We start from the raw sequence: 57,671 nt of genomic DNA, 5'->3' as shown, positions 1-57,671 counted from the left end.
GGGTCAGCGTGTTGCCGGCCGAGCCGAGGAGAACCAGATCGGAGCCCGCGCCGCCGGTCAGGGTCTCGAGGCCCGAGGCCAGGATGGTGTTGCCACCGGCGCCGAGGGTGACGACATCGGTGCCGACGTTGCCGGTCAGCGTCTCGACAGCGTTGACCAGCAGCGTGCTGCCGGTGGTGCCGAGCGTGATGACATCGGTGCCGGCGCCGGCGGTCAGCGTCTCGATCGCCTGGACGGTCACCGTGTTGGAGGTCGCGCCGAGAATGACGACGTCGGTGCCGACACCGCCGAGCAGCGTTTCGACAGCGTTGATCGTCAGGGTGCTGCCGGTGGTGCCGAGCGTGATGACGTCGGTACCGGCACCGGCGGTCAGCGTCTCGATCGCGCCGACGGTCAGCGTGTTGGAAGCGGAACCCAGGATGATGACGTCGGTGCCGGCCGCACCCGTCAGGGTCTCGAGGCCGGAGACGGTCAGCGTGCTGCCCGAGGTGCCCAGCGTGACGACGTCGGTGCCCGCGGCACCCGTCAGCGTCTCAACGCCGGAAACCAGCAGGGTATTGCCCGAGGTGCCCAGCGTGACGACGTCGGTGCCGACGGCACCCGTCAGCGTCTCGACGCCGGAAACCAGGATGGTGTTGCCCGAGGTGCCCAGCGTGACGACGTCGGTGCCGGCCGCACCCGTCAGCGTCTCGACGGCGTTGATCGTCAGGGTGCTGCCGGTGGTGCCGAGCGTGATGACATCGGTGCCGGCGCCAGCGGTCAGCGTCTCGATCACGCCGACGGTCAGCGTGTTGCCCGAGGTGCCCAGCGTGATGACATCGGTGCCGGCCGCACCCGTCAGCGTCTCGACGCCGGTGACGGTCAGCGTGTTGCCCGAGGTGCCCAGCGTGACGACATCGGTGCCCGCGGCACCCGTCAGCGTCTCCAGGCCGGAGACGGTCAGCGTGTTGCCCGAGGTGCCCAGCGTGACGACGTCGGTGCCGACGTTGCCGGTCAGCGTCTCCAGGCCGGAAACCAGGATGGTGTTGCCCGAGGTGCCCAGCGTGACGACGTCGGTGCCCGCGGCACCCGTCAGCGTCTCGACAGCGTTGACCAGCAGCGTGCTGCCGGTGGTGCCGAGCATGATGACGTCGGTGCCGGCGCCGGCGGTCAGCGTCTCGATCACGCCGACGGTCAGCGTGTTGCCCGAGGTGCCCAGCGTGATGACATCGGTGCCGGCCGCACCCGTCAGCGTCTCGACGCCGGTGACGGTCAGCGTGTTGCCCGAGGTGCCCAGCGTGACGACATCGGTGCCCGCGGCACCCGTCAGCGTCTCCAGACCGGAGACGGTCAGCGTGTTGCCCGAGGTGCCCAGCGTGACGACATCGGTGCCCGCGGCACCCGTCAGCGTCTCCAGGCCGGAGACGGTCAGCGTGTTGCCCGAGGTGCCCAGCGTGACGACATCGGTGCCCGCGGCACCCGTCAGCGTCTCCAGGCCGGAGACGGTCAGCGTGTTGCCCGAGGTGCCCAGCGTGATGACATCGGTACCGACGCCGCCGGCGATCGTCTCAAGCAGGCTCACCAGCATCGTGGCGCCGGCCGTGCCGACCGTGATGACGTCGGTGCCGACACCGCCGGTGATCGTCTCAAGCAGGCTCACCAGCATCGTGGAACCCGACGTGCCCACGGACACGACATCGGACGTCGAGCTGCCCACCAGGGTTTCCAGCAACGAAACCTGAAGGGTGGAACCGGCAGTCAAAGTGACAAAATCGCTATCGGTCGAGCCGATCAGGGTCTCCAGCAACGAAATCGCGATCGTCTGACCGCCCGTTGCGAGAGAGACGAATTCAGTGCCATTGCTGCCGATGATTGTGTCGAATGTTGATAGGGTTAGAGTTTCACCCGTTGTTAGGGTCGTGCTTCCAGCCATACTGATCCCCTTCAGGTTTGGTTCGCCGGCGGATGAACCATTCTTTTGATGGCTAGCTCGTGCCTGGCTGAGGGCAGGCAGACTCAGCCCTCGCACGAGCTAGCACACCGTGACCTTGTTATCCGAAGGAACCGACCTAAAGCAACGCGTTTCTGCCAAAGTGGGTAGGACGAAGTGCCCCCTCTCATCAGTGGTCACAAGAACGGGTGATCGAACTTGGTGACTACCCCCAACAAACCTTTGGGATAGCTTGCAAAATGGCCGGTATGGCCGATCCGCAACAGGCGGATTGGAAGTTGGCCCCCTCACCATTCGGCCGAGCGTCTGTACCCTCTTCCGGGAAGGGAAGAGCACCCGTCCTCGAATCGACTGTACAGTGGCGAACATCCGGATGACTTGGCCTCAAGCTCCGGCTTGGCCATTTCGGGGCGCTTTTGCTACAGACTTATAATGCCGACTGTCTTTCGTTCATCACTGCGACGAGGATGGGCTTGGAGAATTCGCCAACACCCGCTATTCCGTTGCGGCGGCTGCACGCCCAGGGGGCGGGAACGAGGGCAGGGACGATCGATCCAGCATGGTAACCATTCAGGAAGCGCTCACAGCCGCCGTGCAGCATCACCAGAGCGGCCGGCTTGCCGTTGCCGCGAGGGTGTACCGCCGCATTCTCGAGATCACGCCCGACCAGACGGACGCCCTGCATCTGCTGGGGCTCGTCGCCCGGCGCACCGGGCAGTTGCATGCCGCGCTGCGCCTGCTGGCCCGTTCGCTGCGCATTTCCCCCGACATGGCCGAGCCGCGCCTCAACCTCGGCAACATCCTGCGCGACCACGGACATGGGGCAGCCTCCGCGGCTTACCGCAGCGCCATCGCCCTGCGGCCGGATCTGACCGCCGCCTATGAGAACCTGGGCGGGCTGTACCGCGCGCAGGGCCGCTCCGCCGAGGCCGAACACGCCTACCGCCTTGCGGTCCGCACCGACCCGATGGCGGCGGAAGGCCACAATGGGCTGGCCAACGTCCTTCAGGAACGCGAAGATCTGAACGGCGCCGTCGCCGCCTACCGCCGCGGGCTTGCCGTCGACCCCACCCACATCGCCGCCTGCAACAATATGGGCATCGCGCTGCGCGGACTGGACCGGCAGGGCGAGGCGATGGCCTGTCACCGCCACGCCGTGACGCTGGACCCGTATTTCGCCGCCGGCCACACCAGCCTCGGCCTCGCCCTGCAGGAGCAAGGACATCTGGAGGAGGCGGCGCGCGCCCATGCCCGTGCCGTCGCCGTCGATCCCGGCTTCGCCGGCGGCCATGCCAATCATGGCAATGCCCGGCTGAACCAGAACCGGGTGGACGAGGCGATCGCCGGCTTCCGCCGCGCCATCGCCATCGACCCGGCCGGCCCGGACGCCCGCCGCAACCTGGGCATGGCCCTGCTGGTCGCCGGCCGCTTCGAGGAGGGGTGGCGCGAGTATGAGTGGCGGCTGCGCTGCAAGGACGCCCCCACCCATGCCGCCATGCCCAAGCCGCGCTGGACCGGCGAGCCGCTGGACGGCCGCCGCATCCTGCTGCATGGCGAGCAGGGGCTGGGCGACGCCCTGCAGTTCTGCCGCTATGTCCCGCTGGTGGCGGCACGCGGCGGCCGGGTGATCCTGGGTCTGCCGGCACCGCTGGAGCGGGTGATGGCCCGGCTGCCCGGCGTGGAGCGCTTCGTCAGCGGCCAGCTCCCCACCGACGCCTTCGACCTGCATCTGCCGATGCTGAGCCTGGGCGAGGTGTTCGGGACACAGATGGACACCATCCCGCATCGGGTGCCCTACCTGACGGCGGAACCCGATCTGGCGGCGCGCTGGGGCGAGCGGCTGAAGGGACTGGCGGGACTCAAGGTCGGCATCGTCTGGGCGGGATCGCCGACCCACGGCAACGACAAGAACCGCTCCATCGGGCTGGCTCCCTTCGCCCGGCTGGCCGCCATCCCCGGCGTCAGCCTGGTCTCCATCCAGAAGGGGCCGACAGAGGGACAGGCGGCCAACCCGCCCGGCGGCTTCCCGCTGCTGAATCTGTCGCCCGGCATCGCGAACTTCGCCGACACCGCCGCCATCATGGCCGGGCTGGACCTCGTCGTCTGCGTCGACACCTCCGTCGCCCATCTCGCCGGCGCGCTCGGCGTCCCGGTCTGGGTGCTGGTGCCCTTCGCCCCCGACTGGCGCTGGATGCTCGACCGCGACGACAGCCCCTGGTACCCGACCATGCGCCTGTTCCGGCAGATCCGGCCCGCTTCCTGGGCCGAGACCCTCGACCGGATGGAGCATGCCTTGCGCGAACGCGCCGCTTCTTTCCCCCACCCCCGAACCGGACCTTCCGACATGCCGATCCTGGCGCCCGTCTCCTGGGGCGAACTGCTCGACAAGATCACCATCCTCGACATCAAGAGCGAGCGCATCGCCGACGCCGACAAGCTGGCCAATATCCGGCGCGAGCGCGAGGCCCTGGTCGCCGTGGCGGCGCAGGCCGACACCGCGCGTCCGGAGGTCGCGGCGCTGATCGACGAACTGCGCGCCGTCAACACCACCCTATGGGAGGTCGAGGACGAGATCCGCGATTGCGAGCGCGCCAAGGATTTCGGCCCGCGCTTCGTCGAACTGGCCCGGCAGGTCTACCACACCAACGACCGCCGCGCGGCGCTGAAGCGCGACCTGAACCGGCTGCTCGGTTCCGAGCTGGTCGAGGAAAAATCCTACCAGGCCTATTGAGGCCCGACAGCCCTCATCCCCTCCAACCGAAGGGTTCCGCTCCATGACCGCCGCCGACACCGCAACCGGGACCACCAGCCTTCCGCCCGGACAGAGCACCCCGGAGCAGCAGGCCCTGGCACGTCAGGTCCTGGAGCTGTGCCGGGCCGGCCGGCTGGAGGAGGCGGAGGGCCCCTACCGCGACCTGTGCGGTAACCCGCCGCGGGATGGTGCCGGACTGCTGTCGCTGGCCGATGCCGCCCGCATCCTGGCCCGTCCGGCCGACAGCGTGGCCTGGGCGGAAGCGGCGGTTCGGTCCCAGCCGGACCGGGCCGACGGTTGGAGCGTGCTGGCCCTGGCATTCATCGCCGCCGGCCGTCCCGACGACGGCTATGCCGCGGCTGCGGAAGCGCTGCGACGGGCTGGAAACGATACGGCGGGCGATGCGGCCGCGATCCAGGCTGCGGTTCAGGCCCACCGCGCCCAGGCGCTCGCCCGCCTGCGGCGCGGCCAGCTGGCCGAAGCGGCGGCAGCCTGCGACACGGCGTTGCGCCTCGCCGACGCCGTCGCGCAGCCGGCGCAATCGCTGCGTCAGGCACAGGCCGAGACGCTGGGCACCCTGGCGCTGGTCCGCATGCTGGAGGGACGGGCCGAGGAGGCCGAGGCGCTGTTCCGCCGGGCATTGTCCCACCGGCCGGTCCTGCCGGAGATCCTGGGCAACCATGCCTCGCTGCTGGCCCGGCTGGGCCGCGACGAGGAGGCGCTGGAGCAGGCCGAACAGGCGGTGGCGCTGCGTCCGCGGCTGGCGGGAACCCTGCACCTGATCGGCACCCTGCACCACCGCGCCGGCCAGCCGGAATCGGCGATCGCCGCCTTCCACCGGGTGCTGGCGGTCGATCCCGGCCATTCCGACGCCCGGCTGCGGCTGGCCGACAGCCTGCGCATTGCCGGCCATTGGCAGGAGGCGGCAACCGTCTGCCGCGACGGGCTGGCCCGCATCGCCAACCCGGACGACCCCGGCCGCACGCCGCTGCTGGCCAATCTGGGCGCCGCCCTGCAGAGCAGCGGCGACGCCGCCGGCGCGCTGGAGGCCTACCGCGAGGCGCTGCGCCTCTCTCCCGACCTGCCGGAGGTCCACAACAACCTCGCCCGCCTGCATCAGGAAACCGGCAACCCGGACGCCGCCATCGAGGAGTTGCGCCGCGCCACGGCCGGACGGCCGGCCAACCAGCCGCTTCCCCTGCCGCTGCGCCGCGCCCTGCTGTCGCTGCTGGTCGCCGCCGGCCGCACCGCCGAGGCCGAGGCGGAAGCCTTCGGCATCGCCCGCACCGCGCCGGAGGATGCGGAGCTGTGCTTCGGCATCGCAGCCTTGTTCCTGCAAGGCGGCTGGCGCGACCAGGCGCTGCCCTATGTGCGCAAGGCGATCCGCCTCGCCCCCGACATGCCGCGCAATTGGATCGCCTTCGCCGAGGCGCTGCGCGACGCCACCCTGCCGGGACCGGCCGGGGGATCGGATGGGGGCCTGCGCGCCGACCTGCTGGCGGCACTCGGCCGGCCGGAGGTGGAGGCGAGCGGACTGGCGCGCGCCATCGCCGGCGTGCTGATGGGCTCGTCCATCCTCGCCCGTCTCGCCGCCCTGCCGGAGGACGCCAGCCCTGCCCTGGACGACGCCAGCCGCACCCTGCTGGCCGACGGCTCGCTCGCCGGGCTGGCGGAGGATGCGCTGCTGCTGGCCCATCTGCGCGCCGCGCCGGTCTGCGATCCTGCCCTGGAGCGGGCGTTGACCCGGTTGCGCCGGGTTCTGCTGCTGGCGCTGACCGGCCCCGGCCTGCCCGACCGGCCGGCCTGGCGCGCCCTGTGCGCGGCCATCGCCGAGCAGTGCTTCCTCAACGAATATGTCTTCGCCGAGACCGACGGCGAGTTCCAGGTTCTGGCAGTGCTGATCCGCGCGGCCGAGTCGGCGCTGACGAGCGGCGAGCAGCCGCCGGCGGTGCTGGTCGCCCTGCTCGGCGCCTACCGTCCGCTCTACCGCTGGGAACGGGCGGGCGCCCTGCAGGCCCTGTCCTGGCCCGAGGAAATCGCCCGGCTGCTGAACCGGCAGGTCGCTGAACCGCTGGCCGAAGCGGCGATCCAGGCGGAGCTGCCGGTGCTGACCCAGATCAGCCACCCGGTGTCGGTCGGCGTGCGCGCCCAGTACGAGGAGAACCCCTATCCGCGCTGGATGAGCACCGGCCTGCTGCCGGAGCCGGTGACGCTGCCCCGTTTCCTGCACGCCCTGTTCCCCCATGCCGCCCTGCCCGCCTCCCCCGCCTGGGACGCGCCGGGCTGGGAGGCGCCGGAGGTTCTGGTCGCCGGCTGCGGCACCGGGCGCGAGGCGGTGTGGGCGGCCTCCACCCTGAAGAACGCCAAGGTTCTGGCGATCGACCTCAGCCGCCGCAGCCTCGCCTACGCCACGCGGCAGAGCAGGCGGCTGGGGCTGAGCGGCATCGAGTTCGCCCAGGCCGACCTCTTGGAGCTGGGAACGCTGGGCCGCCGCTTCGATGTGGTCCACAGCGTCGGCGTGCTGCACCACATGGAGGATCCGATGGCGGGTCTGCGCGTTCTGCGCGGGCTGCTGCGTCCGCATGGCGTGATGGAGGTAGGGTTCTACAGCGCCGCCGCCCGCCGGCCGATCCTGGCCGCCCGCCAGTTCATCGCCGAACGCGGCCACCCGCCGACCCTGGACGGCATCCGCCGTGTCCGCCACGATATCCTGGGGCTGCCGGCCGACCATCCGGCACGCGCCGTCGTCCGGTCCCCGGACTTCTACGGCACCAGCGCCTGCCGCGACCTGCTGATGCATGTCCACGAACTGCACGTCACCCTGCCCTGGCTGGCCGGCGCGCTGGAAACGCTGGGGCTGGAGTTCCTGGGCTTCCGGCTGGCCGATCCGGCGGTGGCGGCGCTCTACCGCAAGCGCTTCCCCGAAGACCCGGCGATGACCTCGCTCGCCCGCTGGGACCGGCTGGAGGCGGAGCATCCGATGATCTTCGGCGGGCTCTACCAGGCTTGGGTGCGGGCGCGGGGATGAGGAGGAGCCGGCTTTTCCTCAAGCACTTGCCAGGCCAAGCTCAGCAGGGAACATTCCGTTTACGCCGGAATACATCCCGAACGAGGGTGAATTCCGATGAACGCTCCAGGCTGATGAGAAAAGCAGAATCGCTTTCCCTTGGAATAACAGGAGGTTGCCCGTATTTGAGCTTGTAATGGTGTTCCATCAGCATGTTCACATGCCACCATAGAATCTGTTCGACCAGACGTTCTGCATCGGCAGGAACAATGCGGTCGATCCTGGTGAGCAGTTCAGCCTGCTTTGCCTGGAATAGCCGTGACAGGACCGGCCATTCTGGCGCACGGATCAGGTCGAAGATGGTCCGGTGCTTCCATACCCCTCCTGCTCCATCACTTTGCTGAACGGCGCCGAGTTGTGGCAGGGACTTTATCTTCCCCAAGACAACGCTGATCGAACAGGGAATGAATTCTTCTCCAAAATAGGGAAGATAAGGCTCTGGGACGATCCCATAGGAGATTCGCCATGCTTCCGTGCGATAGATACCATATTGAACACTGATTGCCATCTGTGCATACGTCGAGAATCTATGTACTGCGCCGTCGATGTCATAATCTGGTAAATACTTTTGAGATACTTCGATGATCTCGCCAAAAGGCGCTTCCTGTCCAATTGATACTTCCACCATCGCACATCTAGCGGCAACATAGGTGGGGTTTTCTTCAAGAAACGCGACAGCGGCATGCATGCCACTGGGAATTTGTAAATCGTCATCTCCGGCATAGGTGATGTATTTTGTGTCGACTGCAGCGATCAATGCTCGCCAGACTCCGGTCAAAGGAACAGTGTGAGAATAATGGAAAATCCGAAGGCGGAAATTCCCATTTTCAAAATATTTAACCAATCCGCGAATGCGTTCTGCAAACTCGTCTTTACTGGAATCACCAATAATTATACATCCGTCAAAACCGGAGTCTTTGTAATATGAAAGAGCCCTTTGTATATAATCAGGACGATTCATGGTAGGAATTATTATAGTGACTGGCGTCATTGCAAGCGTCCTAAATTATTCAAATAAGTTAATCGCAGAAATCATTAATTTCTCGATTTTCTCCAGATAATGCATTGGCTGATGGCTGAATCACAGGGGTTTTCACTTTTAATTATTCACCATCTTGCACGCCGATCACATCTTTATTTCTCCAATTTTTACAATATGTTTGATGAAATCATTGCTGCAATAAGAGGCTGGCTCGTTCAGAAATTTTCCATAGCTCTCTTTGGTCTGTTCGCAAGATTCTTCCATGATACCACGGACCCGCATGCCTCTACCATCCGCAGGCGCAGAGTGATATTGTCTCAGCCGTCGATCAAGCCTGGACGATCTTCCTGAGAAAAGGCAATCCCCCTACATGTCTGACATCAATGCATTCTATAAAGCCTTGCATCAGGTTGGTATCCTCAATTCTGGCAGCATGGAGCAGACCGGCGAGAAATATTTTCTTGAGCGGTATTTGCCAATTCGGAAAAGTCCCATAGTATTTGATGTGGGAGCCTGTACCGGCAGCTATTCATCCACCGTACGGGCCATCAGCCCTTCCGCCCGCCTGTTCGCCTTTGAACCTCACCCGGCTTCTTTCGAGCGCCTGAGAGCCAATCTGGCCGGAACCGGCGCCACACTGGTACGGACCGCTCTGGGCGATGAAAACGGGACGACACGTTTTTACGACTACGCCGATCAGGACGGCACCTCTCACGCCACCCTGTACAAAGACATCATCGACCAGATCCACAAGGGCACTTCGAAGGCAATCGATGTTCCCATTCGTCGACTGGACGATCTTCTGCCTGAATTGGGAGTGGAACATATCGATTTCCTGAAGATCGACACTGAAGGGCATGAATTGTCCGTTCTGCGTGGTGCAGCCAAAGCCATCGCAGACGGTCGCATCGACGCCATCCAGTTCGAATTCAACGAAACTCATGTCATCTCAAGAACCTTTTTCAAGGATTTCTGGGACTTTCTGCCCGATTATCGCTTCATGCGCCTGCTTCCCAACAATGTGATTGGTATTCTGAATTATGATCCGAATTTTTGCGAAATATTCGCATTCCAAAACATCGTTTGCGTCCGCAAAGACGTCTATGCCAGACATTTCCGTCAATAACGGCAGTGAACGGCATCAATATTCAAGAGGCCCTTTCAGCAAAGTCTGCCCGTCTCGATAAACAATTGCCTGATGGCACCCTCCGAGCATAGCGCTGAAGAATGAGAATGTGGACTCATTAAAACGAATTATCAAAGGCGCCTTCGACAGCGATATCATATCGACGACAGCATCCTGGATGCCCGCAACCGAATAGGACACATCGAGAGCACGCGCCTGATATGTCAGAACATTGGCCTCACCAAGTCTTGTAACCACTTCTGATTTTGTAACTTTGCAATTCGTGGACAAATAGATTTTACCGTCAAGTCCTGTGCGATCCCGAATCACCGGCAACAAATTCATGTAGTAATCCACCGAAGGAAAACTCCATTGAGTCAGCTCCCTTTCGAGACCTTCCTCGGTCAAGGCGTGCGGGTATGTGCGGCGAATATGCAACCCGATCCCACGCCTAAGAGGTTCACTATAGGCATCGGCAAGTTCCCGCAAAATTGGCAGCGGCCGGAAATTTGAGAATTCTCCCGACAGAAGGCCAGCCATTCGCTTGCGATCACTATTAAATGTATTGCTGTCATCTTCCGTGAAGAAGAAATGATGCGACACCAAGAGAATGCTTTCCCTGATGAATAAAGCATGGGGAAGTATCAACAGACCATCATATCGGAAAATTTCCAGATCATTCCGATCGATGAATTCAGGAATCTTCTCTCTTGCATCGTTTGCATCGACAATCGTCAGTTTCTTGGCTTGATTCTGTTTCCAGAACTCCTCCAAGCTGATGACATCGAAATCCGCCTCAAAGAGATCGGATAGCATGGCCCGGCAGCTCTGGTCTTTTTCCCAGATCACCTGCAGCCGATAGCCTGTCAATGTTGCGACACGGACAGCAGAAATCAGCGCCATCAGCCGATTTGCCAAGCCGTTAATTGGGTAGATCGTCAGCGTCTTCATGAATTCACAACCGGAAGGTGCCTCTTTTCACTCGCTTGAAAGCCGCCGCTTCGGCACCCTATGCCCATCTCCACGATCCGCACCCGTACAGTCACTACCCTGAGAAACACTTATCTTATAGAGTCGATTGCTCCAATCAAAGCACCTTGACCCTTCTCCAATGGAAGGTGCGAAGGGTAAGGACACCCATCGCCGGGACAGGCGGGAAGACGCCGTTACCGTTGCCGCCCTTTCTGGCAATCGCTATGGTCGGCGGCGAGCGGCCGAGGGGCCGAACATGGTTTCACCTGACGACCTCCGTCATGGCTCGAAAGATGGCATCTTCCATGAGCACACAGCGCAAGAATTTGCGGATCGTCCAGGTTGAAACCTTTTATGCTCCCTATCTGGAGAGCTTTTATACCGAACACCCCGAGTTGAAGGCCGCCGGTTTCCGTGAACAGACCGACGCATTGCTTCGGGACGGCTTCAGTGCTCTTCACAACATCGCCCCGTACTTGGAGGGGATCGGCTACGATTCCCATTTTATCGTCGCCAATAACGGCTCAACGCAAGGAGCGTGGCTGCGCGAGCATGGGATGACCATCCCAGGTCATGGGAATGTCATTCAGGATATTCTGCGTCGGCAGATCGATCTTCTCGCGCCCGATATCCTGTATTTCAGCGACTGCACCAGCTTCGATTCCCGTTTCGTCCGCAGCTTGACCCGGCGCCCGCCCCTGGTGGTCGGCTGGCAGGCCGCTCCGGTGCCGACGGGAACCGATTGGTCCGAATTCGATGTGCTGCTGTCCGGATTGTCGGCGATGCGGGACATGGCATTGCGGCTTGGCGCCAAGGCCGCGGAACATTTCATGCCGGGCTTCCCGGCCTGGATCGGCGATGCAATCGGGCCATCGGAAGAGCGGCACGATCTGCTGTTCGCCGGCTCCTATACCCCGCATCAGCATGCTCGCCGCAACAGGCTGCTGACCCTGCTGGGGGAAAAGGCGCTGTCCGGCGCGTTCGACTGTGCCTTCCACCTCACCACGCCACCGGAAGCCTTGCCGCCGGCTCTTGCACGCTGGGCACGGCCTCCGGTTTTCGGACTGCCCATGCACCGGGTGCTGCGCAGCGGCCGCATCGTCTTCGACAGCCGCAGCGACATGAACGCCGTGGCACCCGACGGCACCGTCTTCGATGTTGCCGGCAATGAGACGGCCAACATGCGGCTGTTCGAGACGACGGGCAGCGGCGCCTTCCTTCTGACCGAACATCACGACAATCTTTCCCGGTATTTCGAGATCGGCCGGGAAATCGAGACGTTCAGAAGCGAAGGGGAGCTTCTGGAAAAAATACATCATTACCTGGCAAATCCCGAAGAGCGGCGCGCCATCGCCCGCCGAGGCCGGGAACGTTGCCTGCGCGACCATTCCATGGCCCGGCGCATTCATGATTTCGACACCATCGTCCGGCGTCATCTGGCTGCCGCGGCAGGAAACGCAGACAGGGGAAAGAGGATGCCGGAACGGGTTTCCGCAACCGTTGAAGAGACGCCGGCCGGGGCAGGCCGACCGATCCGCCATTTCTGCACCTATTTCGACGGGAATTATGCGGCCCGCGGGCTGGTCATGATGGAGTCGATCCGGCGCTTCCTGCCGGACGCCCGTTTCCATGTCCTTTGCCTGGACGACACCGCCCATCGGATCGTGACGGAACAGCAACCGGCGGCAACCGCGATCCGTTTGAGCGAGTTGGAGGATTTCGATCCCGATCTGGCCGCCTGCCGCGCCGACCGGACCAAGGTCGAATATTATTTCACCTGCACCCCGTGCCTGCCCCGCATGATCCTGGCCCTGAATCCGGACATCGGTCATATCACCTACCTGGATTCCGACCTGTATTTCTACCGCTCGCCGGAAGAGGTGTTCACGGCGATCGGCGACGGATCGGTGGCCATCACCCCGCATCGTTTTTCGCCGGCCTGCGCCGACCGCCTGGTTTACGGTCGCTTCAACGTCGCCTGGGTTTCCTGGCGCAACGACCGGGAAGGCCGCCGCTGCCTGGAGGATTACCGGAGCGACTGCCTTGCCTGGTGCCATGACAGGCTGGAGGACGACCGCTTCGCCGATCAGAAATATCTGGACCGCTGGCCGGATCGATATCCCAATCTGCGCATCCTGGACGGCAAGGGGATCAATCTTGCGCTGTGGAACGTCGACAACCACCGCCTTCACCGTCGGGACGACGGAACCGTCATGGTGGACGACGAGCCGCTGGTCTTCGTCCATTTCCACGGCATCAAGCATATAGGCGCCGGCACCTACGATCTGCGCCTGCGCGATTATCAGGTGCGCGCCAACATGCCGTTCCTGGTGGACGAGCTCTACAAGCCTTATCTGGCATCGATCGAGGCCGCCTTCGGCAAGCTGGCGCCGCTGTACCGGCTGGCCATTCCCGGCGATCCGCGTTTCGGCCAGACCCGCAACACAAAGATGGACGACGTGGCGGGTTCCGCCGGTGCCGCCGCTTCCGCGGCGGCGGCCGGCGCCTCGTCAGCCGGCTATGCGGTGATCGACCGGCAGACCGCGCTCCGGCTGAGCGGCAGCGACTGGTCCGGCAGCGCCTGGGAACAGGACGATGTCGCGGAGCGCCAGGAGGCTGCCTATCGCGACCTGCTGACCGGGATGCGGCAGGGGCAGGCGCGCATCGACCTGGCAGTCGCCGCGACGGCGGTGGCCGCCTGCGGCCTGGAGGCGCCGACGCTGCTGGAGGTCGGCTGCGCCAGCGGCTACTACAAGGAGGTGTTCGATCACCTGCTGGGCGGCCGCGTCCGCTATGCCGGCATCGACCGCTCCGCCACCCTCATCGGCCTGGCCCGGCGGCAGCGCCCCGGAACGCCTTTCGAAATCGCCGACGCCACCCGGCTGCCGGTGGCCGACGCCGGCGTCGACATCGTGTTCAACGGCGTCGCGCTGATGCACATCGTCGATTACGAGGCGGCCATTGCCGAAAGCCGGCGCGCGGCCAAGCGCTTCGTGATCTTCCACACGGTGCCGGTGCTGCACAACCGCCCGACCACCTACCTGACGAAGCTGGCCTATGGCCAGCCGACCGTCGAGGTCATCCTCAACGAGGGCGAACTGCGCGTCCTGTTCGCCCGCAACGGCTTGGCCGTGCGGCGCGTCTGGGGCAGCATCCCCTACGATCTGTCCGCCGTTCTGGGGGAAAGCACCCCGACCCGCAGCTTCCTGTGCGAAGTGGTGGAACCGGTCGTTCCCTTGCGCCCTGCCCTGCTCAACATCGGCTGCGGCAGCCACTTCCATGGCGACTGGGTCAATCTGGATGTCGCGCCGCGCGACAGCGCGGTGATGCCGCACGATGTGACACGCCACCCGTTGCCCTTCGCCGAAGGCACCTTCGACGCGGTCTACCATTCCCATGTGCTGGAACATCTGCCGAAATCCGCCGTGCCGGCCTTCCTCGCGGACTGCCTGCGGGTGCTGAAGCCCGGCGGGATCCTGCGCATCGCCATTCCCGATCTGGAACGGATCTGCCGCCTGTACCTGGAGTTCCTGAACCGGGCCGATTCCGGCGACAAGGAAGCCGCGGACCGTTACGACTGGATGATGCTGGAACTGCTAGACCAGATGGTCCGCAACGAGAGCGGCGGCGAGATGTTGCGTGCCTTGCGCCGCGTGCCCCTGCCCGCGGAAGACTTCATCGTCGAGAGGATCGGATGGGAGGCCAAGGGCATGATCGCCCAAATCCGGGCCGAAGCCGCCGCGGCACCGCAGGCCGCGAAGCCGTCGCATCCAACAACGCTCTCGGCCGAAGCGATCGGACGCTTCCGGCAATCCGGCGAGGTCCATCAATGGATGTACGACCGCTTCTCGCTGCGCCGGCTGCTGACGGAGACCGGCTTCATCGAAGCCGCCGTGACGGCCGCGTCGGACTCGCGCATCGCAGGCTTCGCCGCCTATGGTCTGGATGTCGAGGCGAACGGACGGGTGCGCAAGCCGGACAGCCTGTTCGTCGAAGCGCGCAAGCCGATCTGACGCAGGCTCCTTCCTAACTGGGAACTCCCCTGATGAACGACATTTCCCCGGCCTGCAGCCCGTCCGCCGCCTTCGACGATCCCGCCCGCTGGCGGGACCGCCGGGTCCTGATCACGGGCGGAATGGGCTTCATCGGCTCGACGCTCGCCAGAAGGCTGGCCGGGCTGGGGGCTGATGTCGTCGTCGTGGACAGCCTTGTGCCGGATTATGGCGGCAACCCGTTCAACATGGACGGATGCGGGGGCCCGGGCGGCAGGGTGCAGATCAACATCTCGGATATTCGCGACCCGCACAGCCTGCGATGGTTGGCCCGCGACCGGGAAATGATCTTCAATCTGGCCGGGCAGACCTCGCACATGGATTCGATGACCGATCCATTCACCGATCTGGCCATCAACGGCACTGCCCAGCTCAGCCTGCTGGAAATCTGCCGCCAGCACAATCAGGGCGCCCGCATCGTCTTCGCCAGCACGCGCCAGATCTACGGCCGCCCCCGCTATCTGCCGGTCGACGAGAAGCATCCGCTCGACCCGGTCGACGTCAACGGCATCAACAAGATCGCCGGAGAATCCTATCATCTCCTCTATTCCAAGGTATACGGGCTGCCGACCGCCGTGCTGCGCCTGACCAACACCTATGGACCGCGCATGCGGATCAAGGACGCCCGTCAGACCTTTCTCGGCGTCTGGGTACGCGCCGTCGTGGAAGGCCGTCCTTTCGAGGTCTGGGGAGGAGACCAGCTTCGCGACTACACCTATGTCGATGATGCGGTGGACGCCATGATGCTGGCGATGCTGACACCCGAACTGGAAGGAAAGGCCTTCAATCTCGGCGGCGACCGGGTCGTCAGCCTGCGGGAAACCGCCGAGATCCTGGCCCGCCATTCCGATGGAACGTTCAGCACCCGAGAGTTCCCATCGGACAGGAAGCGCATCGATATCGGCGACTATTACGCGGACGACACGGCGTTCCGCACGGCGACCGGCTGGTCGCCACGGGTCAGCCTGGAGGAAGGGTTGCGCCGGACCGTCGATTATTACCGCCAGCACCTCGCCCATTACCTCTGAGCCGGACAGGACCATGCACGCTCCCATCGCACAGACCAATCCCGGCGCCTGGTGCCAAGCCCACCGCGACGAGATCGAAGATGCCGTCCGCCGGGTGATCGACAGCGGCTGGTACATCCTTGGCCGCGAAGTCACGGCCTTCGAAGCGGAGTTCGCCGCTTTCGCCGGAGAAGCCGGAACCGGCGGCCTGCATGCGGTGGGCGTCGCCAACGGCACGGATGCCCTGGTCCTGGCCCTGGAAGCCGTGGGCATCGGTCCCGGAGCCGCGGTGGTGACCGTATCGCACACGGCGGTGGCCACCGTCGCCGCCATCGAGATGGCCGGCGCCACCCCCATCCTGGTCGATGTCGACGAGGCGCACGGGTTGGATCCTGCCGCATTGGAAGCCGCTCTGGCCGCTCCGCCGCCTGGAACGCCGCCAATCCGCGCCATCGTGCCGGTTCATCTTTACGGCCAGCCGGTCGACCTGGATGCGGTGATGGCGATTGCCGACAGACACGGCCTGACGGTCGTGGAGGATATGGCCCAGGCCCATGGCGCCCTGTGGCGGAGCCGCCCCGTCGGCAGCTTCGGCGCCGCCGCATCCTACAGCTTCTACCCGACCAAGAATTTGGGGGCGCTCGGAGACGGCGGCGCGCTGGTCGCCCGCGACGCCGCCATCGCCGAACGCGCCCGCAGCCTGCGCCAGTATGGCTGGCGGGAGCGCTACATCAGCGACATGGTGGGACGGAACAGCCGACTCGACGAATTGCAGGCGGCGATCCTGCGGGTCGGTCTTCGCCATCTGCCCGGTTGGAACGAGCGGCGCCGGGCCATTGCTGCCACCTATGATCGCGGGCTGGCCGGTCTCCCCGTCACCCTGCCCGTCCGCAGGCCGGGAGCGACCCATGTCTTCCACCAGTATGTCGTCGAACTGGATGACAGGGACGCCGTTGCGGACCGGCTGCGCGGGCACGGGATCGGAACCGGGGTCCATTACCCGGTTCCCGTCCACTTGCAGCCGGCCTATCGGAACCGCATCCCCCTGGGAGCGAGCGGCCTGGCGCGCACGGAGCGGTTGGCCGGGCGCGTGCTGAGCCTGCCGATGCACCCGTTCCTGAAGGACGACGAAGTCGAACGGGTAATCCAGGCAATGGTCACCGCGCTGAATTCATAGTGGGAAGCCAATGGATTGGCTTCCCACTATGACAGGGGCTTTCCTCTAGTTTTGCAACAATGGATTTATCATTTTTCATTTTATATACTTTGCACTCATTAATGATTATTAATATTGAAAATTGCGCTCTTTGGTCTTCACTTCAGCCTTCGCATGAGAGATTCCCAGAACAAAGGAGTTGCATAATGTTTATCCCAATAATCCTTCGCAGAATTTGCGATCATAGACCTCCAATCCTCGTTCTCCAGAAGGAACTGACTAAAAGATATAGCCTGATCTATATTAGCTACGGGTATGTAATGGACATACTCAGAAAAATATTTGTATGCCGGAGATCCAACCTCTTCCAAAATAACTGCTTTAGACATAATTGCCTCATAAAATCTACCAGTTTGTATATGAACAAGAGGAGAAACAACACCATTATTAAATATAATTTTTGATCTCCCCATTATATCTCTATATTTCTCTGAATTTGGCGCATTTTCTTTGGTCCTGTCGTGCAAGGATGCAAATATTTTCAACCCCAGAGCCTGAAAGGGCCGAAGCCAAGCATCACGATTTCTGTTGGCAGAACCAATACAAGAAATCGGTATATCTTTACTATCTGATGCCTTCAGAAGACTCTCGCTTAATGGAATAGATGGTATAGTCATGACATTTATTTTACCATATGTTTGCAATGATGTTTCATTCATTGTAATGACGACATCAGAGCAATCCAGCCATTCCTGTATATTGCAGGAATCGTCGTAACTATCCCCAACACAAATTGCCAGCTTGAAGCCAAGCAATTCTTTCTTCTCTATCCAATATTTTGAATTTATCGTATCCTTAGATGGTGAAAAATTACCATCCGAAACCACAATGTCCGGCCTGACTTTATCAAGAAAATCACTCAATTCATCGAGATTTTTATTTATACATTTATTGTTTTTGCTTTCGTAGCTATATGTAATATCATCAGCATTATATGCATAAACGTCGCAACCGTAATCTTTACATGATTTATTAAAGTGTATATAGAAATCACTTTCTATGTACAAAGGATTGGAATGTATATGCCTTCCAAAAATAACAGCAACCTTGACTCCATCTCCTCTAAGTTCCTCCTCTCCTTCTGAGCGCTTGAACACATTGCGGCAGACTGGTTCTGGCGTGTTCCCCCGTTGCCAGGACATCCAATGGCTCGTCAGAATAGTTTCAATCATTGCACGTTGCCGTGGCCGCAAGGTCGGTCCTGCAGGCCCAAGAATCGGGCAAGGCCGATATATCTCAAGAGCACGAGATGTCGTGGCTTTCGCTCGAAGGTAGCAAAGCCTTGCGGCAGGATCGTCACTGTCTCGGAATAAGTAATCCAGATCAGGCGGCAAATGCCTCATCACCCACATCGCAAAGCGCAAGTCACCGCGATGAATCGCTTCGTATACTTCCCTAATTTCTATATTCATTACTTCCGCCAATGCTGACTTTTCAGAATGGCGTATCATATGCCACTCATTTCCTGATCTTTGCATCGCCCGTGCAAACAGTCAATTCCGTGAAATGGATGTCTCGCTGCGATACCCCGCCTCGAACCGGAACAAGCCGCCACTGGCCTCCAATCAGAGAAATGACCATGCCCGCTTCAACAGCCATTTCCCCATGGCACGGGGGCGGGCGAGACGCTACACCTAGGGCGTGTCGTCAGTTGAGCCAGATGACAGCCGACACGAGGTAAACAGCCGCCAAGAAAGTGCTGGCAAGCTTGTCGTATCGAGTTGCAATGGCTCGGAAGCCCTTCAGCTTGTTGAAGAATCGCTCGACGAGATTACGTTCGCGGTACAAGGCGAAATCGGTATCGCGGGCGATCAGCCGATTAGCCTTGGACGGGATGACGGGGACGATGTCGCGCTCCTTCAATGCGTCGATCAGGGCGTCGCCATCATAGGCCTTGTCGGCGATGAGGGCCTGCGGCTCGACCGCGTCGAGCAGAGGGGCGGCTTGGCTGAAGTCAGAGGCCTGACCGGGGGTCAGGGAGATCGCCACCGGGTTGCCCAAGGCGTCCACGATGGCATGGATCTTCGTCGTCAGCCCCCCTCGTGATCGGCCGATGGCTTGGCAGGCGCCCCCTTTTTTCGCGCCCCGGCGCTGTGCTGGTGGGCGCGGACGATGGTCGCGTCGAGCATCATGTACTCGTTGTCGCTGTCCTCGGCCAGGGCTTTGAAAAGGCGCTCGAACACCCCGCTCTCGCACCAGCGGCGGTAGCGGCGGTGGGTGTTCTTCCAATCCCCGAACCGGGTGGGCAGGTCGCGCCAGGGAATGCCAGCCCGGTAACGGTACAGCACCGCCTCGACGAACAGGCGGTTGTCCTTCGCCGTCCCCCCGACATGGCCTACCCGCCCCGGCAGAAAATCCTGGACCCGCTCCCACTGATCGTCGCGCAAAGCATAGCGTCGCATTCGTCGGCCCTCCCGTCAGCCGACCCTCTATGAATCACGCATTCCTACCGCTGGGAATCCCATAACTGACGACACGCCCTAGCCCCCGTCGCCACCTTCGGCAGTCCCCTCGGGAGAGCAGCCCCATGTGCGGTTTCGCCGGCTTCGCCGGACCCGGCGGCGAGCGCGACCTCGCCGTCATGACCAGCATCATCCGCCACCGCGGCCCCGACGACGACGGCGTCCATATCGACACCAGCGGCGCCTTGGCCGTCCATCTGGGCTTCCGCCGCCTCGCCATCATCGACATCGAGGGCGGCCACCAGCCGATGGCGACGGCCGACGGCGATCTGGTCATCGTCTACAACGGCGAGATCTACAACGCGCCGGAGCTGCGCCGCGCGCTGGAGCAGGCCGGCCACCGGTTCGTCACCGACCATTCCGACACCGAGGTGCTGCTGCACGGCTACCGGGAATGGGGCCTGGACATGCTGGAGCGGCTGAACGGCATGTTCGCCTTCTGCCTCTACGACCGCCGCGGCGGCCGGCTGGTGTTCGGGCGCGACCGCTTCGGCAAGAAGCCGCTGTTCTATGCCGAGACGCCGGACGGGCTGGTCTTCGCGTCGGAGGCCACCGCCGTCCTGTCCCACCCGTCGGTGCCGGACGGGCTGGACCGCACCGCGCTGGTCAAATACTTCGCCTACGGCTTCATCCCGGCGCCGCTGACCGCCCACGCCGCGCTGCGCAAGCTGCCGGGCGGCTGCAGCATGGTCTACGACCTGGCCAGCCGCCGGCTGTCGGTCAGCCGCTACTGGGAATACCGGATGGTGGTGGACGACCGGCCGCCGGGCGGTCCCGATGAGTGGGCGGAGGAGCTGCGCGAGCTGCTGGACCGCGCGGTGGAACGCCGGATGCTGAGCGACGTGCCGGTCGGCTTCTTCCTGTCCGGCGGCATCGACAGCGCCGCCATCGTGGCGCTCGCAGCCCGCCACCGCGACCCGGCGTCGATGAAGACCTTCACCATCGGCTTCGACGAGCCGAGCTTCGACGAGAGCGGTTATGCGGCCGACGCCGCGCGCCATTACGGCACCGACCATGCCTGCCGCACGCTGAACCTCGACACCGCGGCGGGGATGCTGCCGGAACTGCTGGGCCGGCTGGACGATCCGATCGCCGATCCGTCGATCCTGCCGACGCATCTGCTGTCGCGCTTCGCCCGCGAACGGGTGACGGTGGCGCTGACCGGCGATGGCGGCGACGAGCTGTTCGCGGGATACGATACCTTCGACGCGCTCAAGACCGCGCGGCTCTACCACCATGCCGTCCCCCGCCCGCTGCACCGGCTGGCGGAGGCGGTGGCCCACCGGCTGCCGCGCTCGGACCGCAACATGAGCTTCGACTTCAAGCTGCGCCGGGCGCTGCGCGGGCTGGGCCACCGGCCGGCGCACTGGATGCCGGCCTGGCTGGGTCCGGCCTCGGTGGAGGAGGTGTCGCGGCTGTTCGGCACCGACCTCTCCGCCGACGATCTCTATGACGAGGCCGACGCCCTGTGGCGCTCGGGCGCCAGCCGCCACGACGTCGACCGCTCCATCGAGTTCTACGGCCGCTTCTATCTGGGCGAGAACCTGCTGATCAAGGCCGACCGCGCCAGCATGTTCTGTTCGCTGGAGACGCGCTCGCCCTTCCTCGACCGCGATCTCGTCGCCTTCGTCAGCCGCCTGCCGGCCGGCGTGAAGCTGCAGCCGAACGGTCTGATGGGCGGCACCCGCAAATGGATCCTGAAGAAGGCGATGGCCCCGCTGCTGCCGCCGGCGATCCTGTCGCGGCCCAAGAAGGGCTTCGGCATCCCCTTGAGCCGCTGGCTGCGCCACCTGCCCCAGCCGCCGCTGGAGACCGCGGCGCGCATCGGGGTGGACGGCAAGTGGCTGGCGACCCGCTGGGACGAGCACCGCAGCGGACAGGCCGACCACCGCGGCCTGCTGTGGGCCTGGACCGCGCTCGCCACCGCACTGGACCGCCCGGCCAAGACCCCGGCACCGATGGAAAACGCCGCATGAGTTTCGACAGTCTGGATCGTCCGCTCCCCCAAGCGCATGAGAGTGGAACGCGTGGGGGAGCGGACAGGCCTGCCGCTGCCCGCACCGCCGGCCGCGCCTCGTCCTTCGCCCGCATCCTGGTCCGGCTTCTGCTGGCGCTGGGGGCGCTGGTCGTCGTCTATCAGTTCGGCCGGAACATGCAGGCGAGCAGCGGCCTGCCCTATTGGGACGACTGGGGCTATTTCTTCGGCACCGCCCAAGGCGTGCAACAGCCGCTGACCTTCCAGTCGATCTTCGCCAAGGACAGCGACCATGTCGCCCCCTTCTTCAAGCTGCTGACCCACGGTCTGTGGCATGCCATCGGCGTCGATTTCATCGCCTTCCGGCTGGTCGGCTGGCTGGCCTTCGCCGCCATGCTCGCCGCTTACGCGCAGGTTCTGCTGCGGGACTGCGTGCGGTCGGCCTGGGATGCGGTGCCGGTGGCGGCGACCGGGCTGTTCCTGACCGGCACGCTGAACAACGAGTATTTCTATTACCAGCATATGGGGCTGGCCCAGCCGATCTTCTTCACCTGCCTGTTCCTGTTCCTCCACACGCTGGCCCGCGGGCGGCTGGTTCCGGCGACGCTGTTCCTGCTGGCCTTCGGCTCCACCGGGGTGTTTGGCGCCAGCTATGCCCTGGGAGCGGCGGGGGTCGGAGCGGTGCTGGCCCTGCACCAGGGCGGAAGCTGGCGGACGAGGCTGGCGAAGGGGCGCACGCTGGTGGCGGTCGGCGGCGGGCTGCTGCTGACCATAGCGATGCTGTGGATGACCTTCCACGGCTCCTACGCCAACCACACCGGCCAGCCTCTGGTGCTGCCCTGGCATCGGGAGTTCTGGGCCTTCCTGTTCGGCGCCTTCGCCACCGCCGCCGGCCTGCCGGTGGAGACGGTGGGAGCGCCGCCGTCCTTGGCGGTGGGGGCCGTGGCGTTCATGCTCTGCTTGATCCCGGCGGTGCTGCTGCCCTTCAGCCGGGCGGGCGTCGAGCGGCGGCACGCCGTCTTCTGCATCGCCTCGCTGATCGCGGGAACGGTGATCGTCACCATGACCACCGCCCTGGGCCGGGCCGGGCTGTGCGGCGACGGCATCGCGGCCGCAATGCGTTGCGGCACCATCCCGCGTTATGCCTATCCGGTCCTGCTGACCTTCCCGGCGGCGGTCGCCGGCTGGGCGGTGCTGATGGCCGGCCGGGCGGGGGCCGGGATGGGGAACGGAACAGCGAGAATGGATCGGGGGTCTGCCACCGGGCTGATTCTGGCCGCCCTCCTCGTCCTCGGCCACAGCGTCGGCGGCTCCCTGCTGCGGCATTGGGAGGTCGCCGGCTTCAACCGGATGGTGGAGGAGCGCGACAGCGAGGCGCAGCGCTGCATCGCCAGCCATCTGCAGGCCATCGGGACGCCGGGCGGGCTGGACTGGCAGCAGCCGTTGGTCTGTCCGTCCAGTTCGCCGCGCAACATCGCCCCCTTCCTGCACGCGGCCTACGACCTGAAGGCCGACTTCCTGGCCCCGATCCTGAACGATGCGGCCAACCAGCCGGAACGCCCGATCCTGCAGAGCCTTCTGCGCAACGGGACGCTCGATGACGCGACAGGCGCCTTGCGGCTGGGCATGGCGGTGCGGCCGGCCGGGACGAATGACGGGGTGAACGGTTCCCTCGACCGGATCGAGCGGATTCCCAACGGTCCGCTCGCCCTGGCGGGATGGGCCGCCGACATGACCGTGCCGGCGCCGGCGGCTTTCGTCCTGGCTGCGGTCGGCGACCGCATCGTCGCCACCGGCTCCACCGGCAGTGCGCGGCCCGACGTCGTCAACGCCTTCCACGAGAAGCGGCTTCTCAACAGCGGCTTCATCCTGCCGCTGCCGGCCGAGGTCGCCGGCCAGCGGGTCCGGCTGTTCGTCATGGCCCATTCCGGCGCCCTGAAGGAACTGACGCCCCCCGGCGGGGTGGTGGTGCCCTGACGCAAAAAGGCCCCGAACCGGGAAGGTTGCGGGGCCTTTTCAGTATCGGAACCGTCAATCGCGGATGCTGCGGTCAGGCGGAGGCGGCTCGTCGAAGTTCAGCATGGTCTTGATGGAATAGTGGCTCTTGCCCTGGCTCTCGAAATAGATGCGGACCAGCAGTTCGGCCAGCAGCCCCATCAGGATGCACATCACGCCGGTGACCAGCCCCATCGTCACCAGCAGCGGCAGCGGCGTCATGATGAAGGAGATGCCGTCGACCAGCTTCAGGTAGATCGCATAGATGCCGGCCAGGAAGGACAGCCCCATGAACATCAGGCCGGCGAAGCCGAAGATGTAGATCGGCTTGGTCTCGTACTGGGTCAGGAACTTCACGACGACGAGGTCGAGAACGACCTTCAGCACCCGCTCCAGCCCGTATTTCGACTGGCCGTGGCGGCGCGGGTGGTGGCGCACCGGAATCTCGGTCAGCTTCGCCCCCTGCCAGCGGGCGTAGATCGGCACGAAGCGGTGCATCTCGCCATAGAGCCGGTAGCCCTGCAGCATCTGCCGCCGGTAGGCCTTCAGCGTGCAGCCATAGTCGTTCAGCTTCACGCCGGAGATGGTGGAGATCAGCTTGTTGGCCATCTTGCTGGGCAGCGTGCGCAACAGGAAGCCGTCCTGCCGGTCGGCGCGCCAGCCCGACACCACGTCATACCCCTCGTCCAGCTTGGCGAGCAGGCCGGCGATGTCCTGCGGGTCGTTCTGCAGGTCGCCGTCCATCGGCACGATGACGTCGCCGCGGGCATGGTCGATGCCGGCCATCATCGCCGCGGTCTGGCCGACGTTGCGGCGGAAATTGATGACGCGGATGCGGCGGTCGGACGCCACGCGCTGCAGCTCCGCCTCCGTCCCGTCGATGGAGCCGTCATTGACGAAGATGACCTCGAAGCTGCGCCCCAGCCCGTCGAGCGCCGGGATCAGCCGGCCGCACAGAGGGGCGATGTTGTCCTCCTCGTTGTAGACCGGGATCAGGACCGAGACGGAAACCGTGCCCATGTCCGTGGTGGCGGATCCGGGGGTAAGCAGGAGGGTCATCGAACGGGTCCGGAGGCTGCTGGTCATCTGTGGGGGCGATGCCGGGCCATGGTATGGCCGCTGGATCCGACGAGCGCAACGGCTAATTGGATTGCGAATTCAGGCGTTGAGGATTGGCGTTGAGGATTCAGGCGGGACGGCGTTCGCGCAGGACGGTCAGGTCGATGACGGCGCCCAGCAGGGCCACCATCACCTGGAAGGCGAGGATGCCGAAGCCCAGCGCCAGCGACTGGGCGTGCGGAACCCCGACCAGATCGAGCAGGCCGACCAGCGACGCCTCGCGCAAGCCGATGCCGGCGACGGTGACCGGCATCAGCACGATCACCGACATCAGCCCGATCACCGCGCACCAGACCGAAAAGGGCTGGTCGATGCCGACCGCCAGCCCCAGCGCCTGGCTGCCGGCCACCGCCGCCACCTGCACCGCGATCCCGCCGGCGACCGACAGCAAGGCCCGCCCCGGCCGGCGCGTCTGGTCGCGCCAGGCCTCCAGGAAACGGCGCAGCGGGCCGAGCAGCCAAGCCTCGCGCTTCGGCCCGGCGCGCCAGCCGAGCAGGGCCAGCAGAAGGGTACGGGCCGGCGCCCATGCCAGCAGCACGGTCGCCGCGGCCAGCCCGGCCAGCACCAGCCCCACCGCCACCAGCAGCCCGTCGCCGAAGCGCGCCGACTGCAGCGCCAGCCCGCCGCCGGTCAGCAGCAGAAGCCCGGCGATCCCCGTCACCTTGTCGAAGGCGACCGCCGAAACGATGCGGCCGCCGCCGATTTCTCCCTGCCCCCGCCCCTGCCCTTCGTCGCGGCTGAGCCGGTAGGCCTTCACCGCCTCCCCCGCCAACTGACCGGGCAGCACCAGCGCATAGAGCTGCGCCACCAGCGTGTAGGCGAGCAGCCGCCCGGCCCGCAGCTCGGGCAGCAGCACCCGCAGCTTCAGCGCGTTCAGCACATGCATCAGGAAGAACAGCAGCCCCGCAAGCGCCATCAGTCCCGGCGACGCCACCGCCAGCACCCGCCCGACCTCCGCCACGTCGACCCGCCACAGCAGCAGGGCGACCAGCAGCACGCTGACCAGGGCTTTCAGGCCGGGGCGCATTTAAAGATGCCTTTTCATGAAGTCATGAAGTTATTTCAGGAGAACTTTCCCTCTCCCAATGCTGGGAGAGGGGGCTCCTCAAGACCCCGGCCGGCGGGCCAGCACGTAGATGTAGTCGCCGTGCGACCAGGAATTCAGGCGGAAGATGTGGTACAGCGCCTCGGCGAGGAAGCGGCGGCCGGGGCCGTAGTCGCCCTCCGTGCCCTGGCCGCTGGCGGCACCAAGGACGTTGCGGTAGAGCGGTGAGAAGAAGGGGAAGCCCCATTCCACCACCCGCTCGATCTCCAGCCCGACCGACCTGATCTTGGCCTGCAACTCGCCGTGGGCATAGTTGCGGTGATGGCCGACCGTGCGCTCGAAGTCGCGCATCCGCCCCTGCAGGGTGGAAACCAGCAGATAGCGGCCGGTCATGGCGGCGAGGTTGCGCAGCGCCGCGACATCGTCCTCGATATGCTCGACCACGTCGGTGCAGACCACCAGATCGAAGCGGCGGTCGAGATGGCCGGCGGCGACGTCGAGCAGGCCGAACTCGGCGTTGGGCGCCCGGCGGCGGGCGACGTCGATGGCCTTGGCGGAAAAGTCGAGGCCGCTGTAGCTGGCCTGCGGCTTCAGCGGCATCAGCGTGGCGAGCAGCGAGCCCTGGCCGCAGCCGACGTCGAGCAGGCTGTCGTAGTCCAGCGGGCGCACCATCTCGGTGACGATGCGGCGCAGATGCCGGCCGGTCGGGCCGTATTTGCGCATGTCGTTCCAGCGCCGTTCCCAGCTGTCGTCGTAATCGACGCCGCCGGGATGGTCGGCCGCCGCGGCGGCCATGGGAGTGGGAAGGGGAGAGGTGGCGGACTTGTATGCGTCGTCGCTCATGCGGGCCTCCGGCGCAGGATGAATTCGTTGCAGCCCGTCGGCACGCGCGGCGAGCGGACCTCCAGCAGGTCGAAGCCGAGCGCGTCCATCCGCGCCCGCACCTCGTCGGCACTGGCATATTCGTAGGGGTAGCCGCCGAGCCAGTCGGTGACGTCCACCCAGAACTCCATGCCGCGCTCCTTGTGCAGCGGGTTGGAGCCGGTGATCGCCCAGGTCGCCAGGAACATCAGCGAGCCCAGCGTCCAGTCCCAGAGCTTCCGAAGGAAGCCCGGCGACAGGTTGTAGACGATCTTGATCAGGGTCCAGATCGGCGAGGTCCAGTGGCGGTTGTAGAGCGCCAGCACGAAGGTGCCGCCCGGCGCCACCAGCGGGGCCACCGTCTCGATGGCCGGCCACATCGAGCCGGTGTGGTGCAGCGAGCCCCAGGCATAGACCACGTCGAAGCGGCCGAGCGAGCCGACGAAGCCGCTGTCCAGCGCCGAGCCGCGGCGGAACTCGATGCGCTCGGCCAGTTCGGGCGCGAAGCGGCCCAGGTTGCGGCGCGCCACCTCGACCCCGGTCGGGTTGACGTCGAAGCCCAGCGCGCGGGCGACGCCCAGCTTGCCGGCGGCGATGGTGAACAGGCCGGAACCGGAGCCGACGTCGCAGAAGCTGGCGTCCTTCAGCCGGTCGGTCCCGACCAGCCCCTTCAGGCTGTCGATGGCCGCCACCAGCCGCGGCTCGTCCAGCACGGTGCGCGAGTAATGGTCCCAGTTCTCGCCGAAATCGAAGGCCAGGGCGGGTGTCCCGGCCGGGGTGCCGCCCCCGCCTTCCGCCGTCTTCACCGGTTCCGCCACGCTGTCCGATCCCTTGCTGTCCGACCCGATCTGCCGCGCCGCCATACGCTCCCGAAAGCCGCCGGATGTCAACAGCACGTCTAGCGGGGCCCCTCAGTCCGCCCCCTCACTCCGCCTGCGCCGGCCGGGCCCGTCCCACCGCCTTGCGGCCGGCGAGCGACAGGTCGCGGTAGGCGGCGGCGACGGCGCGCCAGGAGAAATGCTCGACCACCCGGCGGCGGCCGCCCTCGCCCAGCCGGCGGCGCAGGGCCGCGTCTTCGGCCAAGCGGGCGAGTGCTGCGGCGAGCGCGGGCGTGTCGTCGGGGTCCAGCATCAGGCCGGTTTCCTCCTCCACCACCAGATCGCGGTTGCCGGCGATGCGGGTCGCCACCACGGGCAGGCCGGCGGCCATCGCCTCCAGCACCACGTTGGGCATGCCCTCGTCGCGCGAGGGGAAGACGAAGGCGTCGGCGGCGCGGTAGGCGGCGGGCAGCTCGTCGCGCCCGAGCCAGCCGCGGAAGGCGATGCGCTCCGACAGGCCGAGCCGGGCGGCCTGGGCCTCCAGCTCCGGCCGGGCGGGGCCGTCGCCGACGATGGTCAGGCCGATGCGGTCCTGCGTCCGGGAGGGCAGGGAGGCGAGCGCCTCGAACAGCACGTCCAGCCCCTTCTGCCGCACCACCCGGCCGACGAACAGCAGGGACAGGCGGTCGCTCGTGCTCCGGGTGTCGGCAGGCGAGAAACGGACGGCATCGACGCCGTTGGGGATGATGGCGATGGGCTGGTCGGGAGCGAAGCGGCGGGCGAGGTCGGCCAGCCCCTCGCTGTTGGCGACGACGGCGGAGGACCGGCGCCACAGCCAGCCGATCGCCGGCCCGGCCAGCCGGTGGTAGAGCGAGATGCCGTCATACTGGAAGCCCGGCACGTCGCCGCCGCGCAGGCTGACGACATAGGGCACGCCGGAGAGCGCCTTCACCATCCAGGCCGCCGGGCCGCAGGGCAGGCCGAAATAGGCGATGGTGGCGTCCGGGCGCCAGCGGGCGGCGATCCACGGCGCCATCGCCAGCGAACTGGCGAGGAAGGCCAGCATCTCCACCACCGAACTGCGGTCGCGGCGGCGGCGCAGGGTGGGGATGCGGCGGATCTCCACCCCGTCGGGCCGGCGCTCCACCCGCGGCAGGTCGCCGAAGGCGGAGGTCAGCACCAGCACATCCTCGCCCAATGCCGCCAGTTCGCGGGCGGTGTTGTCGGTGGCGTTGGCCGCCCCGCCGCCCAGCGGCGGAAATTCATAATTGATCAGCAGAAGCCGTGCCATGCCGCGCGCCACATTCCCCGTTCGACGAGCGCCATTGATGGGCGGTGAGCGGCGGCGATGCAAGCGGTCAAGCGGCTCCACTGGCCGGCTCCACTGGCCGGCTCCACTGGCCGGCTCCACTGGCTTCCCCACTGCCGTCCGGCCGGCGCCGGTCCTTTGCAGCACCGGCCATCTCTGCTACTGATCGCACCGGTTCCCGATGCTGTCCGAAACCAGGTCCTCAACCGGGGCGATGCGGTCTTTCATGAACATCCAGCAAGCCTTCGCCACGGCTCTCGGGCTCCAGCAGAGCGGCCAAGCCGGAGAGGCCGCCCGGCTGTATGGCGAGATCGTCGCCACCGACCCCCAGTTCGCCCCCGCCGTCAACAATCTGGGACTGCTGCGCGCGGACGCCGGCCGCGATTGGGAAGCGGTGGCGCTGTTCCGCCGCGCCCTGAGCCTGGCGCCGAACTCGCTGAACGGCTGGATCAACCTGGGGGCGCTGCTGGTCCGGCTCGGCCGGCCGGATGAGGCGGTGCGGGCCTACCGCGCCGCGATCCGGCTGAAACCCGACCAGCCGGCCCTGCTCAACGAACTGGGTATCCAGCTGGAACGGCTGAAACGGCCCGAGGAAGCCAGCGACATCTTCGCCCGCGCCTTCGCCCTGGCGCCCGACGATGCGGAGATCGCCAACAACCACGGCGCCATGCTGCGCATGGCCCACCGGCTGGACGAGGCGGCGGCATGCTTCCGCCGCGCCATCGCGCTGAACCCGCAGCATGCCGGGGCCTACAGCAATTTGGGGTCCACGGTGAAGGACAAGGGTGTTTTCTGGGAGGCGTTGCTGGGCTTCCGGCGGGCGACCCGGCTGGACCCGGAATTCGCCGGCGCCTACTGGAACGAAAGCCTGGTCCGGCTGCTGCTGGGCGATTTCGTCCAGGGCTGGCGCGGCTATGAATGGCGCTGGAAGCATGGCCGCCTGCCCTCGCCGCAGCGCAGCTTCGTCCAGCCGCGCTGGGACGGATCGCCGCTGCAGGGGCGGCGGCTGCTGGTCTATTGGGAGCAGGGCTTCGGCGACGTGCTGCAGTTCGTCCGTTACCTGCCGCTGCTGTCGCAAATGGCCGGCGGACAGCCGGTCTATCTGGAATGCCAGCGGCCATTGCTGCCGGTGCTGCGCCGCCTGCCCGGAACCATCGCGGTGGAGACCGGCGGGCCGCTGCCCGACTTCGACGTGCAGATCCCGGTGCTGAGCCTGCCGGCCCTGTTCGGCACCCGGCTGGAAACCGTGCCGTCCCGCGTTCCCTATTTGACGGCGGAGCCCGATCTGGCGGCGCGCTGGGGCGAGCGGCTGAAGGGGCTGGAAAAGGACGGAGGCGGGCTGAAGGTCGGCATCGTCTGGGCCGGATCGCCCACCCATGGCAACGACAAGAACCGCTCCATCGGGCTGGCGCCCTTCGCAAGGCTGGCCGCCATCCCCGGCGTCAGCCTCGTCTCCATCCAGAAGGGGCCGACCGAGGGACAGGCGGCAAACCCGCCCGGCGGCTTCCCCCTGCTGAACCTGTCGCCCGACATCCACGACTTCGCAGACACCGCCGCCATCATGGCCGGCCTCGACCTGATGGTCTGCGTCGACACCTCCGTCGCCCATCTCGCCGGCGCGCTTGGCGTCCCGGTCTGGGTGCTGGTCCCCTTCGCTCCCGACTGGCGCTGGATGCTGGACCGTGACGACAGCCCCTGGTATCCGACCATGCGCCTGTTCCGCCAGGACCGCCCCGGCTCCTGGGACGGCGCCATCGACCGCCTGGAACGCGCCTTGCGCGAGCGGGCCTCCCAATAAGGGTCAAAGGGGTGCGTAGGGACCGTCGCGGTGGACCATCACCAGATCGACCTGCCACATCCGTTCGTCATTGGGACGGTAAAGCGGATCGACGATGTCCCAGACCTGGAAACCGTAGGGTGCCATGGCGTCGATGATGCGAGGCAGGCGGGCATCGTTGCCGGCCACCGTCGCCTCGATCACGAAGACGGCGTCCGGCTGCATCAGGCTGGCCGCCCCGGCCAGAACCTCCAGTTCCAGACCGTCGACATCGATCTTCACCAGCATCGGCCCAGCATAGCGGCCTTCGGCACACAGCGTATCGAGCGAGACGCCGGGCACGCTGCGCAGGCCCGGCGGGGCGTCCGCGCCCTCCGGAACGACGGAGGAGTAGAGCCGGTCGTCGGAAACCGCCAGCGGGACCATGCCATCCCGGCTGGTGACGGCGGCGATGCGGTACTCGGCGCTGCGCAGCTGCCCGCACAGGGCCTGCAGGGCGGACTCATTCTCGGCCACCGGTTCGATCAGCACATGGTGGGCGTCGGGAAAAACCTCGTAGAGCGGCGGGGTGCCGGTCTGGGCGCCGACATCGATCACGGTGGCGGGACGGAAGCCCCGGTCGCGCAGGAGCGTAAGCGTCTTGTGCTTGCTCTGGCGGACCATCGTCCGCTGGGAGCGGATCAGCCCCAACAGCGTCGCCGCCATCGGATTGCCCGGACTGACCCGGAGGATGGCGCGGTAGAATTCCTCCGCCCGTTCGAGATCGCCGGAGAGATGGACGTCGAAAGCGATCTTGAGACCGTCGGCGATGCTCACGGCGACTGGCTTCCCGGATTGGCGACCGCCCGAACCCACATCTGCCCGCAGCCGCATTTCCGCGGCCGGGATGGGCAAGGATTTGCGCAGGGTGGCGACTGGATGGCTGATCATAAAAGTGCCGCACCGGACGAACCGGCGCGGCACAGTTTCGGCTGGAACCCTTTCCCGGGTCCATAGCAACAGTTGATGATATTTGCCCGTTTGTTCAAGCGCGTTCTTGCAAAACAGCCAGGTTTCCGCTTTGCCGGCCATGCATTTTCCGCAAGCCGGTGCCTGCACCCTTTTCCAGGCGTCGCCCCCACCCGAAAACGGGGATGCACGGGACCGGCGGCCCCGACTCGGGAGACCGCTCCGGGAAGGACAGGAGGCTCCGCTTGCCAGCAATGGGGGTGCCATGGGATGAAGCGCCGCCCCCTTCCGCCGACCGGTTCGCGCCATGCCACAAGCCTCCGACACCACCCTTCAGGACGCGCTCGACGCCGAACGGGCGGGGAACCGCGAGACCGCCGGGACGCTCTGCCTCCGGCTGCTGGAGCAGGCCCCCACCGGTCCGCAGGCGCCGGCGGCGCACGATGCGCTCGCCAGACTTCTGGTCGGCCAGGACATGGCGGCGGCGGCCGGCCATGCGCTCGCCGCCTGGCGGCTGACGCCCCAGGATCCGACCCGCCGCTCCAACCTGTGGCAGCTGCTGACCCATCTGGGCGAGGCCGGCGATGTCGGCCGCTTCCAGGGGCGCGAGGACTGCGTCGGGCTGGTGGCGCTGGGCAACGCGCTGCGCCGCGACGGGCAGGCGCTGCGGGCCGAGCGGGCCTATCGCCGGGCGCTGGAGCTCTATCCGGAAGTGTCCTTCACGCTGAGCCGGCTGGCCTGCCTGTGCGCCGAGCAGCACCGGCTGGAGGAGGCCGACGCCCTGTTCGCCCAGGCGGCGGAGCGCCATGGCGGGCGCGACGCCGTCACCCGCACCGATCCGGCCTTCCTGCAGGCCCTGCGCGCGGGACCGCCCGCCGCCGGCATCCGCGCCACCATCCAGGAAGGCGCCGGGGCAGCATCCCGGCCGCTGGTGGTCTATGCCTGCTGCGACGCCGTCTATGCGCGCAAGTTCCTACCGACCATGGTGCGGTCCATCGCCGAGGACAGCGGGCTGGACTGCGCCATCGCCCTGCATCTGGTCAATCCCGATGCCGAGGCGGAAGCGACGGTGGCCGCCCTGGCCGCCGCCCACGGCGCCGACCGCTTCATCGTCCTGCGCGAGACCATCGACCTGTCGCCGCTGGGCGACAATGCCAAGACCTATTACGCCTGCAGCCGCTTCCTGGTGCTGCCCGATCTGCTGGTCCGCTGGCAGCGGCCGGTGCTGATGCTGGACGTCGACCTGCTGGCGATCCGCGACCTGAACCCGCTGCTGGCGACCTCCGCCCGCTCGGACCTCGGCATGATGAGCCATGCGCTGAAGCGGCTGGACATCTGGAGCCTGCTCTACGCCGACGTGCTGCACATCCGGCCGACCACGGGGGCGCTGCGCTTCCTCGACCTCACCCGGCGCTACATCCGCCATTTCCTCGACCGCGGCCTGCCCGTCTGGTTCCTCGACCAGGCGGCGCTCGCCGCCGTGCATCTGGCCGGCTTCACGGCGGAGGCGGCACCACGCCTGACGATCTATCCGGCCGACATCCACAGCAGCACGGTGATGGTCGACGGCGAGGGCCGCTATTGGACCGACGACAGCGCCTATTTCTATTCGGTCCGCGCCACCGGCGGCGGCCAGCATGCGGTGCACCGGCTGAAGCGCCGCGCCGGCACCACCGCTGACGTGAAGCCGGGTTGAACCGGACCGGGCTTCACCGGCAGGCAGGCGGCAGGCAGGCGGCAGGAGCGCATGACAACAAGTCATGACTTCATGAATCATGATTTCATGCTTCTTCTTCATGACGTGAAACCACTTCCATCTTTCCTGTTCTTGCGTGTAAATCCGCGAAGCTCCCGCTCGGGTCAGCCCGCTTTCCATCCCCTGCTACCGGGAACCACCGCATGGCTCGGATCATCAGTTTCGCCTCCACCAAGGGCGGCGTCGGCAAGACCAGTCTGGTCATGGCGCTCACCTCCGAACTGCGCCGGCGCGAGGCGAGCGTGCTTCTGCTCGACTGCGACCCCAACCGGCATCTGGCCGAATGGGCGCGGCGGCGCAACGATGCCGGCGTGCGGGTGCTGGACGAGATCACGGAATCGAATGTCCGCCAGACGGTGCAGGAGAATGCGCCGAGCTTCGACTACACGCTGATCGACCTTGCCGGCTTCGGCAACCTGACCATGCTCTACGCCTTCTCGGTCAGCGACGGGGTGCTGATCCCGACCCAGCAGTCCTTCATGGACGTGAAGGAGACGGTGCGCACCTTCAAGGTGGTGGCGGATTCCGTGGGCGTGCTGAAACACACGCCGGCCTCCAGCGTGGTGATCGTCCGCACCCAGGCCGCCATCGAATCCCGCGTCGACCGCCATGCCCGCGGCCTGCTGGACGAGCATGGCGTCCCGGCCTTCCGCACCGAACTGATCGAGCGCTCGCTGCTGAAGGAGATGACCTACACCGGCCACGGACCGGGCGAGGTCAATCCGAACAGCAATGCCGACCTGAACGTCCGCTCCCTGACCGACGAGTTCGTCGCCTTCCTGGAAGCCTCCCCGGCCAACCCGCTGATCCCGCGAGGGTGAGGCGGGCAGGGCTTCATGGCATGGTATCATGATTTTTTAACAAGACTTTTTATCATGATTTCATGACGTGCAGTCCGGTCAAGCCGCCGCAGGCTCCCGCCCGGCGAAGGGCTTGCACGCCGCGGAACGCCTGGGCATCCTCTTTTCCAACCAGGAGGATGCTTTCGGCATGGATCCCATCATCGCGTCGGTCATCGCCGCAGCCAGCACCATCGCCGGGATCGCAGGCAGCGGCTTCGTCACCGCGGCAGGCGAGGACGCCTACACGCGGCTGAAGGCGGTGGTCCGCCACCGCTTCGCCGCCGCCGAACCGGCTCTGCTGGAGCTGGAGGCCGCCCCCGCGAGCGCGGCTCCCCGCCTTGCTCTGGCCGACCGCTTGGCAGAGGCGGGGGCCGCGGGCGACGCGGAGTTGCGCCAGAGCGCGCAGGCCCTGCTGGCCGCCCTGCTGGCCCTGCGCGACCGGCCGCAACCGCCGCCGCTGATCGACTTCGACAGGCTGGTCGCCGCCCAGCGTTTCGAGATCTCCGACGTGACGGCCGCCGGCACCGTGCTGCGGGCGAAGGAGGCCCGTTTCGAGGGCGAGTTCGTCTTCCGCGGCGTCCGGCAGAGCGGGGGCCAGCAGAGCGGGGGCCAGCCGTCCCATGGAGAGCCGGAAAAACACTGAGGGCGGCGCCGGGCATTCCGTGCAGCCCGTCGCCGCCGGCACACAGCACACCGGGGTCTCGGCCGGGATCTTGAATGCCGGGACTCTGATCGTCCAGCAAGGCGCTCCGGCAGCAGAGGGCGGGGCTGTGGCCGGCCCCCGCTGCGACATCCCGGTGCTCTACGCCCGGCCCTTCATCGGGCGCGTCGACCTGCTGAATACCATTGCCGAAACGCTCGACGATCCGCAGCGGCCGTCGGTGGTGGCGCTGCACGGCACGCCGGGAGTCGGCAAGACGGAGCTGGCGCATGAATATGCCCGCCGCCATGCCGGGCGCTATCCCGCCGGCTGCTTCACCCTGGATGCCGGCGGCGACACCCCGGTGAAGCTGGCGGAGATCGGCCGCCTGATCTTCGGGTCGGAACCGTTCCGCGACCTGTCGATGGTCGATCAATGCAAGGTCGCCTTCTACCGGCTGACCCGGTCCGCCGTGCTGCTGGTCTATGACAATGTCCGCTCGGCGGAGGCGATCCGGCCCTGGCTGCCGCCTCACGGCACCCCTTGCCATGTGATCATGACCAGCGTGCTCGATCCGTGGGACGGCCTGTGTCCGGCCTTCGCGGTGGAATTGCTGGACCGGGACGACAGCGTCGCGCTGGTCGCCTCCATCGCCGGTGAGGATGCCTGCCGCGACGGCGACCTGCCGCTGGTCGATTGGGCCGGCGGCCTGCCGGTCCAACTCGTTCCGACCGCCGCCGCCCTGAAATGCGCCCGCCGCCGTGGCCGGGCCGGAGCCGCCAAGCTGCGGCTGGAGCCGGAAACCCAGAACAGCTTCCGTCCGGTCTATGAGCTGCTGCCGCCGGATCCCCGCCTGATCCTGCAGACCGCCGCCCTGCGCAACGGCATGGCCCTGACCGCCGAGGATCTCCAACAGGACATGGCGGACGCGACCGGCTGGGATGAGGAGAACTTCGACCGCCATCTGGACGCCTGCCTGGACCTGCATCTGCTGGAAAGCGGCGGCGAGACCCTGCGGATGCATCAGCTGATCGCCCATTTCCTGCGCGAGCAGCCAGCCCCGGACGGCCATGGCGAAACGCTGGCGAGGATCCGGCAGGCGCAGTGGAGGCGGCTGGTGGACAGCGCCAAAGCCTTTGCCACCGCCCCCAACCGGATGGAGTTGGCGGCGAAAATGCAGGGCTTCCTGACGGATCCCACGCTGTGGGACGGCTGCGGCGTCACCGGTTCGGCATTGGACTACCAGACTGCCGGCCGCGCATTTTCGGAAACCGGCCAATTTGGGATTGCACAGCTTTGGGCCGAACGATCGGTCCATGCCGTCGAACAGGAGGCGACTGAAAAGGGCGTCGATCACCAGAGCCTCGGCGTCAGCCTGAATCAGATCGGTACCTGCCTGTTCGACCAAGGCCGCTTCGCCGACGCGCAGCCCTGGTTCGAGAAGGCGGTCGACGCCAAGCAGAAGGGCGACATCCACCAGCGCATCGATCACGAAAGCCTCGGCGTCAGCCTGCATCAGATCGGCACCTGCCTGTATCGCCAAGACTGCTTCGCCGAAGCACAGCCCTGGTTCGAGAGGGCGGTCGACGCCACGCAGAAGGGCGACATCCACCAGCGCATCGATCACCAGAGCCTCGGCGTCAGCCTGCATCAGATCGGCGACTGCCTGTATCGCCAAGGCCGCTTCGCCGACGCGCGGCCCTGGTTCGAGAAGGCGGTCGACGCCATGCAGAAGGGCGACATCCACCAGCGCATCGATCACCAGGGCCTCGGCGTCAGCCTGCATCAGATCGGCAACTGTCTGTTCAAACAAGGCCGCTTCGTCGACGCGCAGCCCTGGCTCGAGAAGGCGGTCGACGCCAAGCAGAAGGGCGACATCCACCAGCGCATCAATCACGAAAGCCTCGGCGTCAGCCTGCATGGGATCGGCAACTGCCTGTATCGCCAAGGCCGCTTTGCCAAAGCGCAGCCCTGGTTCGAGAAGGCGGTCAACGCAGCGCGGAAGGGCGACATCCACCAGCGCATCGATCACCAGAGCCTAGGCACCAGCCTGCATGAGATCGGCATCTGCCTATCCCGCCAAGGCCGCTTCGCCGACGCGCTGCCCTGGTTCGAGAAGGCGGTCGACGCCACGCAGAAGGGCGACATCCACCAGCGCATCAATCACCAGAGCCTCAGCATCAGCCTGGAAGCTGTCGGCCATTGCCTCTCCCAACTGGGCCGGGAGGAGGAGGCGCAGCAGTGGTTCGAGCGGGCGCAGGGGCTGGAGCCGGGTTGAGTGGGCCGGTTGTCTGGACCGTTCTGACCGGAAAGCCGCACCGACCGGGGCGCTCCTTCCCAGGTCGGTGCCGACCAGAAGCCACCTATTCATCATGTCCTATTTTCATGTTCATCAATCATGAAAATAGGACATGACGATTTTAGATGGCTTCCTGCTGGCCCCCCGGCAGGAGGAAGCGGTGCTTTTCCCCGCACATCCGTCTCCACGCGATGCCGCCTCAAGCCGGACGGCCAAAATGGACGGGCAGGCAAGCGCCGCCGCGAAGCGCCCGTGGCCCAAGGGTGAGGCAGTCCCACAGGAGCAGGAGACCATTCCACCATCTCATTTCATGACTTATTGTCTCAATACCGTGCCATGGCTTTATCCGATCGGGCATCCAGCCATGCGGACTGCCCCGTCCCCGGATCGCCCCGCCGGCCGCACGCACAATCTCATGCCCTTATTTCATGACATCTCTCCATCACATTGCCCCGCCATCCCCCTGTGGTTCCCGCGCCACGCCGGCCGGCTTTCCGTCGCGGCGCGCTTCGCCCCCGCCACATGGCGCGAAGACAGGACACCAAGTCATGATATTGCTTCATGGCTTACCCCGCCGGCCCCAAGCCGGTGCCGTCCTGACCGGAGTGCCCATGTCGACCGACAGCCCCGCCAAGCCTCCCCTGAAGCCTGCCGCCAAGCCGGCCCGTCCTCCGCTGGGCGGGATCGGGATCGGCGGGCTGGGGACGGACGATGTCGACCCGATCCGCCAGTATGGATTGAGCAAGGGCTTCCTGCCGACCGAGACGGAGCCGCCCGCCGCACCCGCCCCCTCCCATCCGCAAGCCCCCACTCCCCAGCCCGCCCCCGCCCCCACCATCGTCCGACCGGCGCCGACCCGGCCGTGGCAGGCGATGCTGCCGGACTATCTGGTGGAGGAGCTGCGCCAGGCCGCCGCACGCGAAGGCACCGCCCAGAAGGTGATCGTGCTGAAGGCGCTGCGGCAGGCCGGCTTCCGGATCGACGACATCGACCTGCAGGACCTGCGGCGGCGCTGACGCTCCCGGCCCGACACACAAAGCACACAGGCGTGGCCGAAGGGACGGTTTGACTCTCCAGGAGTAGCCGTCTATGCCCTGCACACGCTCCAGACCGACTGCCGACCACCAGCGACGACGAGATGAAGGCAAACATCACCCAGGCCGCCCCGGCGCCGTCCCCTGCGGCAGCCTCCCCCCTTCAGGCCTTGCCCCGTCCGGTATCGTCCGTCCCGGAGCCTGCCCCGGCGGCCGCTCCCAAGGCGGCGCCCCAGCCACCCGCCCAGTCCGGCTCCCACGGACTCAGCATCGACATGCTGGAACGGATGCTGGAGCAGCAGCCCAACGACCCCAACGTGTGGAGCGCGCTGGGCGCCCTGCTGCGGCAGGCCGGCAAGCCGGAGCCGGCGATCGCCTGCCAGCGGCGCGCTCTGGAGATCGACCAGCGCCATGTCGGCGCCTGGACCAACCTGGGCAATGTCCTGGGCGACGTGGAGCGCTATGACGAGGCCGTCGCCGCGCAGGAACATGCGGTGGTGCTGTCGGGCGGCAATCCCAGCCTGCTGGGCAATCTGGTGGTGGCGCTGCGCCACGGCTGCCGCTTCGACCGCGCGCTGGAGATCCTGGACGTCGCCCTGCGCGCCAAGCCCAACGATCCGGGGCTGCTGTGGGACCGCGCCCTGACGCTGCTGCAGGTCGGCCGCTATGCCGAGGGTTTCCGCGACTACGACTCCCGCCTGTCGCTGCCCAGCTACCAGAACCGCATCGCCGAAGGGCCGATGTGGGACGGCGGGCCGCTGAACGGCAAGACCATCCTGCTGACCACCGAACAGGGCTTCGGCGACGTGCTGCTGACCGCGCGCTATGTGCCGCTGGTCAAGGCGCGCGGCGGCCGGGTCCTGATGGAATGCCATCCGGAGCTGCAGCGCCTGCTGTCCGGGCTGGAGGGCCTCGACGGCTTCGTGCGCGCCGGCACCGCCTATCCCGCCTACGACGTCCATTGCCCGCTGATGAGCCTGCCGCACCGGCTGGGCACCACCATCGACACGGTGCCGCCGCCCACCCGCCTGAGCGTCCCGGCCGAAGCGCGCGAGAAGGCCGCCCGGCTGGTGCCCGGCCATGACGGCACGATCAAGGTCGGCATCATCTGGTCCGGCCGCGTCACCTTCAAGGACAACGCACGGCGCGCCACCACGCTCAGCCGCTTCCTGCGCTTCCTCGACGTGCCGAAGGTGCGGCTCTACAGCATCCAGAAGGGCCCGCCGGAGGCGGAGCTGGCCACACTCGGCACCTCCACCCTGATCACGCCGCTGGGGCCGCACTTCAACGACTTCGCCGACACCGCGGCGGTGCTGGAGCGGCTCGATCTGGTGATCATGACCGACAGCTCGGTGGCGCATCTGGCCGGCTCTCTCGGCCGCCCGGTGTGGAACCTGCTGCAGTTCATGCCCTACTGGGTCTATGGCGACGGCAAGGGCGGCGACGGCAAGGGCGGCGACACCACCCCCTGGTATCCGTCGATGCGCCTGTTCCGCCAGACCACCCCCGGCGACTGGGACAGCGTGTTCGGTGCCGCCGAGCAGGCCCTGCGTCAGGTGGCGGCGCTCAGAAGCTGAGGACAGGCGCCTGGGGGATGGGACCCGGGGCAATCGCCCGAAGGGCAGAAAGCGGAAAACCACCAACAGGATTTCCGGCAACGGGGACACCATGTTCCAGGCTTGTCGCGGAAGCCGTTACCGGCTCTTGAGCATCCGCTGGACACGCTCGACCACCCGGTCGGTGTCGGCGAGCAGGGCGTCCAGCGCCGTGTAGTCCACCTCCAGGCGGTCGAGGCGGGCGGGCGCAGGCGATGACGGCAGGGGTGGTTCGGTCGCGGCCAACGGCTCCGGCACCATGATCTTCGGTGGACGGCCGCGGCGCCGTCCGTAGCGACGCGGCCCGGCGGTCTCGCCGCGGATGCCCTCGGTGCCGGGCAGGCCGTACAGGCGATGGCTGCCGCGGCCGGTCACCTCCACGGCGGCGCCGCAGGCCACCAGGTCTTCCAGCATCATGCCGGCGCCGCGGACGCTGCAGCCGAGCAGGCTGGCCAGCCGGACCGGGCCGAGCAACGGCGTCGCGGCGAGCAGATCGACGGCGGCCGGCAGCCGGCTGTTGGAGCGGCGCGGTCCGATGGCGGCGCGGGCGGCGCGCCAGCTGTGCTCAAGCCGGCGCAGGATGGCGAGGCCGTCGGCGGCCTCGCGCTCCAGGCTGCGGGCGAAGGCCAGCGTCCAGCCGTCCGGGTCCGTCGGGCTGTCCGGGCGCAGGGTGTCGGCACCGGCGAGGATGGGCAGCAGGCCGCGGGTCAGGCCTGTCGCCTGCAGCGCCGCCGGCAGGGCGGCGCGCACGGCACCGCGCGGGCGGTCTTCGACGAGCCATGCCCGCATCGCCCGGGCGAGCGCCGGCAGGTGGGCGCCGGGGCTGGGCTGCGTCAGCGCCCGCAGCGCGTCCTCGACAAGGCGCCGGTGCTCGGGGGCATCGGTGCTGGCGTCCGGGGGGCGCCCGGAGCGGCGGTCGGCGACGGCGAGCATCAGGCCATAGAGGCGCAGGGCGTGGGAAAGCGCGTCGAGGTCGGCACCCCGTTCGTGATGGGCCGGGGTGTCCGGCACGCGCAGGCGCAGCCCCTCGATATAGGCGGCGAGGCGCTGCGGGTCGACGCGGTGGCCGTCGAGGCCGGCATGGGCGCGCACCGCCTCCAGGCGCACCCAATGCTGCCAGGCGGGCAGCAGCGGATGGCCGTCGAGGGTGGCGTCGAGGCGGGCAACGGCGAGCGCGGCGCGCTCGAAGGCGGCGGCGCGGACGGCGGGGTCGGCTTTTTCTGAGAGGGAAATTCCGAACACGCCCAATCCTTTCCTGGTGACCGCAGCGAATTTGATGGAAGCAAGATAACCGATTGCTTCATGACCGTGAATTTTTACCGGGAACCGGCGTCGACGAACCATGGGGCGGCAGGAGCAAGGCAGCCCGGCCCGACCGGCCCCGATGCTGCGAGCCTCTGTAAAGAAAAACACGCGCTCCGAAACGGTCGTTTACCCGTATCTCCAACAACTTTACAAAAGGGGTTCCCGCCCCGTATCACGGTTTGAAATCCGCCATGGCGCTCATCGGCTACGCCCGCGTTTCCACCGACGATCAGACCACCGCCGCCCAGATGGACGCGCTGCGCGCCGCCGGCTGCACCACGATCTTCGAGGAGAAGGCCTCCGGCGCCTCGCGCGCCCGGCCGGAGCTGGCGCGGACCCTCGCCCGCCTCGGCCGCGGCGACACGCTGGTGATCTGGAAGCTCGACCGGCTCGGCCGCTCGCTGGCCCACCTGCTGGAGGTGATCGAGGATCTGCGCGGCCGCGGCTGTCATTTCCGCTGCCTGACCAGCCCGATCGACACCGCCAGCCCGCACGGCACGCTGGTTCTGCAGATGCTGGGCGCCGTGGCCGAATATGAACGCTCGCTGATCCGCGAGCGTACGCGCGCCGGGCTGACGGCGGCCAGGGCGCGGGGGCGGGTCGGCGGCAATCCCAAGCTGAAGCAGGGCGATCCGGCGACGGCGCGGCGTCTGGCCGAGCGGCAGCGCCGGCTCTACCTGCTGGAGCTGACCCGGACGGCGGAAGAGTGGCTGCCCACCGTGCGGCGGCTCCGGCTGGCCCACTCCCCGGCCCGCTCCTGGGCGGCGGTGACGCGGGCGGTGAACGCCAAGCTGCCGCCCGGCCGGCATTGGACCGCCGAGCGGCTGCGCCGGGCCGTCCGCGCCTTCGTCGACGAAGGGCTGGCCGAGCCGGCGCTGCTCGACAAGGCGCCTGCGATGCGCGGCTCCGTTCGTGGCGACGACCGGCTGATGGTGCTGGTCGCCGGCATCGCCCGGGCGAACCCGGCGCTGTCGCTGCGGGCCATCGGCGCCCAGCTGGAGGCGATGCGGGAGACCACGCCGCGCGGCGGGCGCAGCTGGGCGGCGGCCTCGGTCAAGAACCTGCTGGACCGTGCCCGGGCGCAGGGGCTTCTCTCTGACGGGGCCGCCTCCGCTTCGCCGCAGGGGAGCTGACCGGGCAGCCCGATCGGGCGGCGGCGCCAGCCCGGCCGCGAACCGCCGCCCCTGTTCGACATAGAGAACGGTGTCGTGATGGATCGGACTGTGATGGCGCAGCCGGCAGCGGCTGCCCGGACGCATCGTCTCGACCAGCCGCCAGCCAAGCGCATGGCGGAGCACCGGCTTCCGCGGAGCATGGCAGCATGCTTGCCCCTTCGGCGGGCGGACGTTGCGGACGGGATCGAGCTGTGGGCCGGCGATGGACTTTATATGTTTCCATGAAATCATGCCATATTGTCTTGTGCGGTTCCGATGATCGCCTGGGCGGTCGGCAGGGGATGGAGCGGTTCTGTGACGAGATGCCGGGCCGGGCAGCCATGTCCGCCGCCCGACCGGCACCCTCCGGCGACTGGCCGATGGGGGAGGGCGGCATCCGGGTTGACAACGGCGGCATCCGGACGGCTTTTCAACCCGACCGAACCGCAAGAGCCCACCCGCGAGAAAGACCACCAGCCATCATGCTTCATCAGGCCGTCATTCTTGTCGGCGGACGGGGAACGCGGCTCGGGCCGCTGACCGACGACACGCCGAAGCCCCTTCTGCCGGTGAGCGAACGGCCGTTCCTCGGCTATCTGGTCGATGAACTGGCCCGACAGGGCTTCGACGACATTCTGCTGCTGGCCGGCTATCGCGGCGACCGGATGGACAGCTTTTGCGCGGAGATGCGACGCCCTGGCCTGCGGCTGCGCTGTGTGACGGAGCCGGAACCGGCCGGAACCGGCGGTGCCCTGCGCCTGGCGGCAGACCTGCTGGAGACGCAGTTCCTGCTGCTGAACGGCGACACGCTGTTCGACATCAACCTCAACGACCTTGCCAGCCCGCCCCTGCCGGCCGACGGCAGCGTCCTGGCGAGAATGGCGCTGCGCCGGGTTCCCGACACCGCCCGCTACGGCGCAATCATCCTGGAGAACGGTCGGGTCACCGCCATCCATGAAAAGGGGCGGACGGGGGAGGGGCCGATCAACGGCGGCATCTATCTGCTCGACCGCCGGGCGGTCGGCCGGCTGCCGCCGTCGCCCTGCTCGATCGAGACCGGCCTGTTCCCGCTGCTGGCAGCGGCGGGTGCCGTCGAGGGACGGGTCTACGACCGTTTCTTCCTGGATATCGGCGTGCCCGACGATTTCGCCCTGGCCCAGAGCGTCATTCCCGCCAGCCGGCGCCGCAGGGCCGCCTTCTTCGACCGCGACGGCGTGCTGAACGAGGACATCGGCTTCGCCCACCGCCCCGACCAGATCGCCTGGATGCCGGGGGCCAGGGAGGCGGTGAAGCGGCTGAACGATGCCGGCTTCCTGGTGTTCGTCGTCACCAACCAGGGCGGGGTCGCCCGCGGCCTCTACAGTGAGGAGCATGTGCGCACGCTGCATCGCTGGATGCAGGAGGAGTTGCGCACCGTCGGCGCCCATGTCGACGCCTTCTACCACTGCCCGCACCATCCCGATCATGGCGAGCCGCCCTACCGCACCGACTGCCGCTGCCGCAAGCCGGAGCCGGGAATGCTGCTGCAGGCGATGGCGGAGTGGCCGGTGGAGCCGCAGGGCAGCTTCCTGGTCGGCGACCGCGAGACCGACGTCCAGGCGGCGCAGCGGGCCGGCATCGAGGGCACGCTCTACCGCGGCGGCGACCTCGACGCGCTGGTCGCCGGCATTCTCGCACGCTCCGGGGCAGGCCTTGGGGCTCGCTCCGGGACCGGTGCGGAGGTCGAGGCCGTCCGCTAAGGCAGCCATGCCTTCAAGCCAGGACGCCAACCACTGGGCGGCGACCACTGGGCGGCCCCATCGGGACCACAGACCCGACACCACCCGAACGGGAGGGGAGCGTGATCTCGGCCGCCCTGGGTAGGCGTGGCGATCCTTTGGAATAAACCTCCCGCGTCCTTCCGGTCATGCGCAATCGGTCGTAGCTTTTGCTGCCCCTACAAACAGGTTTTCCAAGAAGCGCCTTTGACCAAAACCCGGAGGTTCCCTATGCGGTTCCCGGTACTCGACGGATGGCGCGGCCTGTGCGCGTTATGCGTGGCCCTATATCATTTGCACACGCTCGATCATTTCCACCTGTTCGGTTTCGTGCGCGGCAGTTACCTTTTTGTCGATTTTTTCTTTGTTTTGAGCGGCTTCGTCATCACCCACGCCTATTCCGCCCGCATCGGCGGGGCCGCATCGGCCGGATCCTTCCTGCTCCGCCGCTTCGGCCGGGTCTGGCCGCTGCATGCGGCGGTGCTGCTGGCCTTCGTGGCGCTGGAAAGCGTGAAGACCCTCTCCGGGCCGGCGGCGGGAAATGCCGCCTTCACCGGCGCCTTCGCCCCGTCGGCCCTGGTCAGCAATCTGGCGCTGGTCCATGCGCTGGGGGTGGAGGACCAATGGACCTGGAACATCCCGAGCTGGTCGATCAGCGCGGAGTTCTTCGTCTACATCACCTTCGCCGTCCTGTTGCTGACCGTGCGGCGGAGCAGGATGCTGATCGCGGCGATGGTGGCGCTTGCCGTCCTCGGCGCCGGCGTGGTGATGGGGTTCTCCGCCAATCACATCGACACCAGCATCGACTACGGCTATTTCCGCTGCCTGTACGGCTTCTTCACCGGCTGTCTCGTCTATCGGCTCTATCGGGCGATGGGCGACAGGCGGATGTCCCGCCCTGCCGGCGGGCTGGCCGAGGCGGGGGCGCTGCTGGCGGTGGCCGCCTTCGTCTCGGCGGCGGGGGGCAACGCCCTGTCGCTGGCGGCGCCGCTGCTGTTCGGGCTGGTGGTTCTGGTGTTCGCCTTCGAAGCCGGGCCGGTCTCCCGCCTGCTGGCGACATCCCCCTTCCAGCGGCTGGGCGCCTGGTCCTACTCGATCTACATGGTGCATGCCCTGGTGATCGCCGTGCTGCAGAAGGGCACGATGGTGGCGCAAGGGGCACTCGGCCGGCCGCTGTTCGTCGAACGGCGGATCGACGGCGAGACCGACCGGCTGATCGCCTTCGGCGATGCCTGGACGATGGATGCGGTGAGCGTCGGCTATCTGCTGGCGGTCATCGGCCTGTCGGCCCTGACCTACCGCTTCGTCGAGCTGCCGGGACAGGCCATGGTCAACGGCCTGCTGGTCCGCTCGCGCAAGCCCGCTCCGGCCAGCCCGGTGGCCGAGGCGGCGTGATCGCCGCGACCATCAAGGCCGCGTGACAGCCACCTCTTCTTGGCCCCGCCGGCATCAATGGCGGGCGAAGACCTGCGGCCCGCCGGCACCGCCGAACAGCACGACCCGATAGGGCTGGCCGGTGCCCATGTCCATGCCGGGGGCGTCCTGCGGCATGCCGGGCACCGACAGCCCGCGGGCCTGGGGCCGCTCGGCCAGCAGGCGCGTCACGTCGGCGGCCGGCACATGGCCTTCCAGCACATAGCCGCCGACCCGCGCGGTGTGGCAGGAGCCCAGCTCGTCCGGCACCCCGGCGGCCTGCTTCACCGGCGTCATGTCGTCGACGGTGTGGACGGTGACGTCGAAGCCCGCCGCGCGCATGTGCCGCACCCAGCCGTCGCAGCATTCGCAGCCCGCGGACTTCCAGACCTCCACCGCCGCAGCGGCAGCAGGGGCGGCGGCGCGGACCATGTCCGGCAGCGCCACGGCTCCGAGGCCGAGCGTCAGGACGGCCATCAGCGCTCCCTGGGCCGCCCCCCACACCATCGTCCGCCGCGTCATCTTCATCGGAACTCTCCAAATCATATCGGTGTCTTGCCTCATCCGCTCAGGAGCGGACGGACAGAAGCCTCAGGGCATTGGCGGTGACCAGCACGGTGGCGCCGGTGTCCGCCAGGATCGCGGGCCACAGCCCGGTGACGCCAAGAACGGTGGTCACCAGGAACACCGCCTTCAAGCCCAGGGCCAGTGCGATGTTTTGCCGTATGTTGGCCATGGTGCGGCGTGACAACGCCACCATCGCCGCCACGTCGCCGACCAGGCCGTGCAGGATGGCGGCGTCGGCCGTCTCCAGCGCCACGTCGGTGCCGCCGCCCATCGCGATGCCGACATCGGCGGCGGCGAGCGCCGGGGCGTCGTTGATGCCGTCGCCGACCTTCGCCACCCGCTGCCCGCCGGCCTGAAGGTCGCGGACGATGCGCAGCTTGTCCTCCGGCAGCAGCTGGGCATGCGCCTCCACCCCCAGCATGCCGGCGACCGCCCCGGCGGTCCCGACCGTGTCGCCGGTGACCATCAGCGAGCGGATGCCGGCACGCTCCAGCGCCTCGATGCCCTGGCGGGCGTCGGCGCGCGGTTCGTCGCGCAGCGCGATCAGCCCGGCGGCCCGCCCTTCAACCAGCAGGACCGAGACCGTCTTGCCGGCCTGAGCCAGGGCAGCGATCCGCTCCGCCTGTTCCGCGGTCAGCAACGGGTCGGCGGCCTTCGGCGACAGCAGTGCCACCGCAAGCCCGCCGACCCGGCCCTGCAGCCCGGCGCCGGGCAGGGCGGTGACCTCGTCCGCCGCTGGCGGGGCGATGCCACGCTCCGCCGCCGCGGCCAGGATGGCGCGGGCCAGCGGGTGGCTCGACCCGGCCTCCAGCGCCGCGGCGGCGGCCAGCAGTTCCGCCTCGCTCACGCCGCCCCCGCTTCCGCCGCCCCCGCTCCCGCTCCCAGCGCCCTCGCTCCCGCCGAAGGGGATCAGGTCGGTGACGCGGGGCTTGCCCTCCGTCAGGGTGCCGGTCTTGTCGAAGGCGACGGTGGTGATGCGGCCGAGCGCCTCCAGCACCGCGCCGCCCTTCAGCAGCAGGCCGCGCCGGGCGCCGTTGGACAGGCCGGCCGCGATGGCCGCCGGGGTGGAGATCACCAGCGCGCAGGGGCAGCCGATCAGCAGGACGGCCAGGGCGCGGTAGATCCACTCGGTCCAGCCACCGCCGAATACCAGCGGCGGCACCACGGCGACCAGGACCGCCACCGCGACGATGCCCGGCGTGTAGAGGCGGGCGAAGCGGTCGATCAGCCGCTCGGTCGGGGCCTTGCTCTCCTGCGCCTCCTCCACCAGCCGGACGATGCGGGCGATGGTGTTGTCGCGCGCCGCGGCGGTGACGCGGACGCGCAGCGCACCGTCGGCGTTGATGGTGCCGGCGAAGACGGGATCGCCGGCACCCTTGGGTTTCGGCATGCTCTCCCCGGTGACAGGGGATTCGTCGACGGCGCTGCTGCCGGACAGCACGATCCCGTCGGCCGCCACCCGGTCGCCGGGGCGGACCAGGATGACGGAGCCGACCGCCAGCCCGGCGGCGGGAACGGCCCGCGGGGCGGCGCCGTGCTGCTCGATCAGGGCCGTGTCGGGGACCAGCGCCGTCAGGCCGCGGATGCCCGCCCGCGCCCGCCCGGCCGCCACCCCTTCCAGCAATTCGCCGACCAGGAAGAGGACCAGGACCGTCGCCGCCTCCTCCACCGCGCCGATGACGAGCGCGCCGACGGCGGCGACCGTCATCAGCGTCTCGATGGAAAAGGGCGTGCCGGCCCGCGCCGCCGCCAGGGCGCGGCGCGCCACCGGGACCAGCCCGACCATCAGCGCCAGCGGGAAGGCCCAGCCCTCCGTCTCCGGCACCAGCAGGCCGAGAAACGTCGCGGCGCCAAGCGCGGCGCCGGCCGCCAGCGTCAGCACCGCCTTGCGCCCGCGCCACCACGGCGCCTCGACCGGGGGCGCCTCGACCGGGGGCGCCTCGACCGGATCGGCATGGGTGGGGGAATGGCCGGCATCGGAATGGGCAGGCCCGCAGCAGCCCCCGCCGCAGGCGGGCGCCGCGGTCTCCGCCGCCGGATCGGCGGGGGCGGCGCCATAGCCGAGGGCGGCCAGCGGCCGGACGACGGCGTCCACGCCCAGAGCCGCCTCGTGGGAGATGGTCACCGTTCCGCCCGGCACCGACACCCGCACCTCGCGGATGCCCGGCACCCGGCGCAAGGCGGTCTCGATCTTGGCGGCACAGGACCCGCAATCCATGCCGGAGACCCGGTAGCGGCTGGTGCGCAAGGCGGTGTCCCCGCTCCGGACCCTATCCTCCATTCCATGCATGGCGAAGCTCCTCGATCCTGGTGCGTTGTCGGCAGCGTCGCATGAGCCTAAAATCTCCAGCGACTGGAGGATCAAGAGGAAAAAGACCGCCATGCCCGCATCGGCTCCCACTTCGGCCCCCACTTCGGCCCTGACCATCGGTGCGCTCGCCAAGCGGACCGGCGTGAAGATCCCGACCGTCCGCTATTACGAGAGCATCGGCCTGCTGCCGGAAGCGCCGCGCACCGGCAGCAACCGGCGCACCTACGACGAGGCGTCGGTCCGCCGCCTGCGCTTCATCCGTCATGCCCGCGAGCTGGGCTTCGAGGTGGAGGCGATCCGCCAGCTCCTGACCCTGGCCGACGATCCGGGCCGGCCCTGCCACGAGGCCGACGTGCTGGCCCGCGCGCATCTGGCCGAGATCGAGTCCAGGATCACCCGGCTGGAAGCCCTGCGCGACGAGGTGCGGCGGATGGTGGAGGGCTGCGCCCAAGGCGAGGTGCGCAGCTGCCACGTGATCGAAGTGCTGGCCGACCACGCCCATTGCCTGCATGAGCGGCACTGAGAGCGGATATCGGGGGAGAGTTGATATCGGGGACCGCCGGGACGAAGCGTCGCAGCCTCCGCGAGCCTCTATGACCTGGAACCGGTTGCCCGGCCGACAGGGGTGTTTATAGTCGGATTCGTGTAGTGTCGAAACCTTCCGTGCCTCCGGCGGGTGGGTGCCATAAGGCCGGCACGGAAGGAACGGAGCGCCATGGAGACGGTTACGGAAACAGGGCGGGGCAGGGGTGCGGGACCGGGTGCGGGACCGGCGGTGACGGCGGACCGGACACGGGCGTCATGCTGCGGCTTCTGAGGACCAACCGTCCGCTCCAGCGGATCGTGGCGCTCGGCGGGGTGGTGCTGGCGGCGCTGTGCGGCGGCACCGCGGCGATCCTGGACCGGCTGCATGACGAGACGGTGGCGGAGGCCGCGCTGGGCCTGCGCACGCTCAACGCCTCGCTGGCCGAGCAGGCGGCGCGCACCCTCGAAGGGATCATCCTGACCGTCGACGGGGTCGCCGAGCAGATCCCCCCGGAAAACCGGCGCAGCCCCGAGGCGTTCAATCGTCTGCGGGCGGACCGGCAGGTCTACGAGATCCTGAAGGCCAAGGCGTCCGGCCTGCCGCAGATGGAGGCGCTGAGCCTGATCGCCGCCGACGGCAGCCTGATCAACTTCACCCGCCAGTTCCCGGCCCCGGCGCTCGACCTGTCGCAGCGCGACTATTTCCGCGCGCTCAAGGACGAGGATCCCGGACGGGTCTACGTCAGCCGGCCGGCGAAGAGCCTGGCCACCGGGGAATGGACGCTCTACATCGCCCGCCGCGTCAACGGCCCGGACGGGGGGCTGTCGGGTCTGGTGGTCGGCGCCATCCGGCTGTCCTATTTCGAGGAGCTCTACCGCAGCCTCCATGTCACGCCGGGCAGCGGCTTCAGCCTGTGGTGGCGCGACGGCATGCTGCTGGCGCGCTTCCCGGCGGTACCGGACAAGATCGGGACCATCGCCGCCAGCCCCGAGGTCGCCGAACGGATCGCCCACCGGGAATCCGGCACCCTCGTGTCCTCACGGTCGCTCGACGGCAAGGACCGCATCCTGTCCTTCCAGGTGCTGCGCAACTATCCCCTGGTGGTCGGGGTCAGCCGGACGCGGGCGGAGGTCCTGGCCCGCTGGCAGAGCCAGGCGATGGTCATCGCCGCCGCCGGGCTGGTCAGCGCGATGGCGCTCGCCCTGATGCTGTGGGCGATGGCGCGCCAGTTCCTCGCCTACGAGGCCGCCAACCGCGCGCTCGGCGAACGCCGGCAGGCGGTGCAGGCCCGCGACGAGGCGGAGGAGCATGTCCGCCAGTTGCAGAAGATGGAGGCGCTGGGCCAGCTGACCGGCGGGGTGGCCCACGACTTCAACAACCTGCTGCAGGCGGTGCGCTCCGCCCTGCATCTGCTGGAGGCCGGCGGCGAGGTCCGGAGGACGGAAACCCGTCAGGCGCTGCAGGTCGCAAGCCAGGCGGTCGACCGCGGCGCCACCCTGACCCAGCATCTGCTGGCCTTCGCCCGCCGCCAGCGGCTGGCCCCGGCGCCGGTCGACCTCGGCGCCCAGGTGGCGGGAATGGCCACGCTGCTGGAACGCACGCTGGGCGGCGCCATCCGCATCCGCATCGACCGGGACGCCGCCGTGCCGCCGGCCCTGGTCGATCCCCACCAGTTCGACATCGCCCTGCTGAACCTCGCCATCAACGCCCGCGACGCCATGCCGGACGGCGGCACCCTGACTATCGCCGTCACCGGCCTGTCGGTGGAGGGCAAGGCGGCGGACGGCAAGGCAGCGGACGGCAAAACAGCGGACGAGGGGATTTCCCCCGCCCTGGCGCCCGGCGGCTATGTCGCCGTGACCGTGCGCGACAGCGGGGCCGGCATGCCGCCGGACGTGCTGGCGCGGGCCTGCGAGCCCTTCTTCACCACCAAGCCGGTGGGGCAGGGCAGCGGGCTGGGGCTGAGCATGGTGCATGGCCTGACCGCCCAGTCCGGCGGCGGCATGCGGCTGGAAAGCCATCCGGGGCTTGGCACCGCCGTCACCTTGTACCTGCCCCATTCCCCCGCCGATCCGAAGGACCATCCTGCGCCCGGAACGCCCGCCGCTGCCGTTTCCGCCGCTTTCGCTTCCGCCAATGCCGAACCGCCGCCCCTGCCGTCCGGCGGCACCCGCATCCTGCTGGTGGAGGACGATGTCCTGGTCCGCATGGCGAACGCCGCGGTGCTGGCCGAGGCCGGCATGACGGTGACGGAGGCCGCCACCGGCGAAGAAGCCCTGGCCCTGCTGGAGGCGGACGACGGGATCGGCATCCTGGTCACCGACTTCGCCATGCCCGGCATGACCGGGGCCGATCTGGCCCGCCTCGCCCGCCATCACCGCCGCGATCTGCCGGTCCTGATCGTCACCGGCTATGCCGAAAAGGCGGAATTGCAGGATCTGGCCACCGAACCCGGCATCCGCATCCTGTCCAAGCCCATCCCGCCCCCGGCGCTGATCGGGCACATCATGGCGGCGCTGTAGGGGGGCGCTGTAGGGGGGCGGCGCAGGCGACGGGGAGTCCCGGTCAGCGCCCCTGCACCGCGAAGCAGCCATGGCCGGCGGCCTTCAGGGTGGCGCAGGCGGCGTCGGCATTCGCGGCGGGAAAGCCGGTCAGCCGGGCCTTGTAGAGGCCGCCGGAACGGACGATCTCGGGGCTGGCGCCGGCGGCGAGCGCCCCCAGGCGCCTGGCGGTGACGCCGGCGCTGCGCGCCGCGGCGGCACGGCTGGCGAAGGCGCCGACCTGGATGGACCAGGAGCCGGCGGCGGACCCGCCAGCGGACCCGGTGGAAGGTTTGGCGGAGGGCACGGCGACGCTCACCGCCGTGCTGCGTTCGGCGGCCGACGAGCTCTTTCGGGTGATGACCAGATCCGGGGTGGCGGGCGCCGGCCTGGCCGGGCTGGTCGGGCGCTTGAAGCCGATGTCGAGCAGGTCGGCGACGCGGTCGTCGCGGGTGGCGGCGCTGTGGCCGCCCATCACCACGGCGATCAGGCGGCGGCCGTCCCGCACGGCCGAGGCGGCGAGGTTGAAGCCGGACGCGGCGATGTAGCCGGTCTTGATGCCGTCCATGCCGGGATAGCGCGCCATCAGGCGGTTGTGGCCATAGACCGTCGTGCCCTGCCAGTCGAAGCTGCGGCGCTGGAAATAGGCGTAGTGGCCGGCATGGCGGCGGATCAGCGCGCGGGACAGGATCGCCATGTCGCGCGCCGTCGTCCGCTGCAGCCGGTCGGGCAGGCCCGACGCGTTGCGGAACACCGTGCGCCGCATGCCGAGCGCGCGGGCACGCGCCGTCATCTTGCCGGCGAAGGCCGGCTCGCTGCCGCCCAGCGCCTCCGCCAGCACCACCGCGGCGTCGTTGGCCGAGCGGGTGACCAGGGCCAGGATCGCCTGCTCCACCGTGATGGTGCTGCCGGGCGCCAGCCACAGCCGCGAGGGCGGCATCGAGGCCGCATGCTTCGACACCACCAGCCGCTGGTCCGGCCGCAGCGTGCCGCGGTCCAACGCCTCGAAGGTCAGCATCAGCGTCATCATCTTGGTCAGCGACGCCGGATAGGTCAGGGTGTCGGCGTTGCGCGCCCGCAGGACCTTGCCGCTGCCCGCCTCCATCAGGATCTCCGCCGCCACCGGCGACCAGCCCGCCTTGCGGCTGCCCTTGGCCCAGGCCGGCTGCGAAGCCAGCAGGATCGCGGCCAGCAGGGCCGCAAAGGCGGTCAGGGAGAGCAGCAGCGTCGAAGCACGGGCGAGCAGGGGCATCGTCTCAGGTCCGGCGGTTGGCGCAGCCCCGCTGCGGCACGGGCGCTGTCGGCTTTGTGGTTTCCCCCATGGGGCGAAGAGGGCGGGCAGAGAGGGCGGGCGAAGAGGGCGTCCTGCGGCGGGCGTCACCGGCCGGACAGCATGGAGCCTACCATGGCACGGAAGGCGTCGACCGCAACCGGCTTGACCAGCACCCGCCTGTTGCGGCCCAGCCCGTGGGCGCCGTCGCCGGGCCGGTCGTCCAATGCCTGGAAGGCGTAGCCGGTCAGGAACAGCACCTTCAAATCCGGGGCGTGCGCCTGCGCCATCTCCGCCAGCTGGCGGCCGTTCAGGCCGGGCAGCCCGACATCGGTCACCAGAAGGTCGACCGCTTCGGCTTCGGTCAGCCGGGCGAGCGCCCCGGTGCCGTCGGCGGCCTCCAGCGTGGTGTAGCCGTCGCCCTGCAGCACCTCCACCAGCAGCATGCGGACCAGCGCCTCGTCCTCCACCACCAGCACGGTGCCGCGGCCGGCCCCGGCCCGCCCCGGCGGCGGGGCGGGGATTTCGGCCGGTCCGGTTGCGTTGTCGGGGGTGGGAGCGGGAGCAGGAGCGGGGGCGGCATGATCGCGCGGCAGGCACAGATGCACCGCCGTGCCCCGGCCGACCGCGCTGTCGATGCGGACAAAGCCGTCGGACTGGCGGGCGAAGCCGTAGAGCTGGCTCAGCCCCAGGCCGGTGCCCTGGCCGATCGGCTTGGTGGTGAAGAAGGGCTCGAAGACGCGGGCCAGCACGTCCGGCGGCATGCCGGTCCCGCTGTCGCGCACGGTCATCGTCACATAGTCGCCGGGCGCCACCCCGGGATCGTTGACGAGGTCGGCGGCGGTGAAGCTGGCGTTGGCGGTCTCCACCGTCACGGTTCCGCCGTCGGACATGGCGTCGGGCATGGCGTCGCGGGCGTTGATGACCAGGTTCAGCAGGGCGCTTTCGATCTGGTTCACGTCGGCATGGACCGGCCACAGCGGCTCCGCCAGCCGGCGCTCCAGCCGGATCGTCTCGCCGACCGAGCGGCCCAGCAGATCCCACAGCCCCGCCACCAGCGCATTCAGGTCGGCGCGCTCCGGCTTCAGCGGCTGGCGCCGGGCAAAGGCCAGCAGGCGCCGGGTCAGGGTGGAGGCGCGATCCACCGCGGCGCGCGCGGTGGCGGCGAAGGGGGCGATGTCGGTGCGCCCGGCCTCCAGCCGCTGTTCGATCAGCTCCAGGCTGCTGCTGATCGCCTGCAGCAGGTTGTTGAAGTCGTGGGCGACGCCGCCGGTCAGCTGGCCGACCGCCTCCATCTTCTGCGCCTGGGCCAGGGCCTCGCGCGCCTCGTCCAGCGCCTGCTGGGCCTTGCGGCGTTCGGTGAGGTCGCGGGTGACCTTGGCGAAGCCCAGCAGCGTGCCGGTCTCGTCGCGGACGGCGCGGATCACCACGCTGGCCCAGAAGCGGGTGCCGTCCTTGCGCACGCGCCAGCCCTCCGCCTCGAAGCGGCCCTCGGTCAAGGCGGTGGCGAGCGCCCGCTGCGGCAGCCCGGCGGCGCGGTCCTCGTCCATGTAGAAGGTGGAGAAATGCCGGCCGATGATCTCGTCGGCGCTGTAGCCCTTGAAACTTGCGGCTCCGGAATTCCAGCTGCTGACGATCCCGTTCGGGTCGAGCAGGTAGATCGCGTAATCGCCGACGCTGTCGACCAGCAGCTGGAACCGCCGTTCACCGGAGATGGGCTCCCAGGCGGACGCAGCGTGTTCAACCTTCATAACAACGACTTTCCGGAACACGGGGGGAGAGGAAACAACGCCACCGATGATCCGCGGTCGATGCCGGCAGGGTCAATAACCCAATGAGAATAGTCAGGTATTATTCCGTCACATCACGCGAAATATTCCAAAAAGAGCCTGCGGGAGATGTGAGAGCGGATTTTCAATCGCCGGGACCGGGGCCGGTCGAAAAAGGGGCCGGCAACGGGAATAGGGCGGGGGGAAAAGAGGCGGGGAAAAGGGCGGGGCGGCGGACCGCCCCGCATGGTCCCTTTGGCAAGGGCCGGACCCGCGCTCAGCGCGGGGCCAGCACCATGACCATCATGCGGCCTTCGACCCGGGGCATCTGCTCGACCTTGGCGATGTCCTGGAGCTGGTCGCGCACGCGGACGAGCACGTTCAGACCGAGATCCTGGTGCGCCATCTCGCGACCGCGGAAGCGCATGGTCATCTTGACCTTGTCGCCTTCCTCGATGAAGCGGATGGCGGAGCGCATCTTCACGTCGTAGTCGTGATCGTCGATGTTCGGCCGAAGTTTGATTTCCTTCAGCTCGATGATCTTCTGCTTCTTCCGCGCCTCGTTGGCCTTCTTCTGCTCCTCGAAGCGGAACTTGCCGTAATCGAGGATCTTGCAGACGGGCGGATCCGCCTGGGGCGCCACTTCGACGAGGTCGAGGTCGGCATCCGCGGCGGCTTCCAGCGCTTGGCGGAGCGGCACCACGCCGACCATCTCGCCGTCGGCGCCGACGAGGCGGACCATACGGGCGGTGATTTCACGGTTGAGGCGCGGGCCTTCGCGGACGGGGTCCGCGTCGTAGAGCTTGGCTATGGTGATCTCCTGTGGCTGTGGAGGGGTAGAAAGGGACGAGCCCGGGCCGAGAGACTCAGCCCAGGATGTCGAGCACAATCTGCCGCAGTTCGCCCCGGGTCAAGCCGGACGGCTCCGGATTGGAGCGGAAATCCGACTTTTTGCCGTCAGCTGCGGCGAATTGGCCGGCAGAGGAGTGGGTGGAACGGCGGGTGGCGGCCAGATGGGCCGGCGCAAGCGCGGGCCGGGCGGCGAAATGGCCGGTGGAATGGGAAGCGGTCGACAGGATCGGGGTCGTCATGAAAATCCTCCAGGCCGGATGGGCGAACCGATGGACTCGGGGGCCGGCCGGCTCTTTCGTGAGTGTGGCGTCTTGAAACGGGAGCCTTCGCGGCGGACACCGCCCGGCAAGGCTCCGATAAGCGGGACCGGCCCCGGAACGGGCATGCCCCCAAAAGACCGGCGTTCCCCGAGGAAAGCTCCCCTCGATGAACCGGAGGGGGCAGGGAAGCGCACCGCGAATGCGGTGTCGGCCATGTTCCGAGATGGGGGTGGGGAGAGGTTTTTTCAAGCTGTTCCGCACACCCCCTCCTTCTGGCTAAGGGGCCTCCGGGGAACGCGCGAGCGGCCCCATGGTTTCGTCACCACCGGTCCATCGCGGCGGATGGCCGGACGGGCGGCACCGTCAGCTCCGACAGCTTCGGGACGGACAGGCTGTGAGGGGAGGCGGACTTGACTGTTACCCGTTACATAACACATAATGATCCGCGAGAGGACGCGGATGCCGATAAGAAACTGCGCGGACAGACGGACTGCCGATTTCCTGGCCGGCAAGCGGGTGAAGGAGTTCCAGTCCTTCGAGCGCCAAGCCGCCAAGGCATTGACCAAGCTCCAGGCGGCCACCCGGCTGATGGATCTCCGGTACCCTCCGTCCAATCGCTTCGAAGCGCTGGGCGGGGAACGGAAGGGCCAGTACAGCATCCGCATCAACGACCAGTGGCGAGTCTGTTTCCGCTGGGCGGTGATTGGGGGCGCGCAGGCAGACGCCGACCTCCTGACCGTTCCAGGAGAGCCCTACGACGTCGTGATCGCCGATTACCACTGAGGTCACCATGAGCCATCCCGCCACCGACAATCTGCCGCCCATTCATCCCGGCGAGTTCCTGCGTGACGAGTTGGAGGCGCTGGGCCTGAGCGCCCGGCGGTTCGCCGAGCATATCGGCGTGCCTCCCAACGCGGTGACGGAGATCATGAACGGCGAGCGCCGGATCACCGCCCCGATGGCGCTGAGGCTGGGCAAGGCCTTCGGAACCGACGCCCGCTATTGGACCAACCTGCAGAGCATCTTCGAGACCAAGGTCGCGCGGGCGGAGATCGGCGATGCGCTGGACGCCATCCAGCCGCTGCCGCATCCGGGCAAGGCGGCTTAACTCCCCACCCCACGCATCAGCCGCAGATAGTCGAGCACGCGGGCGGTGCGCCAGTCGGGGTCGGCCCAGCAGGCGGCTTCCCGCGCGCGGCGGCAGGCGGCGACCGCCTCCAGACGGGGCTGGCCGGTCAGCGGGCGCAGGTCGGCGGGGATGGCGGCGAGACAGGCGGCGGCGAGTTCCGCGGGCGGGGCGGGGGCGGTCTCCAGCCAGCGTTCGGCATCCTGGAAGCGGTCGCGGCACATCAGGGCGATCATGTAGTCGCAGGCCGATTGCAGGCCGGGAGCCAGCCGGCCGGGGCTGACCGACAGGATCGGCAGCAGGGGCGCCAGGGTCGGCGCCAGATGGTTGGCGTAGAGCGTCGCCCCCCAATAGCGCTCCGCCGTCTGCCGGAAATGGTCGAGGTCGCGCACCGGCACCAGGCCGGAGGACCCGACGGGCAGGATCTCCACCTTCGGCTTGGTGACCACCACCGTGTCGTTCGACACGTCGACATAGAGCGCGCCGATCTGCAGCGCGTTCTGGAAATATTGCTCGCGCAGGACGCCCCAGACGCTCTGCAGCACGCCGCCCTCCTCGGCGAAGGCGCGCAGCGCGCGCTCCACCGGGCCGGCCGGCTGGGCCAGACGCTGGAGGAGGCGGGCGAAGAGGTCGCGGGTGATCTCCTCGCAGCGGCCATAGGGATAGGGCTTGCCGCCCGCCGGCGGCAGGCCGGCGAGCGCCCGGTCGCTCTCCTCGCGGAGCGCCATGAAGTAGCCGTACAGCCCCTCCGGATCGCCGCCCAGATGGCGGGCGGTCAGCGCCGACTGGCGGTCGTCCATCGGGGCGATCTGCTGGGGCAGGAGGGGCGGGGAGTGCGGCGGGGGCGACATCGCAGGGATCAGCCTGCCGTGGCCGCTGCGTGCAGACGTTGGAGGATATCCAACGCCTCAAGAATCTCCTCCCTGGACGGCGGGGGATATTCATCCTCCGGCGGATAGCGATAGTCCGTGGCCCAGGCGGTGAACGGTCGGCACCGATCGAGATCGGCGCTCAGCATCGGATGCAACGGCGCCACGGCATCCGCCAACTCGTCAAGGTCATGGATTCTGCGAAAACCGGCGCCCGCAGCGATCAACAAGCCCTTCATGGTTTTTCCGCCGCCTGCTGACAATGATAGGCGGCGTTCCCCAGGGACGGCGGCTCGATGGAAAGGCAGGCCCGAACCACACGCAAATCCTCGGCAGCGACGATCCACCAACGCCCCGCCGCCTCCAGGACAGC

The 57,671-nt window shown here is 67.6% G+C and carries 43 protein-coding genes and 1 pseudogene (2 of these 44 running past the window's edge); 22 read left to right on the top strand and 22 right to left on the bottom strand.

Going from position 1 to position 57,671, the window contains the following annotated elements; translation table 11 throughout:
* Window positions 1-1,696, bottom strand: partial view of a beta strand repeat-containing protein gene (locus AZOLI_RS30215; RefSeq protein WP_244442703.1) — the 5' portion only. It extends 6,515 nt beyond the left edge of the window; only the first 1,696 of its 8,211 coding nucleotides appear in the window; the start codon lies at window positions 1,694-1,696; its stop codon lies off the left edge, out of view.
* A gap of 793 nt (window positions 1,697-2,489) precedes the next feature.
* Here AZOLI_RS30215 and AZOLI_RS33755 point away from each other — a divergent pair.
* Window positions 2,490-4,661 (top strand): tetratricopeptide repeat protein, encoded by a 2,172-nt coding sequence (locus tag AZOLI_RS33755; protein ID WP_044553773.1) that lies wholly within the window; start codon window positions 2,490-2,492, stop codon window positions 4,659-4,661.
* 43 nt (window positions 4,662-4,704) lie between these two features.
* Entirely contained in the window at window positions 4,705-7,710 is a 3,006-nt protein-coding gene (locus AZOLI_RS30655) for a class I SAM-dependent methyltransferase (RefSeq protein WP_014190075.1), read from the top strand.
* 40 nt (window positions 7,711-7,750) lie between these two features.
* Here the strand turns inward: AZOLI_RS30655 and AZOLI_RS32130 are convergent, their stop codons facing one another.
* Window positions 7,751-8,740 (bottom strand): glycosyltransferase family 2 protein, encoded by a 990-nt coding sequence (locus AZOLI_RS32130; protein ID WP_014190074.1) that lies wholly within the window; start codon window positions 8,738-8,740, stop codon window positions 7,751-7,753.
* Between the two features lie 361 nt (window positions 8,741-9,101).
* Between AZOLI_RS32130 and AZOLI_RS30200 the strand changes: the two genes are divergently transcribed.
* Window positions 9,102-9,857: an FkbM family methyltransferase gene (locus AZOLI_RS30200; protein WP_014190073.1), complete on the top strand. Its 756-nt coding sequence runs from the start codon at window positions 9,102-9,104 to the stop codon at window positions 9,855-9,857.
* A gap of 15 nt (window positions 9,858-9,872) precedes the next feature.
* On the opposite strand, the gene AZOLI_RS32125 is transcribed toward AZOLI_RS30200, so the two are convergent.
* A complete protein-coding gene (locus tag AZOLI_RS32125; RefSeq protein WP_014190072.1) occupies window positions 9,873-10,808 on the bottom strand; it encodes a hypothetical protein in 936 nt (311 codons plus the stop codon).
* A 35-nt stretch (window positions 10,809-10,843) separates the two neighbouring features.
* Here AZOLI_RS32125 and AZOLI_RS30650 point away from each other — a divergent pair, with 35 nt between their 5' ends.
* From AZOLI_RS30650 to AZOLI_RS30170, 3 genes are read left to right on the top strand one after another with little or no spacing between them, the layout of a single operon-like run.
* Window positions 10,844-14,842 (top strand): glycosyltransferase family protein, encoded by a 3,999-nt coding sequence (locus AZOLI_RS30650; protein WP_162488556.1) that lies wholly within the window; start codon window positions 10,844-10,846, stop codon window positions 14,840-14,842.
* A gap of 32 nt (window positions 14,843-14,874) precedes the next feature.
* Window positions 14,875-15,909 carry an NAD-dependent epimerase/dehydratase family protein gene (locus AZOLI_RS30175; protein ID WP_014190070.1) on the top strand — a complete coding sequence of 345 codons (1,035 nt, stop codon included), beginning with the start codon at window positions 14,875-14,877 and terminating at the stop codon, window positions 15,907-15,909.
* 13 nt (window positions 15,910-15,922) lie between these two features.
* The gene (locus tag AZOLI_RS30170) at window positions 15,923-17,065 is read left to right on the top strand and encodes a DegT/DnrJ/EryC1/StrS family aminotransferase (protein ID WP_014190069.1); all 1,143 of its coding nucleotides are present in this window, start codon (window positions 15,923-15,925) and stop codon (window positions 17,063-17,065) included.
* 137 nt (window positions 17,066-17,202) lie between these two features.
* Here AZOLI_RS30170 and AZOLI_RS32830 read toward each other — a convergent pair whose 3' ends face one another.
* The 3 genes and pseudogenes from AZOLI_RS32830 to AZOLI_RS33750 all read right to left on the bottom strand — a co-directional run.
* The gene (locus tag AZOLI_RS32830) at window positions 17,203-18,555 is read right to left on the bottom strand and encodes a glycosyltransferase family protein (protein WP_162488555.1); all 1,353 of its coding nucleotides are present in this window, start codon (window positions 18,553-18,555) and stop codon (window positions 17,203-17,205) included.
* Window positions 18,556-18,751: 196 nt separating this feature from the next.
* Window positions 18,752-19,300, bottom strand: coding sequence for an IS5 family transposase (locus tag AZOLI_RS32120; protein WP_244442499.1), 549 nt, complete (start codon window positions 19,298-19,300; stop codon window positions 18,752-18,754).
* Window positions 19,258-19,506 (bottom strand): annotated as a pseudogene (locus AZOLI_RS33750) (transposase); the annotation flags it as partial. The gene AZOLI_RS32120 and the pseudogene AZOLI_RS33750, both read right to left, overlap by 43 nt.
* Window positions 19,507-19,631: 125 nt before the next feature.
* On the opposite strand from AZOLI_RS33750, the gene asnB reads away from it, so the two are divergent.
* Both asnB and AZOLI_RS30150 read left to right on the top strand, forming a co-directional pair.
* Window positions 19,632-21,542 (top strand): asparagine synthase (glutamine-hydrolyzing), encoded by a 1,911-nt coding sequence (gene asnB / locus AZOLI_RS30155; RefSeq protein ID WP_014190068.1) that lies wholly within the window; start codon window positions 19,632-19,634, stop codon window positions 21,540-21,542.
* Entirely contained in the window at window positions 21,539-23,518 is a 1,980-nt protein-coding gene (locus tag AZOLI_RS30150; RefSeq protein WP_014190067.1) for a hypothetical protein, read from the top strand. The genes asnB and AZOLI_RS30150 overlap by 4 nt, the downstream gene beginning before the upstream one ends.
* A 54-nt stretch (window positions 23,519-23,572) precedes the next feature.
* Here the strand turns inward: AZOLI_RS30150 and AZOLI_RS30145 are convergent, their stop codons facing one another.
* The 5 genes from AZOLI_RS30145 to AZOLI_RS30125 all read right to left on the bottom strand — a co-directional run bounded on the left by AZOLI_RS30145 (window position 23,573) and on the right by AZOLI_RS30125 (window position 28,670).
* Window positions 23,573-24,595, bottom strand: a complete 1,023-nt coding sequence (locus tag AZOLI_RS30145; RefSeq protein WP_044553873.1) for a glycosyltransferase family 2 protein — start codon at window positions 24,593-24,595, stop codon at window positions 23,573-23,575.
* Window positions 24,596-24,722: 127 nt separating this feature from the next.
* Window positions 24,723-25,682 (bottom strand): lysylphosphatidylglycerol synthase transmembrane domain-containing protein, encoded by a 960-nt coding sequence (locus AZOLI_RS30140; RefSeq protein WP_014190065.1) that lies wholly within the window; start codon window positions 25,680-25,682, stop codon window positions 24,723-24,725.
* Window positions 25,683-25,760: 78 nt separating this feature from the next.
* Window positions 25,761-26,543, bottom strand: a complete 783-nt coding sequence (locus AZOLI_RS30135; RefSeq protein WP_014190064.1) for a class I SAM-dependent methyltransferase — start codon at window positions 26,541-26,543, stop codon at window positions 25,761-25,763.
* Complete coding sequence (locus AZOLI_RS30130; protein WP_162488554.1) at window positions 26,540-27,457, bottom strand: class I SAM-dependent methyltransferase; 918 nt, start codon at window positions 27,455-27,457, stop codon at window positions 26,540-26,542. Before AZOLI_RS30130 ends, AZOLI_RS30135 begins: the two co-directional genes overlap by 4 nt.
* A gap of 28 nt (window positions 27,458-27,485) precedes the next feature.
* On the bottom strand, window positions 27,486-28,670 hold the full coding sequence (locus AZOLI_RS30125; RefSeq protein WP_014190062.1) for a glycosyltransferase: 1,185 nt from the start codon (window positions 28,668-28,670) through the stop codon (window positions 27,486-27,488).
* A 244-nt stretch (window positions 28,671-28,914) separates the two neighbouring features.
* Between AZOLI_RS30125 and AZOLI_RS30120 the strand changes: the two genes are divergently transcribed.
* Complete coding sequence (locus AZOLI_RS30120) at window positions 28,915-30,486, top strand: tetratricopeptide repeat protein (RefSeq protein ID WP_014190061.1); 1,572 nt, start codon at window positions 28,915-28,917, stop codon at window positions 30,484-30,486.
* A gap of 3 nt (window positions 30,487-30,489) precedes the next feature.
* Here the strand turns inward: AZOLI_RS30120 and AZOLI_RS30115 are convergent, their stop codons facing one another.
* Window positions 30,490-31,281, bottom strand: coding sequence for an FkbM family methyltransferase (locus tag AZOLI_RS30115; protein ID WP_014190060.1), 792 nt, complete (start codon window positions 31,279-31,281; stop codon window positions 30,490-30,492).
* A 439-nt stretch (window positions 31,282-31,720) separates the two neighbouring features.
* Between AZOLI_RS30115 and AZOLI_RS30110 the strand changes: the two genes are divergently transcribed.
* The 6 genes from AZOLI_RS30110 (at window position 31,721) to AZOLI_RS30085 (ending at window position 39,561) form a co-directional block, all read left to right on the top strand.
* Entirely contained in the window at window positions 31,721-33,109 is a 1,389-nt protein-coding gene (locus AZOLI_RS30110; protein ID WP_014190059.1) for a tetratricopeptide repeat protein, read from the top strand.
* A 203-nt stretch (window positions 33,110-33,312) separates the two neighbouring features.
* Window positions 33,313-33,990 carry a ParA family protein gene (locus AZOLI_RS30105; RefSeq protein ID WP_014190058.1) on the top strand — a complete coding sequence of 226 codons (678 nt, stop codon included), beginning with the start codon at window positions 33,313-33,315 and terminating at the stop codon, window positions 33,988-33,990.
* Between the two features lie 169 nt (window positions 33,991-34,159).
* Window positions 34,160-34,654 (top strand): hypothetical protein, encoded by a 495-nt coding sequence (locus tag AZOLI_RS30100; RefSeq protein ID WP_162488553.1) that lies wholly within the window; start codon window positions 34,160-34,162, stop codon window positions 34,652-34,654.
* A gap of 127 nt (window positions 34,655-34,781) precedes the next feature.
* On the top strand, window positions 34,782-36,929 hold the full coding sequence (locus tag AZOLI_RS30095) for a tetratricopeptide repeat protein (RefSeq protein WP_162488552.1): 2,148 nt from the start codon (window positions 34,782-34,784) through the stop codon (window positions 36,927-36,929).
* Between the two features lie 632 nt (window positions 36,930-37,561).
* On the top strand, window positions 37,562-37,966 hold the full coding sequence (locus tag AZOLI_RS30090) for a hypothetical protein (protein ID WP_014190055.1): 405 nt from the start codon (window positions 37,562-37,564) through the stop codon (window positions 37,964-37,966).
* Window positions 37,967-38,088: 122 nt separating this feature from the next.
* Window positions 38,089-39,561 carry a tetratricopeptide repeat protein gene (locus tag AZOLI_RS30085; protein WP_014190054.1) on the top strand — a complete coding sequence of 491 codons (1,473 nt, stop codon included), beginning with the start codon at window positions 38,089-38,091 and terminating at the stop codon, window positions 39,559-39,561.
* A 117-nt stretch (window positions 39,562-39,678) separates the two neighbouring features.
* Here AZOLI_RS30085 and AZOLI_RS30080 read toward each other — a convergent pair whose 3' ends face one another.
* The gene (locus tag AZOLI_RS30080; RefSeq protein WP_014190053.1) at window positions 39,679-40,821 is read right to left on the bottom strand and encodes a hypothetical protein; all 1,143 of its coding nucleotides are present in this window, start codon (window positions 40,819-40,821) and stop codon (window positions 39,679-39,681) included.
* 254 nt (window positions 40,822-41,075) lie between these two features.
* Here AZOLI_RS30080 and AZOLI_RS30075 point away from each other — a divergent pair, with 254 nt between their 5' ends.
* The 3 genes from AZOLI_RS30075 to AZOLI_RS30065 all read left to right on the top strand — a co-directional run bounded on the left by AZOLI_RS30075 (window position 41,076) and on the right by AZOLI_RS30065 (window position 45,190).
* Complete coding sequence (locus tag AZOLI_RS30075) at window positions 41,076-42,017, top strand: recombinase family protein (protein ID WP_014190051.1); 942 nt, start codon at window positions 41,076-41,078, stop codon at window positions 42,015-42,017.
* A 503-nt stretch (window positions 42,018-42,520) separates the two neighbouring features.
* Window positions 42,521-43,777, top strand: coding sequence for an HAD-IIIA family hydrolase (locus AZOLI_RS30070; protein ID WP_014190050.1), 1,257 nt, complete (start codon window positions 42,521-42,523; stop codon window positions 43,775-43,777).
* A gap of 249 nt (window positions 43,778-44,026) precedes the next feature.
* A complete protein-coding gene (locus AZOLI_RS30065; protein ID WP_048816604.1) occupies window positions 44,027-45,190 on the top strand; it encodes an acyltransferase family protein in 1,164 nt (387 codons plus the stop codon).
* 54 nt (window positions 45,191-45,244) lie between these two features.
* Here the strand turns inward: AZOLI_RS30065 and AZOLI_RS30060 are convergent, their stop codons facing one another.
* Both AZOLI_RS30060 and AZOLI_RS30055 read right to left on the bottom strand, forming a co-directional pair.
* Window positions 45,245-45,736, bottom strand: a complete 492-nt coding sequence (locus tag AZOLI_RS30060) for a DUF411 domain-containing protein (protein ID WP_014190048.1) — start codon at window positions 45,734-45,736, stop codon at window positions 45,245-45,247.
* A 40-nt stretch (window positions 45,737-45,776) separates the two neighbouring features.
* Window positions 45,777-48,056 (bottom strand): heavy metal translocating P-type ATPase, encoded by a 2,280-nt coding sequence (locus AZOLI_RS30055; protein WP_044553763.1) that lies wholly within the window; start codon window positions 48,054-48,056, stop codon window positions 45,777-45,779.
* Window positions 48,057-48,156: 100 nt separating this feature from the next.
* On the opposite strand from AZOLI_RS30055, the gene AZOLI_RS30050 reads away from it, so the two are divergent.
* Together AZOLI_RS30050 and AZOLI_RS30045 are read left to right on the top strand one after the other, a co-directional pair.
* A complete protein-coding gene (locus AZOLI_RS30050; protein ID WP_014190046.1) occupies window positions 48,157-48,609 on the top strand; it encodes a MerR family transcriptional regulator in 453 nt (150 codons plus the stop codon).
* A gap of 278 nt (window positions 48,610-48,887) precedes the next feature.
* Complete coding sequence (locus AZOLI_RS30045; protein ID WP_014190045.1) at window positions 48,888-51,134, top strand: hybrid sensor histidine kinase/response regulator; 2,247 nt, start codon at window positions 48,888-48,890, stop codon at window positions 51,132-51,134.
* 43 nt (window positions 51,135-51,177) lie between these two features.
* Here the strand turns inward: AZOLI_RS30045 and AZOLI_RS30040 are convergent, their stop codons facing one another.
* The 4 genes from AZOLI_RS30040 to AZOLI_RS30025 form a co-directional block, all read right to left on the bottom strand.
* Window positions 51,178-52,404, bottom strand: a complete 1,227-nt coding sequence (locus tag AZOLI_RS30040) for a D-alanyl-D-alanine carboxypeptidase family protein (RefSeq protein WP_014190044.1) — start codon at window positions 52,402-52,404, stop codon at window positions 51,178-51,180.
* A 125-nt stretch (window positions 52,405-52,529) separates the two neighbouring features.
* On the bottom strand, window positions 52,530-54,173 hold the full coding sequence (locus AZOLI_RS30035; protein WP_014190043.1) for a PAS domain-containing sensor histidine kinase: 1,644 nt from the start codon (window positions 54,171-54,173) through the stop codon (window positions 52,530-52,532).
* Between the two features lie 295 nt (window positions 54,174-54,468).
* Window positions 54,469-54,933, bottom strand: coding sequence for a translation initiation factor IF-3 (gene infC / locus AZOLI_RS30030; protein ID WP_014190042.1), 465 nt, complete (start codon window positions 54,931-54,933; stop codon window positions 54,469-54,471).
* Between the two features lie 124 nt (window positions 54,934-55,057).
* Window positions 55,058-55,282 (bottom strand): hypothetical protein, encoded by a 225-nt coding sequence (locus AZOLI_RS30025; RefSeq protein ID WP_014190041.1) that lies wholly within the window; start codon window positions 55,280-55,282, stop codon window positions 55,058-55,060.
* Between the two features lie 480 nt (window positions 55,283-55,762).
* On the opposite strand from AZOLI_RS30025, the gene AZOLI_RS30020 reads away from it, so the two are divergent.
* Window positions 55,763-56,086: a type II toxin-antitoxin system RelE/ParE family toxin gene (locus AZOLI_RS30020; protein ID WP_044553855.1), complete on the top strand. Its 324-nt coding sequence runs from the start codon at window positions 55,763-55,765 to the stop codon at window positions 56,084-56,086.
* A 7-nt stretch (window positions 56,087-56,093) separates the two neighbouring features.
* Complete coding sequence (locus AZOLI_RS30015; RefSeq protein WP_014190039.1) at window positions 56,094-56,411, top strand: HigA family addiction module antitoxin; 318 nt, start codon at window positions 56,094-56,096, stop codon at window positions 56,409-56,411.
* Here the strand turns inward: AZOLI_RS30015 and AZOLI_RS30010 are convergent.
* The 3 genes in view from AZOLI_RS30010 to AZOLI_RS32825 are tightly spaced (at most 8 nt apart) and all read right to left on the bottom strand, a layout consistent with a single transcriptional unit that may run on beyond the window.
* On the bottom strand, window positions 56,408-57,280 hold the full coding sequence (locus AZOLI_RS30010) for a hypothetical protein (protein ID WP_014190038.1): 873 nt from the start codon (window positions 57,278-57,280) through the stop codon (window positions 56,408-56,410). The genes AZOLI_RS30015 and AZOLI_RS30010 overlap by 4 nt on opposite strands.
* Before the next feature lie 8 nt (window positions 57,281-57,288).
* A complete protein-coding gene (locus AZOLI_RS30005; protein ID WP_044553760.1) occupies window positions 57,289-57,537 on the bottom strand; it encodes a HEPN domain-containing protein in 249 nt (82 codons plus the stop codon).
* Window positions 57,534-57,671, bottom strand: the 3' portion of a protein-coding gene (locus AZOLI_RS32825) for a hypothetical protein (RefSeq protein WP_162488549.1). It continues 21 nt past the right edge of the window; 138 of the gene's 159 nt are visible here — the last part of the coding sequence; the start codon falls outside the window, past its right edge — the gene reads right to left on this strand; its stop codon occupies window positions 57,534-57,536. Before AZOLI_RS32825 ends, AZOLI_RS30005 begins: the two co-directional genes overlap by 4 nt.

The sequence above is a fragment of the Azospirillum lipoferum 4B genome (genome assembly GCF_000283655.1).
GTDB classification, from domain to species: domain Bacteria; phylum Pseudomonadota; class Alphaproteobacteria; order Azospirillales; family Azospirillaceae; genus Azospirillum; species Azospirillum lipoferum_C.
Note: the sequence above shows the minus strand (reverse complement) of the source record. Positions and strands in the feature narration are given on the sequence as shown.

What these genes read in the sequence shown, in the direction of transcription:
- AZOLI_RS30020 (WP_044553855.1), top strand. Translation starts at nt 55,763, where the DNA reads ATGCCGATAAGAAACTGCGCGGACAGACGGACTGCCGATTTCCTGGCC.
- AZOLI_RS30145 (WP_044553873.1), bottom strand. Translation starts at nt 24,595, where the DNA reads ATGACCCTCCTGCTTACCCCCGGATCCGCCACCACGGACATGGGCACG.
- AZOLI_RS30135 (WP_014190064.1), bottom strand. Translation starts at nt 26,543, where the DNA reads ATGAGCGACGACGCATACAAGTCCGCCACCTCTCCCCTTCCCACTCCC.
- AZOLI_RS30040 (WP_014190044.1), bottom strand. Translation starts at nt 52,404, where the DNA reads ATGCCCCTGCTCGCCCGTGCTTCGACGCTGCTGCTCTCCCTGACCGCC.
- AZOLI_RS30085 (WP_014190054.1), top strand. Translation starts at nt 38,089, where the DNA reads ATGAAGGCAAACATCACCCAGGCCGCCCCGGCGCCGTCCCCTGCGGCA.
- AZOLI_RS30050 (WP_014190046.1), top strand. Translation starts at nt 48,157, where the DNA reads ATGCCCGCATCGGCTCCCACTTCGGCCCCCACTTCGGCCCTGACCATC.
- AZOLI_RS30120 (WP_014190061.1), top strand. Translation starts at nt 28,915, where the DNA reads ATGAACATCCAGCAAGCCTTCGCCACGGCTCTCGGGCTCCAGCAGAGC.
- AZOLI_RS30055 (WP_044553763.1), bottom strand. Translation starts at nt 48,056, where the DNA reads ATGGAGGATAGGGTCCGGAGCGGGGACACCGCCTTGCGCACCAGCCGC.
- AZOLI_RS30140 (WP_014190065.1), bottom strand. Translation starts at nt 25,682, where the DNA reads ATGCGCCCCGGCCTGAAAGCCCTGGTCAGCGTGCTGCTGGTCGCCCTG.
- AZOLI_RS30110 (WP_014190059.1), top strand. Translation starts at nt 31,721, where the DNA reads ATGCCACAAGCCTCCGACACCACCCTTCAGGACGCGCTCGACGCCGAA.
- AZOLI_RS32830 (WP_162488555.1), bottom strand. Translation starts at nt 18,555, where the DNA reads ATGATACGCCATTCTGAAAAGTCAGCATTGGCGGAAGTAATGAATATA.
- AZOLI_RS32125 (WP_014190072.1), bottom strand. Translation starts at nt 10,808, where the DNA reads ATGAAGACGCTGACGATCTACCCAATTAACGGCTTGGCAAATCGGCTG.
- AZOLI_RS30005 (WP_044553760.1), bottom strand. Translation starts at nt 57,537, where the DNA reads ATGAAGGGCTTGTTGATCGCTGCGGGCGCCGGTTTTCGCAGAATCCAT.
- AZOLI_RS30100 (WP_162488553.1), top strand. Translation starts at nt 34,160, where the DNA reads ATGGATCCCATCATCGCGTCGGTCATCGCCGCAGCCAGCACCATCGCC.
- AZOLI_RS30090 (WP_014190055.1), top strand. Translation starts at nt 37,562, where the DNA reads ATGTCGACCGACAGCCCCGCCAAGCCTCCCCTGAAGCCTGCCGCCAAG.
- AZOLI_RS30045 (WP_014190045.1), top strand. Translation starts at nt 48,888, where the DNA reads ATGCTGCGGCTTCTGAGGACCAACCGTCCGCTCCAGCGGATCGTGGCG.
- AZOLI_RS30170 (WP_014190069.1), top strand. Translation starts at nt 15,923, where the DNA reads ATGCACGCTCCCATCGCACAGACCAATCCCGGCGCCTGGTGCCAAGCC.
- AZOLI_RS30655 (WP_014190075.1), top strand. Translation starts at nt 4,705, where the DNA reads ATGACCGCCGCCGACACCGCAACCGGGACCACCAGCCTTCCGCCCGGA.
- AZOLI_RS30070 (WP_014190050.1), top strand. Translation starts at nt 42,521, where the DNA reads ATGCTTCATCAGGCCGTCATTCTTGTCGGCGGACGGGGAACGCGGCTC.
- AZOLI_RS30200 (WP_014190073.1), top strand. Translation starts at nt 9,102, where the DNA reads ATGTCTGACATCAATGCATTCTATAAAGCCTTGCATCAGGTTGGTATC.
- AZOLI_RS30010 (WP_014190038.1), bottom strand. Translation starts at nt 57,280, where the DNA reads ATGTCGCCCCCGCCGCACTCCCCGCCCCTCCTGCCCCAGCAGATCGCC.
- AZOLI_RS30075 (WP_014190051.1), top strand. Translation starts at nt 41,076, where the DNA reads ATGGCGCTCATCGGCTACGCCCGCGTTTCCACCGACGATCAGACCACC.
- AZOLI_RS33755 (WP_044553773.1), top strand. Translation starts at nt 2,490, where the DNA reads ATGGTAACCATTCAGGAAGCGCTCACAGCCGCCGTGCAGCATCACCAG.
- AZOLI_RS30025 (WP_014190041.1), bottom strand. Translation starts at nt 55,282, where the DNA reads ATGACGACCCCGATCCTGTCGACCGCTTCCCATTCCACCGGCCATTTC.
- AZOLI_RS30015 (WP_014190039.1), top strand. Translation starts at nt 56,094, where the DNA reads ATGAGCCATCCCGCCACCGACAATCTGCCGCCCATTCATCCCGGCGAG.
- AZOLI_RS30105 (WP_014190058.1), top strand. Translation starts at nt 33,313, where the DNA reads ATGGCTCGGATCATCAGTTTCGCCTCCACCAAGGGCGGCGTCGGCAAG.
- AZOLI_RS30150 (WP_014190067.1), top strand. Translation starts at nt 21,539, where the DNA reads ATGAGTTTCGACAGTCTGGATCGTCCGCTCCCCCAAGCGCATGAGAGT.
- AZOLI_RS30035 (WP_014190043.1), bottom strand. Translation starts at nt 54,173, where the DNA reads ATGAAGGTTGAACACGCTGCGTCCGCCTGGGAGCCCATCTCCGGTGAA.
- AZOLI_RS30065 (WP_048816604.1), top strand. Translation starts at nt 44,027, where the DNA reads ATGCGGTTCCCGGTACTCGACGGATGGCGCGGCCTGTGCGCGTTATGC.
- infC (WP_014190042.1), bottom strand. Translation starts at nt 54,933, where the DNA reads ATGGTCCGCCTCGTCGGCGCCGACGGCGAGATGGTCGGCGTGGTGCCG.
- AZOLI_RS32130 (WP_014190074.1), bottom strand. Translation starts at nt 8,740, where the DNA reads ATGACGCCAGTCACTATAATAATTCCTACCATGAATCGTCCTGATTAT.
- AZOLI_RS30175 (WP_014190070.1), top strand. Translation starts at nt 14,875, where the DNA reads ATGAACGACATTTCCCCGGCCTGCAGCCCGTCCGCCGCCTTCGACGAT.
- AZOLI_RS30060 (WP_014190048.1), bottom strand. Translation starts at nt 45,736, where the DNA reads ATGAAGATGACGCGGCGGACGATGGTGTGGGGGGCGGCCCAGGGAGCG.
- asnB (WP_014190068.1), top strand. Translation starts at nt 19,632, where the DNA reads ATGTGCGGTTTCGCCGGCTTCGCCGGACCCGGCGGCGAGCGCGACCTC.
- AZOLI_RS30125 (WP_014190062.1), bottom strand. Translation starts at nt 28,670, where the DNA reads ATGGCACGGCTTCTGCTGATCAATTATGAATTTCCGCCGCTGGGCGGC.